This is a genomic window from Pseudomonas anatoliensis, assembly GCF_017976235.1.
Classification (GTDB): Bacteria; Pseudomonadota; Gammaproteobacteria; order Pseudomonadales; family Pseudomonadaceae; genus Aquipseudomonas; species Aquipseudomonas anatoliensis.
The window spans coordinates 805,455-863,125 of sequence record NZ_JACVHC010000001.1 but is presented as its reverse complement, the minus strand read 5'-3'; the positions used below and the strand labels follow the sequence as shown (position 1 = coordinate 863,125).

The following is a 57,671-nucleotide window of genomic DNA, read 5'->3' as shown; positions in this document are numbered from 1 at the left end:
CCTCTAGCACGGTGTTAGTTTGTAAGTGAATGTGTCTCAGCGTTGAGACACTCCTTTATTAACAGCACTGCCAAGGAATGCCCTTCTTAATGAATTTCCCTTTCAAGAAACTGGCCGCCACCACGCTGATGCTGGCCGGTCTATCCGCCTTCATTGCACCCGCGCAAGCCAACATCACTGCGCAGCAAAGCGCTGAAATCCTCAAGACGTTCAAGGCCGAGTCGGCTACGGATTTCCGTCAGTTCCTCGGCAGCCTGGCTAAAAGTGACTTGGCCAAGACAGCCAATATCAGCCCGGCGATTAGCGCTTTTCTCGACAACAAGACTCTGACCGCTGAACAGCAAAACGAGATCTATCGCCTGCTCGGCATCTACGCACGCGTGAAGTACAGCGCGGCGGCCACCGAGACTCTGCGCGAGTTGGTCGAGATCCCGACCTTCCGCAAGGACGGCGTTGCCCAGCATGACAATCCGGAGTTCATCAAGATCGGTGAGAAGATCAAAGACCTGGCCAAGTCTTTCAATCTGAATTTCCGCAACATCGACAACCGCGTTTACGAGATTTCCCTCGAAGGGTCCGGCGATGAAGTCGTCGGTATTCATGCGCATGCCGATGTGGTGCCTGTGACGCCGGAGAACTGGGTACTGAAGGACGGTACTCGTCTCGACCCGTTCAAGATCACTCTGATCGGCGATCGCATGTATGGCCGCGGCACCGAGGATGACAAGAACGGCATCGTGGTGACGATGTATGCCATGAAGGTGATCAAGGAAGAAAAGCTGCCGCTGGCACGTAATTTCAAGCTGTTGGTGGACACCACCGAAGAAACCACTGGCGACGCGATCCCCTACTATTTCGAGCGTAACCCGACACCCAACTACAACCTGGCGCTGGATGGCGGTTACCCGGTGGTGATTGCCGAGAAAGGTTACGGCACCGTCATGGCCAATTTTGCCAAGCGCAAGGCTGAGGGCAAAGGCGCAGAAATCATCTCGATGACCGGTGGCCTGGCGACCAACCAGATTCCGTCGGCATCCGTCGCGACGTTGGTTACGGACAAACCTGCCGAGCTCGTCGCCAGCCTGCAAAAGGCCGGCGCCGACTATGCCAAACGCAATGGCGGCAACTTCGAGGTCAGCGCCAAAGTCGATGGCAAAGACGTGAAGCTGACAGTCACCGGGGTGTCCGCGCACTCCTCCGAGCCCGAGTCCGGGGTCAATCCGGTGGCGCGTATGCTCGACTTCATCAATGGCCTTGATGGCAAAGTCGCGCTCAAGCACAACCACATCACGGACGCCGCACGCTACGCCGCCGACAACTGGGGGCTGGATTATCTGGGCAACAAACTGAACGTCGGTTTCTCCGATGCCTTCATGGGGCCGCTGACCACGTCGTTGACCTACGTCGGCATGGATGACAAGGCCTTTAAACTGGCGGTCAACCTGCGCGTGCCGAAAGGCAAGTCGCCGGAAAAGCTCAAGGCTGAAATCGCTGAGAAACTGGCGGCGTGGAGCAAGAAAACCCATGTTGCCGTTGCCTTCGACTATTCGATCGCCGAGCCGATGTACCGCAATCCAGAGGGCGAGTGGGTCAAAGCGCTGCTGGCGGTTGCCACTGAAAATCTGGGCATGAAGCACGAATTCGGCACTTCCGCCGGCGCAACCTCGGTGCATGAACTGCCCAATGGCGTGCAGTTCGGTCTGGCCCGGCCAGAGGTCAAATACACCGGTCACACCGACGGTGAATTCAAGACCGTGGAGCAATTCCAGCTTGATCTGCAGATCGTGACGGAGATGATTGGCCGGATCGGTCAGTTACCGAAGCTCTGATGCACGTGTGGCGAGGGATCGAACTCCCTCGCCACCGCTCGTAAATCCCCCCGCAAAACATCTCCAAAACCCTGCTTTCAACAGCCATGCCGGATAATGGCAAAGTGCCGGGTGACAAATTTGGTAATAAAGTTTAACTTAGCGCGCCCCGCCAGATGGAAGGTCGGGTTTCAGCACTCAGTTAAGGAAAACGATGGCAATGGTTTATTGTCGTGCTTGCGCCAAGGAGCTTCACGAAACGGCGCTCAACTGCCCCCAATGCGGGGCTGTCCAGCAGGCCTTTGTGCCGCAAACGCAGGCTGAAATACCCTGGCTGGCCATCGTTTCACTGATCTTCGGGATTATCTGCGCACTCACCCTGTTTGATGACTCCGAATGGGACAGTGAGACGATCCTCGGCGTGGGGGTCTTCAGCATCGCAGGTCTCGCTTGCGGCATTATCTGCATCAACCAAAAACACTCAGGAAGAAACCTCGCGATCGCCGGCATTGTTTTGTCAGGCCTTACTGCGTTCGTTTTGCTCTGTCTATCGATTGAATAATTTTAGGGAAAAAATATGAGCATGGTTTTCTGCCGCGGTTGCGCCAAGGAAATAAGCACTTTGGCCGTGGCTTGCCCACAGTGCGGGGCGCCTCAAGCCACCCAACAGTCTTACCCAAGTGGCCCCGCCATTACGACGGGTAACCCGTACGTCGAGGCGTGGAGAAACTACGTAGTGTTCCGCGGCCGCGCCACTCGCCGTGAATACTGGATGTTCATTCTGATCAACCTGGGAATCTCTCTTGGCATCATCGCTGTTGATGCCATGCTGAACACCAAAGGCATGCTGTACAACCTCTACAGCCTCGCGATCCTCCTGCCATCGATCGCAGTAGGCGTGCGTCGCATGCACGACACCGATCGCAGCGGCTGGTGGTTGTTGCTGCCTATCGTCAACCTTGTGTTCCTTGCGCAAGACAGCCAGCCGGGCCCGAATCGTTTCGGTGAGAACCGTAAAGGCAACAACTGATACACATCGGCATCGCTGATCGAGACGGCCTTCATGGCCGTCTCTTTGTATCTGAAATCCGTACCCGTACGAATAGCTGCATCTTTACTGGCCGCGCAAAACAGAATTGTCATCAATCCGATTGATAGCCCCCTAACGAAAGGTGCATGCTAGAGGGCTTGTTCGGGTCTTATATCATTCCGAATGATAGTTACCTTCGCCTCATTCGATTCGTTTGCTCACTAGCCGCCGAGCATCATCCGCCCATCTTCAATACTTGGCGGATGCATTCCATGGAACAGTCACTCAAACATTTGCGCTTCCCGTTGGCCTTGCTGGCCGTACTGGTGATGAGCGCTTGCGGCAAAAATCCGGAAACCGCCGCCGCCCCGCCTGCTGCCAAAGTCAGCGTGGCCAAGGTGCTGGAACAACCGGTCAACGAGTGGGACGAATTCACCGGGCGCCTCGAAGCGCCGGAAACCGTTGATATCCGTCCACGGGTCTCTGGCCAGATCGACCAGGTTGCTTTCACTGAAGGCGCACTGGTGAAGAAAGGCGACTTGCTGTTCCAGATCGATCCGCGTCCATTCCAGGCTGAGGTTCGCCGCCTCGAAGCTCTGGTTGCGCAATCGCGCGCCAACGCCACTCGCAGCGAAAACGAAGCCGGTCGTGGCGAACGTCTGCGTGCCAGCAACGCGATTTCCGCCGAACTCGCCGACTCGCGCACCAGCGCCGCCCAAGAAGCCCGCGCCGCCGTGGGTGCACTGCAAGCGCAACTGGATCTGGCCAAGCTGAACCTGAGCTTCACCCGCGTGACCGCGCCGATCAGCGGCCGCGTCAGCCGTGCTGAAATCACCGCCGGCAACCTGGTAACCGCCGACACCTCGCCACTCACCAGCGTGGTTTCTACCGATAAGGTCTACGCCTACTTCGACGCTGATGAGCGTGTATTCCTCAAATACACCCAACTCGCCCGTCAGGGTCAGCGCGGAGCAACCACCCCGGTGTACATGGGCCTGTCCAATGAAGACGGCAATCCGCATCTGGGCCAGATGAACTTCGTAGACAACCAGGTCAATCCGAAAACCGGCACCATCCGTGGTCGCGCGGTGTTCGACAACAGCGATGGCACTTATACCCCGGGCCTGTATGCACGCCTGAAACTGGTCGGCAGTGGCACCTACGATGCCATGTTGATCAACGACGAAGCCGTCGGTACCGATCTGGGCAAGAAGTTCGTGCTGGTGATGGATGCGGACAACAAAACCGTTTACCGCGCCGTTGAACTCGGCCCGAAAATCGAAGGTCTGCGGATCGTTCGTAGCGGCCTGAACAAGGACGACACCATCATCGTCAAGGGTCTGCAACGCGTACGCCCTGGCTCACCGGTGACGCCTGAAGTCGTCCCGATGGCCAGCGAGCAAACCATCGCGGCACTCGCTCAACAACGTCAAGCGCTGGAAGCCAGCAACCTGCCTAAAGTCACGCCAGCCAAAGGCGCGTCCGGTTCGGTTGTGAAGCTGGCCGCTACGACCCCACGCGGTTAAGGGACGACAACTCCGATGAATTTTTCCCAATTCTTCATTTCACGGCCGATCTTCGCAGCGGTGCTGTCGCTGCTGATCCTGATCGCCGGTGCGATTTCGCTGTTCCAGTTGCCGATCAGCGAATACCCGGAAGTCGTGCCACCGACCGTGGTGGTACGTGCAAACTTCCCGGGCGCCAACCCAAAAGTCATCGGTGAAACCGTGGCGGCTCCTCTGGAGCAAGCCATCACCGGCGTCGAAAACATGCTGTACATGTCCTCGCAATCGACCGCTGACGGCAAGATCACCCTGACCATCACCTTCGCTCTGGGCACTGACCTGGACAATGCGCAGGTGCAGGTGCAGAACCGGGTAACCCGGACCGAGCCGAAACTTCCCGAGGAAGTGACACGCATTGGTATCACCGTCGACAAAGCGTCGCCTGACCTGACCATGGTTGTGCACTTGACCTCTCCGGACAAGCGTTACGACATGCTCTACCTGTCCAACTACGCGATCCTCAACATCAAGGATGAGCTCGCTCGTCTGGGCGGTGTCGGTGATGTGCAACTGTTTGGCATGGGCGATTACTCGCTGCGGGTCTGGCTTGATCCGAACAAGACCGCTTCGCGAAATTTGACGGCGACCGATGTGGTGACCGCCATTCGTGAGCAGAACCGCCAAGTGGCCGCCGGCCAACTGGGTGCGCCCCCTGCCCCGACTGCACAGAGCTTCCAGCTGTCGGTCAACACTCAGGGCCGCCTGGTCACTGAAGAAGAGTTTGAAAACATCGTCATTCGTGCAGGTGACGACGGTGAAATCACTCGACTCAAAGACATCGCTCGCATTGAACTGGGTTCCAGCCAGTACGCGTTGCGTTCGCTGCTGAACAACCAGCCGGCGGTAGCGATCCCGATCTTCCAGCGTCCAGGCTCCAACGCCATCGACATCTCGAACGACGTTCGGGCGAAAATGGACGAGTTGAAGAAAGGCTTCCCGCAAGGCATGGATTACAGCATCGTCTATGACCCGACGATCTTCGTGCGCGGCTCGATCGAAGCAGTGGTTCACACCCTTTTCGAAGCGCTGATCCTCGTAGTGCTGGTGGTGATCCTGTTCCTGCAAACCTGGCGCGCCTCGATCATTCCCTTGGTGGCGGTGCCGGTATCGTTGATCGGTACGTTTGCGGTGATGCACCTGTTTGGCTTCTCACTCAATGCCCTGTCGCTGTTCGGCCTGGTGTTGGCCATCGGTATCGTGGTGGATGACGCCATCGTGGTGGTGGAGAACGTCGAGCGAAACATCGAACTCGGACTCACACCGGTCGAAGCCACCAAACGCGCCATGCGTGAAGTGACCGGGCCGATCGTTGCCACGGCACTGGTGCTGTGTGCGGTGTTTATTCCGGCGGCGTTCATCTCCGGCCTCACCGGTCAGTTCTATAAGCAGTTCGCACTGACCATCGCGATCTCGACCGTGATCTCGGCGTTCAACTCGCTGACCCTGTCGCCAGCACTCGCTGCTGTATTGCTGAAAAGTCATGACGCGCCGAAAGACCGCTTCTCGAGAGTGCTCGACAAAATCTTCGGTGGCTGGCTGTTCCGTCCGTTCAATCGCTTCTTCGAACGTGCCAGTCATGGCTACGTCGGCACGGTGGCTCGGGTTATCCGCAGCAGTGGCATCGCCCTGATCTTGTATGCAGGCCTGATGGTGCTGACCTTCTTCGGGTTCTCGCACACCCCGACCGGTTTCGTACCCGGTCAGGACAAGCAATACCTGGTGGCTTTCGCGCAATTGCCGGACGCCTCGAGCCTGGATCGCACTGAAGACGTGATCAAGCGCATGTCCGATATGGCGCTGAAACAGCCGGGCGTAGAAAGTGCTGTTGCGTTCCCGGGCCTGTCGATCAACGGCTTCACCAACAGCCCGAACGCCGGCATCGTGTTCGTGACCCTGAAACCGTTCGACGAACGCAAAGACCCGAGCATGTCTGCCGGCGCCATCGCCGGCGCCCTGAACGGCCAGTTCGCGGACATTCAAGAGGCGTACATGGCGATCTTCCCGCCGCCGCCGGTACAGGGTCTGGGCACCATTGGTGGTTTCCGCCTGCAAATCGAAGACCGGGGCAACCTGGGCTACGACGAGCTGTACAAAGAAACCATGAACATCATCAACAAGAGCCACAACGTGCCGGAACTGGCTGGCCTGTTCACCAGTTACACCGTGAACGTGCCGCAGGTCGATGCCGCTATCGATCGCGAGAAAGCCAAGACTCACGGCGTGGCGGTCAGCGACATCTTCGACACCCTGCAGATCTACCTGGGTTCGCTGTATGCCAACGACTTCAACCGTTTCGGACGCACCTATCAGGTCAACGTTCAGGCCGAGCAACAATTCCGCCTCGAATCCGATCAGATCGGTCAGCTGAAAGTGCGTAACAACAAAGGCGAAATGATCCCGCTGGCGACCTTCATCAAGGTCAGCGACACCTCGGGCCCGGATCGCGTGATGCACTACAACGGCTTCATCACCGCAGAAATCAACGGTGCGGCAGCCCCCGGCTACAGCTCTGGCCAGGCCGAAAAAGCCATCGAGAAATTGCTCAAGGAAGAACTTCCGAACGGCATGACCTACGAATGGACCGACCTGACCTACCAGCAGATTCTGTCCGGCAACACCGCGCTGTTCGTGTTCCCGCTCTGCGTACTGCTGGCGTTCCTGGTACTCGCGGCACAATACGAAAGCTGGAGCCTGCCACTGGCGGTGATCCTGATCGTACCGATGACCCTGCTGTCGGCCATCACCGGGGTGATCATCTCTGGCGGTGACAACAACATCTTCACCCAGATCGGACTGATCGTACTGGTGGGACTTGCATGCAAGAACGCGATTCTGATCGTCGAGTTCGCCAAGGATAAACAGGAAGAAGGCCTCGACCCGCTCGCCGCGGTACTGGAAGCCTGCCGTCTGCGTCTGCGGCCGATCCTGATGACCTCCTTCGCGTTCATCATGGGTGTGGTGCCACTGGTGTTCTCCAGCGGTGCCGGTGCCGAAATGCGTCACGCCATGGGTGTGGCGGTGTTCTCCGGGATGCTCGGGGTGACCTTCTTCGGTTTGTTGCTGACGCCAGTGTTCTACGTACTGATTCGTAACTTTGTCGAACGCGGCGAAGCCCGCAAAGCGGCCAAGGCGCACTCTCTTCAAAAGCCACTGGAGGCGCAACAATGAGTCTGAAAGTCTTCCTGCCGAGTCTGCTGGTGCTGGCCCTTAGCGCCTGCGCCGTCGGCCCCGACTACAAGACCCCGGCGACGGAGGCGGCCAACATTACGACCGCCACCGACGGCGCCAACGGTCAGAAGAATTTTGACCGTTCGAAGTTCGAAGGCATCTGGTGGCAGCAGTTCGACGATCCGACCCTCAACCAGTTGGTGACGCAATCGCTGCAAGGCAACCGTGAATTGCGCGTGGCGTTTGCCCGTTGGAAAGCCGCACGGGCGATCCGCGATGACGCCAGCAATGACATCATGCCGACCATCACCAGCCGCGCCAGCAGTGACCTGGCCAAGGGGCAAATCCCCGGCCAGACCACCAACCGGGTCAATAGCGAACGCTATGACCTGGGTCTGGACATGGCCTGGGAGCTGGACCTGTTCGGGCGCATCCAGCGCAATCTGGAAGCCAGCGATGCCGATCAGCAGGCCGCCGAAGCCGATCTCTACCAACTGCAAGTCACCATGATTGCCGAACTGGTGGACGCCTACGGTCAACTGCGTGGCGCACAACTGCGCGAAAAGATTGCGGTGGCCAACCTGAACAACCAGCAGGATTCACGCAAGATCACCATCAGCCTGCGTGATGCCGGCGTTGGCGATCAGCTCGATGTCGAACGTGCCGACGCGCGTCTGGCTTCGGTCGAAGCCAGCGTGCCGAAACTGCAAGCCGAGCAGGTTCGGCAGAAAAACCGCATCGCCACTCTGCTGGGTGAACGTCCGGACAAACTGACCGTCGACCTGAGTCCAAAAGACTTGCCGGCAATTGTCAAGGCCTTGCCAATCGGCAACCCGGGCGAACTGCTGCAACGTCGTCCGGACATCCTCAGTGCTGAACGCCAGCTCGCTTCAGCCACGGCGCGCATTGGCGTGGCGAAAGCGGATCTGTTCCCACGGGTCAGCCTCAGCGGCTTCCTCGGCTGGACGGCCGGGCGTGGTTCGCAGATCGGTTCCTCGGCGGCCAATGCCTGGGCACTCGGCCCGAGCATCACCTGGGCAGCGTTCGACCTCGGCAGCGTGCGCGCTCGTTTGCGCGGTGCTGATGCCGATGCCGAAGGCGCACTGGCGACCTACGAGCAACAAGTGCTGCTGGCACTGGAAGAGTCGGAAAACGCTTTCAGCGACTACGGCAAACGTCAGCAACGTCTGATTTCGCTGATCCGCCAGAGTGAATCGAGCCGCAACGCTGCCGATCTCGCAGAGATTCGCTATCGCGAAGGCACCACAGACTTCCTGGTGCTGCTCGACGCTCAGCGTGAACGTCTGAATGCCGAAGACAGCCAGGCCCAGGCCGAAGTAGATCTGTATCGCGGCATTGTTGCGATCTACAAAGCCCTCGGCGGTGGCTGGCAGCCGGAGACGGTCGCCAGCAAGTAACCATTGATTGTTAAAGAGCTCGTTTGGTTGGCCGCAACCAACCAATTTTTTGCCCCGCGTATCATTCGGTCGCGGGGCTTTTTTATGCCTGGAATTGCAGGAGTTGCCAAAGTTGCTCCTACATTTGAAATGCGTTCCCCCCTGCAGGAGCTGCGGAACGCTGCGATCTCTTGATCTTGAAACAGCAAAGTCAAAAGATCGCAGCCTTCGGCAGCTCCTACATTTGAAATGCGTTCTCCCCTGCAGGAGCTGCGGAACGCTGCGATCTCTTGATCTTGAAACAGCAAAGTCAAAAGATCGCAGCCTTCGGCAGCTCCTACATTTGAAATGCGTTCCCCCCTGCAGGAGCTGCGGAACGCTGCGATCTCTTGATCTTGAAACAGCAAAGTCAAAAGATCGCAGCCTTCGGCAGCTCCTACATTTGAAATGCGTTCCCCCCTGTAGGAGCTGCGGAACGCTGCGATCTCTTGATCTTGAAACAGCAAAGTCAAAAGATCGCAGCCTTCGGCAGCTCCTACATTTGAAATGCGTTCTCCCTGTAGGAGCTGCGGAACGCTGCGATCCCTTGATCTTGAAACAGCAAAGTCAAAAGATCGCAGCCTTCGGCAGCTCCTACATTTGAAATGCGTTCCCCCCTGCAGGAGCTGCGGAACGCTGCGATCTCTTGATCTTGAAACAGCAAAGTCAAAAGATCGCAGCCTTCGGCAGCTCCTACATTTGAAATGCGTTCTCCCCTGCAGGAGCTGCGGAACGCTGCGATCTCTTGATCTTGAAACAGCAAAGTCAAAAGATCGCAGCCTTCGGCAGCTCCTACATTTGAAATGCGTTCCCCCTGTAGGAGCTGCGGAACGCTGCGATCTCTTGATCTTGAAACAGCAAAGTCAAGAGATCGCAGCCTTCGGCAGCTCCTACATTTGAAATGCGTTCCCCCCTGTAGGAGCTGCGGAACGCTGCGATCTCTTGATCTTGAAACAGCAAAGTCAAAAGATCGCAGCCTTCGGCAGCTCCTACATTTGAAATGCGTTCTCCCTGTAGGAGCTGCGGAACGCTGCGATCCCTTGATCTTGAAACAGCAAAGTCAAAAGATCGCAGCCTTCGGCAGCTCCTACATTTGAAATGCGTTCCCCCCTGCAGGAGCTGCGGAACGCTGCGATCTCTTGATCTTGAAACAGCAAAGTCAAAAGATCGCAGCCTTCGGCAGCTCCTACAGGGGATTGCGTTACGATTCGCATGCTCGGGGTTTGACTCACGGCCCGAGCTGACCGAAGCTTGCCACTCTGCTCAAGTACGTCTGTTTTCGGAAACCCGCATGCCTCAGTCTCGCCGCTTTCTGCTTATCTGCCTTGGCCTTGTGCTTATTGTCGTCGTGGCGTGGCTGGCCTTGCGCAGCACGACGCCGGTGATTCCGGACGCGATCAAGCACGGCTACAGCGAAGCGCTGGGCGCTGCCCGAACCGGCGAACCGGGGGCGGCGCGTCAGCTGTATCAGCAATTGGGCCGGCCGGATCTGTCGGTCAAGCGCCGCGTCTGGCTGCACGGCGAACTGCCCAATTACCCGAGCCCTCAGGCGTTGAAGCTTGCCGACGCTGACCTGCAGCACGAAGAACCCGAGGTGCGGCTGGCAGCCATCAAAAGTGTGGTTGGACTCGTGCCGGGTGGGCAACGCAGTCTGTTGCTGGGGCCGATGCTTGATGATGAAGCGCCGACTGTCCGGTTTGCCGCGATCAACGCCCTGCTCGGCCTGACCCCGGATGAACTCGGGCTGTATTTTGCGCCGTTGCAGCAGGCCATCGACGGCTGGGAGCAAGCACTCAAGGATCAACCGCCGAGCGCCACTTCTTATGCGCAACTGGCGCGCCTGCATCTACATAACGCCGAGCTGAAAGAGGCACAGCAAGCATTGGAGAATGCGCTGCGCCTGGACCCCGGCAACCTGCCGGCGCTGGTGATGCAGATCGACGTGCTCGACCGCCAGGGGCAGGCCGACGCCGCCCGACAGTTGCTCGCTCAAAAGCTTAAAGCCCAGCCTGACTCCGCCTATCTGCAACATGCCCTGGGGCTGTGGTTGCTGCACCATGGTCAACGTGAATACGCCCTGCTCGGCTTGTCCAAAGCGGTGGAGCTGGAGCCGGACAACAAGGATTACCGCTACGACCTCGCCACCACTCTTCACAGTGCTGAAGAACTGGAAGCGGCGCAGAAGCAACTGCAGGAAATCGTCCAGCGCCACCCGGCCGATCGCAAGGCGCGGGTGCTGCTGATCAACTACTGGAAAGAAAGCGGACAGCTGCAGAACGTGCAGATTCTGCTCGCCCAGCTTGAACAGTTGAACCCCGACGATCCGGCAATACAGCAAGGCCTCTGAAGTTGTGCTGTGTGAGGGGATAAATCCACTCATCACAGAGAATTTCCAGCCTTCATGAAAGAAAAAGCGGAACTGCCATCACGGCTACGGGTCAAGTAAACAGGCAGCTCACACTAGACGGCTGCCTCGCTTCCCCTAGTCATGAGAGGGCATTTTTTGTCTACATCTAACGAGTTGATCAGTGCAAAAGCCGCCACCGGCATCGTAGGCCTGGATGACATCCTCGCCGGAGGCTTGTCTCGTGGTCACGTATTTTTGCTGGAGGGTGAGCCCGGTACCGGCAAAACTACCGCCGCGTTGCATTTTCTAATAGCTGGCGCGAAAGCCGGCGAACGCTCGTTGTACATCACGCTCTCGGAAACCGAGCGTGAACTGCGCCAAGGGGCGCTGTCCCACGGCTGGGAGCTGGACGAAAACATCAAGATCTTCGAACTGACGCCCCCGGAAAGCCTGCTTAATGCAGAGCACCAGCAGAGCTTGCTGTACTCCTCCGACCTGGAATTGGGCGAAGCCACCAAACAGATTTTCGAAGCGGTCGAACGCTTCAAGCCGACCCGCGTCGTCCTCGACAGCCTCTCCGAGATCCGTCTGCTCGCGCAAAGCTCCTTGCGCTACCGCCGACAGATTCTGGCAATCAAGCACTACTTCGTGCGTTACAACGCGACGGTGCTGCTGCTCGACGACCTGACCACCGAGTCTCTCGACAAAACCGTGCACAGCGTGGCCCACGGTGTGATTCGCCTGGAAGAAATCACCCCCAACTATGGCGCCGAGCGTCGCCGAGTGCGGGTCGTGAAGTACCGTGGCCAAAAGTACCGCGGCGGTTATCACGACTTCACCATCATGGGCGATGGCGTGCATGTGTTCCCGCGACTGGTCGCAGCCGAGCATCGCGGCGACTACCCACGCCTGCAATTGAGCAGCGGTATCAAAGAGCTGGATGCGTTGCTCGGTGGCGGCATCGAGACGGGATCAAGCACATTGATTCTCGGCCCGGCAGGTACGGGCAAATCGCTGATTTCGATGATCTTCGCGGCTTCTGCTGTAGCACGCGGGGAAAAAGCTGCGCTGTTCATCTTTGACGAAGAGCTGGAACTGCTTTTCGAACGGATGAAACACATCGGCATCGATCTCAAGGCCCTGCGTGCCTCCGGCAATTTGCTCATCGAACAAGTGGATGCCGCCGAGCTGTCACCGGGCGAGTTCTCCCATCGGGTACGTCGTTGCGTTGATGAAGGCCAGATCAAAACGGTAGTCATCGACAGCATTAACGGCTATCAGGCCGCGATGCCGGAAGAAAATGCGCTTGTGCTGCACATGCACGAACTGCTGCTGTACCTCAACCGCAAAGGCGCTGCGACCTTCATGACGGTCGCTCAGCACGGTCTGGTCGGCGACATGCAGGCACCCGTCGACATTACCTATCTGGCCGACACGGTGATTCTGTTGCGCTACTTCGAAGCCATCGGTAAGGTGCGCCGCGCCATCTCCATCATCAAGAAGCGCACCGGCAGCCATGAATCGACGATTCGCGAATACCTTATTTCGACGCAAGGCATGATCATCGGCGAACCGCTGGAAGCCTTTCAGGGCGTACTTCGTGGCGTCCCGACCTACCTCGGTGAGAGAAAACCGCTGCTGCAGGAAGGCTTATGACCGGCTCGGTGCCGCTCGCCGAGCGGGCGCTGATTCTGGCGCCCATGGGGCGCGACAGCCAAATTGCGTTGATGATTCTCAACGAGGCCGGGTACAGCGGCCTGATTACACCGGATCTCACCACACTGTGTGCGCAATTGGAGACTGGCGCCGGCATGCTGTTGATCGCCGCCGAGGCGCTACGCGGCCCGGAACTGGAGGCGTTGTTCCTGTATCTGGACCAGCAGCCAGCGTGGTCGGATCTGCCGATTGTGTTGCTCACTCATCACGGCGGACAGGAACAGGGTCCCTCCTCTCACCTCAGCGATCAATTAGGCAACGTAACGTTCCTTGAGCGGCCATTTCATCCGGCAACGCTGATCAGTCTGGTGTCCGCTGCCCTTCGCGGCCGTCGACGACAGTACGAAGCCCGCGACCGTCTGATCGATCTGAGTGAAAGCGAACGACGCCTGCAATCGACACTGGAAACCCTCGAACAGCAAGTCGAAGAACGCACCGCGCAACTGCGGCACAACGAAGAAGCGTTGCGTCAGTCGCAAAAAATGGAAGCGGTCGGTCAGCTCACCGGCGGTATCGCTCACGACTTCAACAACATGCTCACCGGCATTATCGGCAGCCTTGAGTTGATTCGCCGGCGACTGGCCCGAGGGCGCACCGAAGACCTCGACAGCTTGATCGACCTGGGCGTGACCTCGGCCAATCGTGCCGCCAGCCTGACTCATCGCCTGCTGGCCTTTTCCCGTCGGCAATCGCTCGACTCCAAAGCCGTGCAGATGAATAGCCTGGTGCTGTCGATGGGCGAGCTCCTACAGCGCAGTATCAACGAAAGCATTCAACTGGAAATGCGTCTGGATGAAAAACTCTGGGTAGCCGAGGCGGACCCCAATCAACTGGAAAGCGCCCTGCTCAACCTCGTTATCAATGCCCGCGACGCCATGCCCGAGGGCGGCAAACTGGTGGTCGAAACCAGCAATCAGGTGCTGCATCGTGAATTCACCGTGGCCTACCCCAATCTGGAACCCGGCGATTATGTGATGTTAAGCGTCACCGACAACGGCAGCGGCATGCCGCAAAGTGTGATCAGTCGCGCTTTCGATCCATTTTTCACCACCAAGCCGATCGGTCAGGGAACAGGCTTGGGCCTGTCGATGATTTACGGGTTCAGCAAGCAGTCACGCGGGCATGTTTCGATCGACAGTGAAGTTGATCAGGGCACAACCGTCAGGCTTTACTTGCCGCGTTACCGTGGCCAGGAACTTGAGCAGCCCACTTGCGATATCCAGCAATCGCCGCACGCAATAGATGGCGAAACCGTGCTGATCGTCGAAGACGACCCGGCCGTTCGCGTGCTGGTCAGCGCAGTGCTCAGCGAGTTGGGTTATGCGTTTGTGGAGGCTGCAGATGCCGACGGCGCGGTGCCGATTCTCAACTCGACGCAGCGCATCGACTTGTTGATCAGCGACGTTGGTTTGCCGGGCATGAACGGTCGGCAGTTGGCTGAGATTGGCCGGCAATACCGGCCTGAGCTCAAGATTCTGTTCATCACCGGATACGCCGAGCATGCGGCGGTGCGCGGTGGTTTCCTGGATTCGGGAATGCAGATGATCACCAAACCGTTCACCTTTGATCTGTTGACCGCCAAGGTGCGCGAAATGATCAAAAGCTGAGACCCTGAAAACCCTGTAGGAGCTGCCGCAGGCTGCGATCTTTTGATCTTAAAACAAAGTCAAAAGATCGCAGCCTGCGGCAGCTCCTACATGAGGTCGATTTCGATCAGGCCAGCAGTTCCTGAATCTTTTCCTGCAACACGTCCAGATCAAACGGCTTTTCCAGAATCGGCGCCTTAAGCGTGATCGGGCTACCGGTCTCGCGGATTTCCTGCGGATAACCGCTGATGAAAATCACCTTGAGGTCAGGTCGCAGCTTGACGGCGGGTTCGGCGATTTGCACGCCGGAGATGCCGCCAGGCAAACGGAAGTCAGTGATCAGTACGTCCAGATGCGGCTTGCTCGCCAGAATCTCGAAAGCCTGCTCGCCGCTTTCCGCCTGGAGCACGCGATAGCCTTGCCCCGACAGATAATCCGTCAGAACCATCAAGATAACCGGTGCGTCCTCGACGACGAGTACTACATCTTGTGCATCTACGCTCATGGGAAGCCTATGTTCGGTCAATAGCTGCTGATACGACCGTGCGGTCACTCAGAGGTTGCGTCGGATTTGCCGTTTTCCTCGATCGGCAGACAAACGCGAAACAGGGCGCCCTCGTTGATTTGACTCTCGACGACGATGGAACCGCCATGGGCGGCGACGATCTGCTCGGAAATGAACAGACCCAACCCGAGACCGGCCACTACCGTCTTGGCGGAAACCCGTTCGAACTGTTGGAAAATACGTTTCTGATTCTCGGCACTGATGCCGATCCCGTGGTCCTGAACCTCAACCCGGGCTTCGTTGCCCTGGCGATAGACGCGGACCTGAATCGGGCTCCTGCCGCCGTAACGCAGGGCGTTGGTCAACAGATTGGAAATCACCTGCTCGATGCGGAACTCATCCCAGCACCCTTTTACCGGCATATCCGCTTCAAAGGTGACTGTAGTTTCGGCGGCTTCGATTTGCGCCGCAAAGTTTTGCAGCAGATTGCTCACCAACTGCACAAGGTCGAACGAATTCGGCCGGATCGACAGCTTGCCGGTACGAATCCGCGACACGTCGAGCATGTCCTCGATCAAGCGGATCAGGCTTTTGATCTGCCGCTCATCGCGATCGACCATGGCGTGCATCTTGTCGAGGGTGAACGCCGCGGCGTTGTCCCGCGCCAGGTGCATCTTGCGCAATTGAGTTTCGAGTATCAGGCCATTGAGTGGCGTGCGCACTTCGTGGGCGACGATTGACATGAAGTCATCGCGCATCCGCACCGCTTGTTCAAGCTCCGACTGGGTGCTCTGCAATTGTTGCAGCAGCGCTTCCTGCTCCCGTCGAGCCTGCTCCAGCGCTTCGACCTGTTGCTTCATGGCCTTGCTCTGGCGATACAGATCGACGAACACGTTGACCTTGCTCTTCACCGCGTGGATATCCAGCGGTTTGTGCAGAAAGTCCACCGCGCCGCTTTCGTAACCTTTGAACGCGTAGTTCAGTTCACGGCCAGCGGCGCTGACGAAAATGATCGGGATGTTCTTGGTTTTCTCGGTGCCGCGCATCAACTCCGCCAGTTCGAAGCCGTTCATGCCGGGCATCTGCACGTCGAGAATGGCCATGGCGAACTCGTGTTGCAGCAGCAGCGACAATGCTTCGTCGGCCGACAACGCCTTATACACGGTGCGGTCTTCGCGTTTGATCAGCGCTTCGAGAGCCAGCAGGTTCTCGGGCAGATCGTCGACGATCAGCAGTTTTGCCTGGATATTACTCAGCATGCGATTCGTTCCAGCTCGACTAACAGACGGCCGATGCCGTGAATGGGTAAGACATGATCCGGCTGCTGAATTTTCAGCGCAGCCAGGGGCATAGTGGCGATCTGGGCGTCATCAGGATCCTGCACGATGGTCAGCCCGCCGGAGCGTTTGACCTGCGCCAGCCCGCGCGCGCCATCGTGATTGGCACCGGTCAGCAGCACCGCCGCCAACCTCGGCCCGTAGACATCGGCAGCAGACTCGAAAAGATAGTCAATCGATGGCCGCGAATGATGCAGCCGGTCCTCAAGGCTCAAGGACAAACTGCGGTCCTGTTCCACCGACAGGTGATAACCGGGCGTGGCGAAATACACCGTGCCGGCCTGGATGTCCTGCTTGTCGGTGGCCTCTTCGACCGGCAGTTGCAAACGTCGGGCGAACACTTCGGCCAACTGGCTGCGACGCTCCTCCGGCAAATGCAACACGACGATGATCGGCAGCACAAAACCTTGGCGCAATGGCCCCAACAGGTTCATCAATGCCTCGACGCCACCGGCGGAAGCACCCATCACAATAGCCTCGATTCGAGGCAAATCCGCAGTCTCGTTCATTTTTTGCGGTAGATCCGTTCTTGCTTTACCAGCGGCTCGAACTGGTTCGCATAGCTGGAAAAATCCAGCGTCTCTTTGCTGCCGAGCACCAGAAAACCGCGATGACAAAGCGATTCATGGAACAGCCCGAACGCCCGATCCTGAAGCTTCTTGTTGAAGTAGATCAGCACATTGCGGCAGGAAATCAATTGAGTTTCGGAGAACACGCTATCAGTGGCCAGGCTGTGGTCGGCGAATGTCACGTTCTCGCACAGGCTCTTGTCGAAAATCGCGTAACCATAAGCGGCAGTGTAATAGTCGGCAAATGAACACTGACCACCGGCCTGCTGATAGTTGGCGGTGTAGGCGCGGACATTTTCCATCGAAAAAATACCCTGCTTGGCCTTGTCCAGCGAGCGCGGGTTGATGTCGGTGGCATAGATGATCGTGCGCTCGAGCAGGCCCTCTTCGCGCAGCAGAATCGCCATCGAATAGACCTCCTCCCCCGTGCTGCACCCGGCGATCCAGATCTTGATCGACGGGTAGGTGCGCAGCAACGGCACCACTTCCTTGCGAATGGCGAGGAAGTGCGACGGATCACGAAACATCTCGCTGACCGGGATCGTCAGCAGTTGCAGCAACTGCATGAACGCCGTCGGGTCATGCAGGACTTTCTCCTGCAACGCCGAAATGGTCGCGCATTCGAACTGGCCCAATGCGTGCTGCACCCGACGCTTGATCGAAGCGCCGGAGTAATCACGAAAATCGTAGCTGTACTTGAGGTAAATAGCCTCAATCAACAACCGCAGTTCGATCTCACTGTTGCGCTCTGATGAGTTACTGCCTTCCACTAAATGCGTTCCATCTTCGGTAACCACACACGAATCAGCGAGAACAGGCGATCCAGGTCGATAGGCTTGGCCAGATAATCGTTGGCGCCCGCCTGCAGGCAGCGCTCCTGATCATCCTTCATGGCCTTAGCCGTCACCGCAATAATGGGCAGTTTGCGCCAGCGCGGATCCTTGCGGATCTCGATGGTGGCTTCGAAACCATCCATTTCCGGCATCATCACGTCCATCAGCACCAGATCGATGTCGTCGACTTCATTGAGTTTTTCAATCGCCTCACGACCGTTCCGGCCGATCACCACGACTGCACCTTTTGTTTCCAGCGCGCTGGTCAGGGCGAAAATGTTGCGCACATCGTCGTCCACCAGCAGCACTTTGCGACCTTCAAAGACCTTGTCGCGGCTGCGCGCGGTCTTGAGCATCTTCTGCCGTTCATGGGACAACTGCGATTCGACTTTGTGCAGAAAGAGTGTGACCTCATCAAGCAAACGTTCCGGTGAGCGCGCACCCTTGATGATGATCGAGCGCGAATACTTGCGCAGCTCGGCCTCTTCGTCGCGGGTCAGGTTGCGCCCGGTGTAGACAATCACCGGTGGGAACGAACAGATGTCCTCGGTTGACATGCGCTTGAGCAGCTCGTTGCCGAGCATGTCCGGCAGCTTCAGGTCGATCACCATGCAGTCAAAGATTGTCGTGCGCAGCAGATCCAGAGCATCTTGAGCAAGACCCACGGCGGTGATTTCGATGTCGTCATCGCCAATCAGCCGCGCAATGCTTTCGCGCTGCAGATCATCGTCCTCGACCAGCAGCACGCGTTTTACCTTTTGCGTCAGTTTGGCTTCGAGACGGGCAAACACGTCCTTGAGCTCTTCGCGGGTGGTCGGCTTGACCGCGTAACCGATGGCGCCCATGTGCATGGCTGCTTCGACACGATCCTCGACCGAGATGATATGGACCGGGATGTGACGGGTTTCGGCGCGTTCTTTCAAGCGCTGCAACACGGTCAGGCCAGAGTGGTCCGGCAGGCGCATATCGAGGAGGATCGCGTCCGGTACAAATTCCCGCGCCAGGTCATAACCTTCGTCGGCCCCGTGGGCGACCAGGCACTGATAACCCAGTTCATGCGCCAGGTCATAAAGAATGTGGGCGAAATTCGGCTCGTCCTCGACCACCAGAATGCAGCGGGTGGCAAATGGTGCCTTGTCGCGGTCATCGGCAAAGCGCGGGATGTTGACCGGTGCCAGCGATGTAACCGGCGCCGCTGGCGCGGCAACGTGCGTGACTGGCGCGGGTGGAGTGAAGCTCAGCGGCGCGAACGGCGTGTCGCCCGGCTCGCTGTACTGCAACGGCAAAACCAGGGTAAACACACTGCCCTGCCCCGGTTTGCTGCTGACGCTGATCGAACCGCCGAGCAACATTGCCAGATCCCGGGAAATCGACAACCCCAGCCCGGTGCCGCCGTACTTGCGATTGGTGGTGCCATCGGCCTGACGGAAGGCTTCGAAGATGCTTTCCTGCTGATCCGTGGCAATGCCGATCCCCGAATCCTGAACGATGAACGCAATGCGCTCATCGGGCTGACTGGCAATCGTCAGGCTGACCGATCCTCGCTCGGTAAACTTCACCGCGTTGGACAGCAGGTTCTTGATCACTTGTTCAAGGCGCTGGCGGTCAGTGAACATCGTCGTCGGGGCGCCGGGTTGCACTTCGACATGGAACGCCAGCTTCTTGTCCGCCGCGATCGGTTCGAAGACACCCCGCAAACCGTCCGCCAGCCGCGCGACGTGAGTGTTTTCCGGTAGCACTTCGAGCTTGCCCGCCTCGACCTTGGAGATGTCGAGAATATCGTTGATCAAGTTGAGTAGATCGTTGCCGGCGGAATAGATCGACTCGGCAAACTTGACCTGCTCGGGACTGAGGTTGTCCTGCGGGTTTTCCGCGAGCAACTTGGCGAGGATCAGCGAACTGTTCAGCGGCGTGCGCAGTTCGTGGGACATGTTGGCGAGGAACTCGGACTTGTACTTGCTCGAACGCTGCAACTCTTCGGCGCGCTCTTCGAGTTGCACCTGTGCTTGATTCAACTCGGTGTTTTTCAAGTCCATGGCGTCGCGTTGTTCTGCGAGCGTCTGGGCCTGTTCGGCCAGTTGCTCGTTGGTCTGCTCAAGCTCCACTTGCTGGGTTTCCAGATGCGCCTGGGATTCCTTGAGGATCCGCGACTGCTCTTCCAGCTCTTCGTTGGCGGTTTTCAGCTCTTCTTGCTGCACTTGCAACTCTTCGTTGAGTTGCTGGGTTTCGGCCAACACTTCCTGCAGCCGCTGGCGATAACGGGCCGCCTCGATAGAGGTGCCGATATTGCTGGCGATCAGCTCCAGCAGCTCGATGTCGCGGTCATTGAGCGGACGCAGGAAACCCAGTTCGATCACGCCGTTGACGCGGTCGTCTTCACTGGTCGGCACCACCAGCACACTGTGCGGCAGACCTTCGCCAAGACCGGAACTGACCTTGAAGTAATCGAATGGCACGGAATCCAGCCGAACCAGACGCGCCTGCTGCACCACTTGACCGACGATGCCTTCGGCACTGTGAATCGCCTGATCCTTTTCTTCCTGTTCACGCGAGAAGCCATAGGTGGCGACCCGCTTGAGGCCACCGTGTTCTTCGCGAACATAGAGCGCAGCCACCGCGACGCCGAGATATTGGGCGCAGAACTGCAGAATGTTGCGCCCCAGCAGATTCAGTGTCAGTTGCCCCAGCACCTGCTCGGCCAGTTCGGTCTGGCCGTTACGCAGCCAGGCCTGGCGCTCCAGGCGCTCGGCGCTGGCCTGCTGCGCTGCCAGCGTGGCACCGTAGCTTTCAGACAAATTGACCAGATCGCGACGACCAATGTAGGCCAGCAATCCGCTGATACCCGCAACGAACAGCAGATAAAGGGTGATGCTCCAGATCGTCGTGCGGCGCACTTCTTCATTGCGCGAGGCGCGCAACTGCTGCTCCATGTCGATCACGTCTTCGAACTGCTTGCGAATCTCGTCAGTCAGGCGCTTGCCCCGCCCGGCCCTCACCGCACCACGGTAATCACCGCTGCTGCGCTGTAAATCGATCATCGACTGCGCGTAGGTCGCCCATTCGGTCTGCAAGGCTTGCAGGCGGCGTAAACGATCGGTTTGCACTGGGTTGTCGCCGGTCAACTCAAGCAACGTATTGAGCGCCACGGCGATTCGCGGTTTGGCCGTTTCATACGGATCGAGGAAGTGCTCATCGCCGCTTAACAGGAAACCGCGCATACCGGTTTCCAGATCCACGGTCAGTTTCACCGCTTCGTTGGCGTTATTGATCACCCGGTCAGTGTGTTCAACCCACTGGATGACCGATAGCAGGTAAGTGATCAGCGACACGAAGAACACCGCGCTGAGCACGCCGACGCCCAGTGGCAGACTGACGTTGCGACTCAGGAGTTTGCGAAAGCGTTGCTCATCAACCGAAGACGGAGAGGACATGGGGCAGCCTTGTCGAACTGTTGAAAACCCGAGAGTTTGCCCCAAAACACCGGCCTGGATCCATTTTTCTGACGAATTTGGCAGCAAATTCCTACATTTGCCTGCGCGTGGATGCGTGCCAACAGTTATCCTTGCGCGCCCCGCAGCTGCTAATCTTTTTTGTATCAAACCGGGAACTTGTGGCTATGCGCCACTTACTCATGCAAAAGCACGGTATTTTTGATCGACCGGCGCACCCGATTCCTACCCTTGAGAGCTTAATTATGTCCGCCACCCTTTCCACCATCCTGGTCGTCGAAGACGACGCCATCGTGCGCATGCTGATCGTCGATGTGCTGGAGGAACTGGAATTCACAGTGCTGGAAGCGGACGGCAGCGAGCAGGCGCTGGAAATTCTCGTGGATACGGCCAAGCATATTGATCTGATGATGACGGATGTCGGTTTACCCGGTATGGATGGCCGTGAGCTGGCACTGGAAGCGCGTAAAATTCGCCCCGAACTGCCAATCCTGTTTGCCAGTGGTTACGCCGAAAGTATCGATGTGCCAGATGGCATGCACGTTATCGGCAAACCTTTTTCGATTGACCAGCTGCGCGACAAAGTGAAGGGAATACTTAAACCATAACGTGTTCGCCCTTCACCTTTTAAGCAAAATAACCTCGAACACGGGGTTCAATCGATCATTTACGCAACAGACTATTACCGGTCTGTTGCGCTGCACAACTTGCAACTCTTTTAAACTTTAAAAGTCGCGAAAACAGATTTACTGTGCGCCCACCTAACGGCGCAAACACTTACCTGTGTGTTTCACCTAATTGAACTCACCAAGGCCGGAGAGGAACTACAAGCAACTGACAAGGATGAAATCAGTGAAGCCATCACCAAAACAAAGTCTCGTCGAGCAGCGTGACGGAAAACTTGCCCCCTCAAATTTCAATGCTCCGGAACAACGGGACATTGAAGAAAAAAACAATATTCTTGCTGCCATCAAAGCAAAAATCGGCGAGCGCACCGACGAAGAAACCCTGGACCTCAATAAGTTATTCGCCTCACGAGTCACCGACAGCACTTTCGATCATGCCTGTGAATTTGCGCGAATAGAATTGCAGAAGCTCACGAAAAGGGATGCCTTTCTCCTACTGGATGACAGATACATTTTCTGCGAAGAAACAGTGTTTGAAGTTGATGAAAACGCCAGACTGCGCGGACTCGATGATGACTTCTGGCTGGATCTGGATAACTCATCCGGTCTGATAGAACCTCCTGATCGTGACTGGTTTGATATGAGCACGGATTCGCTTGTCACCACCTATCTTAGCGAGGATCTTACCCTGCTCGCCGAATGTGCAGCCAACCTTGGTGGCCGAGTACTTATCGGGAAATACATCAGCGTCGGACAGTGGCTTCGCTTTCAAAAACACGACCTGCCCCACACGGTGCTGGAAGCCAGGCAATTGATCGCGCATCTCACGTTCAAATTACCGCCCCCCCCGCCACTGGGCAACTATCACGAGTTGATCTTCGCCGCGCAAGACAGCCCCTTTCGACTCACCGATGCTGACCGCCAGACCATCAAAGCGTTGATCGAGGAAACCACCGGCGGGGCGACATCGCTGTTTCAGCACATCGTTCCTTACAACAATTTCAATGAAATAGGCGTTGCTGATCGCAGACAGCATGCCGCTACTTTTATTGAACAGTTCCTGAAAAAACCCAAGGCGCAGGCCTTAGGCGCAACGATGCATACCCGGCTGAACTGGAATCTTGAACAAGACGATAGCGAGGTCGCCCGCATGCAAATCATGCATCTGGTCGTATCCGCATTGATCATTGACATCATTCCTACACTGCAACACCACAGCGCAGTCATTGCCGGGTTCGACATGTACCACCCGAACAACGCGTCATTGACCCCTGCGGACGTCGTCGAGAACCTTGAACAGCACTTGCTGCAAACCACGGCAATTGAAGCGACCAATGTGCAAATCGCAGCACACCTGCTGTTGTCCGGGACAGCGCCCGAATTTTTGATCGCCGATACACCGGCGGAGTTGACATTGGGTAAGGCAGGTTGGGTCGTGCTGTCGCAAACAGTCGCGACGATTGAACTGGCCACGCCCGGAGCCGCGCGCTTGTTGAGTTACGCGGACATCATAGCGTTTTCCGAACTGAGCCCAATTAGCAGCGATCAGCGCACACTGCAGGAATTAACGTCCGCCTTGCCGGTCATCAACTGGGCAGTGATGAATAATCTTGTCCCTTATGCACAGGGAAAGGATTACAGCCACGAAACGTTTTTAAAAGCGGCTACATACTTCGACCGTTACAGCGATGCATTGCACCAATCCGAAAAAGGTCTGTCAGGCGTCGCGCCCGACCGAACAAAGTTGTCGCTAAAAGCGCTACAGCAAGTTCTTGCACCTGGTGATTACCTGCAACGTAAAGCGTTTTCGATCAAATACGATAAATCCTTCACTGACCGCAACTGGCTCGACCTTCTGGGCTCACTCAACTTGAAGGGGCTGGCCGAGGAAATATTCGACTATTCACTGGATGGACGAGGTATGAGCCATTTCGCCTTAAGCGAACTGCGTAAGTTACGCCTCAGCGTGGTTGACCTCTACATGTCCGGTGATTTGAGCGAAAACGGCAAGCTGACCTCGAAATACAAAACCGCAGCTAACTTCGCGGCACCCGTGGGCGCTTTTCAACGTCTGAATGAGCTGGAGCCCGCAGCCACGATCTTTGATCGCGCATTCACACAATATTATGAAGAATTGCAGGCGGGTCGGGACGCGTTGATCAAGCTTGCCATTTGCAATCTGCCCAACCGCGACAGACAAGCACTGATGAACGGCCATGTCTCGATCTATACCGTTCGCGAAACAGCCAATCCTATCAACGCCTTCGAGGAAACCCAGAATCATCGCGACGCGAAAAAAGGTCGCTTTGGCGTCATTCTGTGCACCCAGTCCGCGGGGGTGACCCGAAGCTACGAGCTATTCACATTGAGGGGATTGTGCCGGGAGTGCCCCGAACTGGCGTTGATGTTACGGAAGACCGGTGTGATCAATCAGAATCCCCAGCTCTCGTACACAGGAAAAAAAACCGATTTCCAGAAGAAAAATCAAGACCACGTCTGGCCACTGGACTTCAGTGCCTATGCCAGTGGCAGCGAACCCCGCAGTGGCATGACATCCAGCGTCGTGGTGGAAAAACTATGTCAGATGCACCTGAAGGCAGACAATGTCGGGCAAGTAGCACTGTTCTTCGCTCCGGCGCTGAAAGAACTGACTGATTGGGTGCTGACCTATCACCCTGTTCTGACTCGCGAAGAAATGTATGCATCGCTGAATACGCAGACCGAGCTGCAGGTATTGCGTCAGCACAACAGGGTGGTGGATAAATTCCTCGTGGATCTGGTCGTGCCTTTCAAAAAATGCATTGAGGATATCCAGTCCGGTGATGCACCGCGTGTTTCCGAAGGCATCGGAGGCTGCATTCTGGACGGTCTGGCCTTGGTCGGTTTGCTGGTCGGTCTGGGTGTTACGGTGGCGAACATCGTGACCAAATCTGTATCTACCACCGCAAAGGTCTTGAGTATCGCCAAAGCCTCGCTCAGATTTGCTGTCGCTGTGGTCAATCCACTGGACGGTTTACCCGATCTGGCGCAAAAGGGTGCGCGGTTGGCCAAGCGTGGGGCGCTGTTGTTGTCCAAGCGCAGTTCGTAAGCTCTGGAAGTTGCCAGCAGTCAAATCCGCAGATTGAGCGGCAGCTCGCAATCCTATGATTTGATCAAGGCCGCCAAGCGCACTGATCTCATGCAAGGCCAGTGGAAAGCGGTCGATGATCTGGCTGAACCGCTCGAACTCGTGGCCCTGCAACGCAACAACGAGTGGCATGCGCTGCACTTCAAGACAGGCGGCGCCTGGGGACCGAAGCTGCCGAATTTCAAGATTCTGGATTTTTCGCCTTTGCGGCGTTTTTTTGCGCGCTTCAAGCCGCACGGTTACACCCGGCGTTACTTGAAAAGGTCGCTGCCCCTCGCCAAAAGCAAGCTGGATAACGCCATTAGCGTATGTACCGACCCTAACTGGGAGGCCCAGGTTCGACTGGTTTTTGAACACGTATTCGGGACATATTCCGACGATGCCCTGAAACATGTGCTGCAGAGACTGCGTGCCATGCGCCACGATCTCAACGGTGTCTCACTGGCCAACATGTCGTTCAAGAAAGACCCCGTCAACGCCTTGGCAGCCTTGCGAACTACGGACTATAAACAGTGGAAAGCAGCCAGGAAAAATGTTGACGATCCTGCGGGTTCGTTCAAACGCTTTTTGAAGATATTTCCCGACCAGATGGATGAGTTCTACCGCACCAGCCGTTACGACGACAGCCGGATCGCCGACGTGCTAATCCATGAGTTATCGCACGGTGCACCAGGAACGCTCGATTTGTATTACGGGCATGTGACCCCGTTTTCCCAATTAGACGTCACCTCGCTGGTTGATTTGGCAAGGAGTTCGACCCGGGCTCACCCGCGGTTCCCGGACAATCCCCACGCGGTATTGGCGCGACCAGGCGACTGGAAGATTCTTGACTCCAGCGCCGCCAGTCAACCGCTGTTGGTGCGTCAAAATCCGGCACTACTCAATGCCGACTCCTATGAACTGGCCGTGGGTCTGCTCGACCAGATCAAAACCGAGCGCCCTATGTTCGAGTTGAACATCGACGCAATCCGTTTCCCGGTATACCACGCCCACCCCGAGCGCTTCCTGGACCAACCGGTCCTGGTCAACCTCGGCACGCCGATTACCTGATATAGACAAACCGGACACCGTCCGGTTTGTGTTTTAATCCGCGCTGTTTTTTTCCCACCGTACGTTTAGGAATCCGCGTTATGAGCCAGCCTGCAACCAAAGTTCTCGTCATTGGTTACGTCTGGCCCGAACCCCGCTCCTCCGCCGCCAGCGGGCACGTGATGCAGATTCTCGAGACGTTCCTGGAGCAAGGCTGGGAGATTACCTTCAGCAGCCCGGCAGGTCCCGGTGAGCACAAGGCCGATTTGTGTGCACTGGGGATCCGCGAGGTGCCGATCGAACTCAATAACAGCAGCTTCGATACCTTCATCAGTGACCTGGCGCCCGACATTGTGTTGTTCGACCAGTTCATGATGGAAGAGCAGTTCGGTTGGCGGGTTGAAAAGCACTGTCCAGGCGCCCTGCGTGTTCTGGAAACATCTGATCTGCAAAGCTTGCGACATGCCCGCCATCAACGGCTCAAGGATCGTCTGAAAGCCAATAACGATCAGGATGACTTCAGCGATTTGTTTATTCCTGCGTTGCGCGAAGAATTCGAATTGATGGCTACCACCGACCTGGCCAAACGGGAAATTGCGGCGTTGTATCGTTGTGACTTGAACCTGATGATTTCCGAAGTGGAAATCGAGTTACTGGTCGAACAGTTCGGTTTACCGCGCCAGTTGCTGCATTGGTGTCCACTGATGGTTGACCTGCCAGAGGCACCAGCGCGAACCTTCGAAGATCGGGAACATTTTCTGAGTATCGGCAATTTCCGTCATGCCCCCAACTGGGATGCCGTGCTCTGGATGAAATCGACCATCTGGCCGCTTATTCGCCAACAATTGCCTGAAGCACAACTGCACATTTACGGCGCCTACACGCCCCCCAAAGCCACGGCTCTGCACAACGCGGCGCAGGGCTTTCATGTAATGAACTGGGCTGAAGATGCATTGCAGGTCATGTCTGCGGCGCGGGTCTGTCTGGCGCCTCTGCGCTTTGGCGCCGGGATCAAGGGCAAGCTCGTTGACGCGATGCTTTGCCGCACTCCGAGTGTCACAACGCCGATCGGTGCCGAGGGCATGCACGGTGAATGCCGATGGCCTGGAGATGTCACCCGTACCGCGACTGAATTCGCCGACTGCGCGATCAAGTTATATAAGGACGAAACTTACTGGCAAGCTGCCAGCCTGGCTGGCGACAGGTTATTGAGCGAGCGTTACCAACAGAAAACCCATGGACCAGCGCTCATCGCGAAACTGCAAGAATGCAAAATAAACTTACAATCACTGCGAGCCAATAATTTTATCGGCAGCATGTTGCGCCATCATGCCCACAAAAGCACACAATATATGGCTCAGTGGATTGAAGCCAAAAACAACAACACCCTGTCGACCCAGGCATAAAGACACCAGCACTACAAAACTTGTATTACATCGGCTATTGGCGAACCAACAACCCAGACTTATAAACATCCTGCCTGTGCGAACGTTATTCGCACTTTTTGAATTACGCAGGATACAACATGAACAACTACACCTTTAAAAACCTGCTCCCTTATCAATGGATGGGGAGCACTCCAGAAATTGACAATCTGTCATTGTTCGAAATGACATTGCCCGGCACGCATAACGCTGGCTGTGACTGGGAGGCCTCTTATGCACCATTCGTCGCAAACTGGGTAGTTTGTCAGGATGTCTCTTTTTATTCGCAACTCAATCGCGGTGCGCGGGCGCTTGACCTGCGCCTGATATACGACTCAAAGTCCAGCGGACTCGCAAAATTCCGCTTCCTGCATAACAGCGAATTGTCCTCGCGCACGCTGGAAGATCTCGTTCGCGACATCAAAGGTTTTCTGGAACGCAGCTACAATGAATTCATCATCCTCGACTTCCACGAATTAAAGGGAGGCAAGGAGCCCTTCGATTACAAGTACTTCAGCGAAATGATGATCAAGCATTTGGGCGAGTACATAATACCGTCAGAAAACATACACCTCACTCTTGGACAATTGAAAAAAGTCAGCCGAACGCAGCGATTGTTGGTGGCAACTCCATCGCATTACGATCTGGACTGGAAGTTGTTCTGCGGGCAGGTCGTTCACAAGTGGGCTGGAAATTCTTACGTCCAGGAAACCCTACACCCTACTTCCTCATTGTTTGCTTACGTGATCGAAGTCATGAAAAGCCCCCCTTCGAGAGACTATCTTTGGTCGCTCTCGGCAGCCATCTGGACTTTGGAGGGGCCGCAAAGAATCCTTGAAGTCCTTGATGACTGGTTTGATCCTGAGAGAAGAAATTGGGTGGAGCACTGCAACATCATCAGTTTCGATTTTATTAAAAACTCCAAAATCGTATTTTTTTGCCAGACAGCGAATCTGGGAAAAGCTGCTAAAAAATCCACAACAGGCGCCGTGACTTGATCCAATGCCGGGCCGCTTCAGCCGCGGCCCTTCAGCAAGCTGGCGCACAACCGGCGGAACGAGGCATGATCGCCTGGCGATAACAAAAAAAGCGCCCAGCCATGACCCGAACCGCACGCGTGACCGACCCCTCTTACGAGTTGATGGATGACCATAACGGGTTGTCCATCATTTACCGTCAGCATGGCTTTCCCTGCCCGCTGGTGCGCTGGCATTTCCACAAGGAATACGAACTGCACCTGATCGTCGCCAGTTCAGGCAAAGTGTTCATCGGCGACTACATCGGCAACTTCTACCCACAAACCCTGTTCCTCACCGGGCCCAATCTGCCCCACAACTGGATCAGCCAGGTGGCGGAAGATGAAATCGTCGAAAAACGCGACATGCTGGTCAACTTCACCGACGAGCTGTTCGAGAGTGGCCATCAGGTGTTTGCTGAACTGAAGACGCTGGCGCCATTACTGGAGCGTGCTCAATACGGCATCGAGTTCCGCTGCAAACGCACGATTGGCCAGGCCATGACGCTGATGCAGCGAATTGCCGACAGCCGCGGCATCACTCGACTCGGGCACTTTTTCATCCTCATGGAATTGCTGGCGGCCAGCGATGACTTCCAGTTGTTGTCCGGCGCAACCACGTCGCAATTGGCGGATGAGCACAATATCGACCGCACCAACCGCGCCGTTGATTACATCTTCAGCCATTACGCCCGGGACATTTCACTGGAAGAAGTCGCCGAGCATCTGGGCATGACACCGACCTACTTCAGCCGCGTATTCAAACAGGCGACCGGGCGCACCTTCATCGAGTTCGTCAATCGCTTGCGCATCAGCAAGTCCTGCGAATTGTTGGCCGATGGCGATAAACCGGTGACCGATGTGTGCTTCGAGTCGGGCTTCAACAATATTTCCAACTTCAATCGACGCTTTCAGCAGCTCAAGGGCATGACGCCTTCGCATTATCGACGCCTGGCAGTGCAGCGCCTGACCGAGCAAAACCACAGCTGAAAGCAGGATCAAAAGATCGCAGCCTTCGGCAGCTCCTACACCGGTCATCTGTAGGAGCTGCCGAAGGCTGCGATCTTTTGATCTTCGCTATTAATCTCTGAAAACCTGTACGTATCCGCTGCCCTCCCAGCGCTGCAATCCCCTTCCCTGCGTTTAGCTCATCAAAGTGCAGTGCAAAAAAGTATCAATCAAAGTGCGACGGATGATTTGTCAGCCCTGCGATTGAAGGCTGTAATCAGCGCACATTCTTCCTGCACTGGAAGACACAAAAACAATAACCGTCCTTCTGCCTCCCCCGGGGTGCAGAAAAAGGAGTGCACGATGCAACCCACTGCAAAAGCTCTGCTTGCCCTCACCTGCATGACCCTCAGTAGCGTCAGCCTTGGCGCCCAGACCCTGACCATCGCCACCGTCAACAACAGCGACATGATCCGCATGCAGAAGCTCTCGAAAACGTTCGAGACCGAGCACCCGGACATCAAGCTCAATTGGGTAGTGCTGGAAGAAAACGTGCTGCGCCAACGCCTGACCACCGACATCGCCACTCAGGGCGGGCAGTTCGACGTGTTGACCATCGGCATGTACGAAGCTGCACTGTGGGGCGCCAAGGGTTGGCTTGAGCCGATGAAAGATCTGCCGGCCAGTTACGCCCTCGACGATGTGTTCCCGTCGGTGCGCGAAGGTCTGTCGGTCAAGGGTTCGCTGTACGCCCTGCCGTTCTACGCCGAAAGCTCGATTACCTATTACCGCACCGACCTGTTCAAGGAGGCCGGCCTGACCATGCCAGAGCGGCCGACCTGGGAACAGATCGCCGGTTTTGCGGAAAAACTCACCCACAAAGATAAAGAGCAATACGGCATCTGTCTGCGCGGCAAGGCCGGTTGGGGCGAGAACATGGCGCTGATCACCACCGTAGCCAATGCCTATGGCGCGCGCTGGTTCGATGAACAGTGGAAGCCGGAATTCACGGGGCCCGAGTGGAAAAACGCGCTGAATTTCTACGTCGACACCATGAAGAAATCCGGCCCGCCGGGCGCCTCCAGCAACGGTTTCAACGAAAACCTTGCGCTGTTCAACAGCGGCAAATGCGCGATCTGGGTCGATGCCAGCGTCGCCGGTTCGTTCGTCACCGACAAGACCCAGAGCAAAGTTAGCGACCACGTCGGCTTCACCTTCGCACCGCATCAAGTCACCGACAAAGGTTCGGCCTGGTTGTATTCGTGGGCGCTGGCGATTCCGACCAGCTCCAAGGCCAAGGATGCTGCGAAAACCTTCAGCGCCTGGGCCACGTCGAAAGAATACGGCGCACTGGTTGCCGAGAAGGACGGGATCGCCAACGTACCGCCGGGCACCCGTGCCTCCACGTACAGCGACGCTTACATCAAAGCCGCGCCGTTTGCCAAGGTCGCGCTGGAATCGCTGAAGGCGGCCGACCCAGGCAAACCGACCCTGAAGCCCGTGCCGTACATCGGCATTCAACTGGTGACCATCCCTGAGTTCCAGGCGGTGGGTACGCAGGTCGGCAAACTGTTCTCGGCGGCGTTGATCGGCCAGACCACGGTGGATCAGGCGCTGGCGTCAGCGCAGCAGACCACTGAACGCGAGATGAAGCGCGCGGGTTATCCGAAGTAACCGCCACTAAACCTGTGGGAGCGGGCTTGCCCGCGATGAGGCCGACACATTCAACATTAATGTCGACTGTTAAATCGCCATCGCGGGCAAGCCCGCTCCCACAGGGTTCGCGTCGATGTCAGGAATGCGTCTTTCCTGAACATGTATCTGCACCCAACCGGTTGTGATCACCATGAATACTTCAACTGCCAAAGCCCAAATCGACCTGTCCCGGCCGCAGCGCAAAAGCCGCGTGGCCAATCCCGGCTGGTTTCTGGTCAGCCCCTCGGTGGCCTTGTTGCTGCTGTGGATGATCGTGCCGCTGGGCATGACCATTTACTTCTCGATGATCCGCTACAACCTGCTCTACCCCGGTGAAAACCAGTTCGTGGGGCTGGAGAATTTCACTTATTTCCTGACCGACTCAGGGTTCATGCCCGGCGCAACCAACACCTTGTTACTGGTCGGCAGCGTGTTGCTGATCAGTGTGGTATTCGGCGTGTTGATCAGTGCCTTGCTGGAGGCCAGCGAGTTTCTCGGGCGTGGCATCGTGCGGGTCATGCTGATTTCGCCGTTCTTCATCATGCCCACGGTTGGCGCGCTGATCTGGAAGAACCTGATTTTCCATCCGGTGTCGGGAATCCTCGCCTACATCTGGAAACTGTTCGGCGCACAACCGGTGGACTGGCTGGCGCACTACCCGCTTCTGTCGATCATCATCATTGTGTCGTGGCAATGGCTGCCCTTCGCGATCCTGATCCTGATGACGGCCATGCAGTCCCTCGACCAGGAGCAGAAAGAAGCTGCGCGCCTCGACGGCGCGGGCCCCATCGCCATCTTCTGGCACCTGACGCTGCCGCACCTGGCTCGGCCGATTGCGGTGGTGGTGATGATCGAAACAATCTTCCTGCTGTCGGTGTTCGCCGAGATTTTCACCACCACCAACGGTGGCCCCGGCTACGCCTCGACCAACCTCGCCTACCTGATCTACAACCAGGCGCTGGTGCAGTTCGACGTCGGCATGGCCTCGGCGGGCGGTTTGATTGCCGTGGTCATCGCCAACATCGCCGCGATCATTCTGGTGCGGATGATCGGCAAAAACCTGACTGACAAAGCCTGAGGCCTGCCATGACTCTTCAACAATCCCGCCGGCTGCAAAGCCTGCTGCTCGGCACCCTGGCCTGGGCCATCGCGATCGTGATTTTCTTCCCGATCTTCTGGATGGTGATGACCAGTTTCAAGACCGAAATCGACGCCTTCGCCACGCCGCCGCAGTTCATCTTCACGCCGACGCTGGAAAATTACCTGCACATCAACGAGCGCAGCGACTACTTCAGTTTTGCCTGGAATTCGGTGGTGATTTCCTTCAGCGCCACCGCGCTGAGCCTGCTGATTGCAGTGCCGGCCGCCTACTCGATGGCGTTCTACGAAACCCAGCGCACCAAAGGCACGCTGCTGTGGATGCTCTCCACCAAAATGCTGCCGCCAGTGGGCGTGCTGATGCCAATCTACCTGCTGGCCAAGAGTTTCGGCCTGCTCGATACGCGCATCGCGCTGATCGTGATCTACACGCTGATCAACCTGCCGATTGTGGTCTGGATGATTTACACCTACTTCAAGGACATCCCCAAAGACATCCTCGAAGCCGCCCGCCTCGACGGCGCCACGCTGTGGCAGGAAATGGTCCGCGTGCTGCTGCCCATCGCCAAGGGCGGCCTGGCCTCGACCGTGCTGCTGTCGCTGATCCTGTGCTGGAACGAGGCCTTCTGGTCGCTGAACCTGACCTCGTCGAAAGCCGCACCACTGACCGCGTTGATCGCCTCGTACTCAAGCCCTGAAGGGTTGTTCTGGGCCAAGTTGTCGGCGGTGTCGACCCTGGCCTGTGCGCCGATTCTGATCTTCGGCTGGATCAGCCAGAAACAACTGGTCCGCGGCCTGTCGTTTGGCGCTGTGAAATAGATATTTCAGAAGCAAAAGATCGCAGCCTTCGGCAGCTCCTACACAGAGCACACCGTCCCCCTGTAGGAGCTGCCGCAGGCTGCGATCTTTTGATCTTAAAAAAACAACAATGCGGAGGCCCATCACCATGGCCAACCTGAAAATCAAGAATCTGCAAAAAGGCTTCGAAGGTTTTTCCATCATCAAGGGCATCGACCTGGAGGTGAACGACAAGGAATTCGTGGTCTTCGTCGGCCCGTCCGGTTGCGGTAAATCGACTCTGCTGCGCCTGATCGCAGGGCTTGAAGAAGTCAGCGGCGGCACCATCGAGCTCGATGGCCGCGACATCACCGAAGTCAGCCCGGCCAAGCGTGACCTGGCGATGGTGTTCCAGACCTACGCGCTGTACCCGCACATGACCGTGAAAAAGAACATGTCCTTCGCCCTCGATCTGGCCGGCGTACCAAAAGCCGAAGTCGAGCAGAAAGTCGGTGAAGCGGCGCGCATTCTTGAGCTCGGGCCGATGCTCGAACGCAAACCTAAACAGCTGTCCGGCGGTCAGCGTCAACGTGTCGCGATCGGCCGCGCCATCGTGCGCAATCCGAAAATCTTCCTGTTCGACGAACCGCTGTCCAACCTCGACGCCGCGCTGCGCGTGCAGATGCGCCTGGAACTGCTGCGTCTGCACAAAGACCTGCAAGCGACCATGATCTACGTGACCCACGATCAGGTTGAGGCAATGACCATGGCCGACAAAGTCGTGGTGCTCAATGGCGGCAAGATTGAGCAAGTCGGCTCGCCGCTGGACCTCTATCACAGCCCGGCCAACCTGTTCGTCGCCGGTTTCCTCGGCACGCCGAAAATGGGTTTCCTCAAGGGCAAGATTACCCGCGTCGACGGCGCAAGCTGCGAAGTCGCGCTGGACGCCGGCACGCGCATCACCCTGCCCTTCAACGCCGCCCACCTGAGCGTCGGCAGCGCTGTGACCTTGGGTATTCGCCCGGAACATCTGGAGCTGGCGCAACCGGGTGACTGCACCCTGCAAGTCACCGCCGATGTCAGCGAACGTCTGGGCAGCGACACCTTTTGCCACGTCAAAACCAACGCCGGCGAAGCCCTGACCATGCGTGTGCGCGGTGATCTGGCGAGCCGTTATGGCGAGCAACTGAACCTCTATCTGGACGCCGCCCACTGCCATTTATTCGATGCCGAAGGCGTGGCGCTGGCCCGTCCGCTGCGTGCGGCTGCCTGATTTTTTCGAGAGTTTTCCCATGAAACTGAACAAACAGAATCTCAACCGCCTCGCCACCGAAGTGCAACTGCCGGCCTACAGCCTCAGCGACACTCGCCAGGGCATCGCGCACATTGGCGTTGGTGGCTTTCACCGGGCGCATCAGGCGTATTACACCGACGCGCTGATGAACACTGGCGAAGCGCTGGACTGGGCGATTTGCGGTGTCGGCCTGCGCGCTGAAGACCGCCGTGCCCGCGACGATCTCAAAGAGCAGGACTACTTGTTCACTCTCTTCGAACTCGGCGATAGCGATGACACCGAAGTGCGCGTCATCGGCGCGATTCGCGACATGCTGCTGGCCGAAGACGGCGCGCAGGCGTTGATCGACAAACTCGCCGATCCGCAGATCCGCATCGTCTCGCTGACCATCACCGAGGGCGGCTATTGCATCGATGACAGCAACGGTGAATTCATGGCGCATCTGCCGCAGATCCAGCACGACCTGGCACACCCGGGCGCACCGATAACCGTGTTCGGCTTCCTCTGTGCGGCCCTGGAGAAACGCCGTGGCGCAGGCACGCCGGCGTTCACGATCATGTCCTGCGATAACCTGCCGCACAACGGCGCGGTGACCCGCAAGGCACTGCTGGCCTTCGCCACCCTGCGCAACACGGGGCTGCGCGACTGGATCGAGCAGAACGTCAGTTTCCCCAACGCGATGGTCGACCGCATCACACCAATGACCAGCACCGCGCACCGTCTGCAACTGGCCGACAAACACGCGGTGGACGACGCCTGGCCGGTGGTCTGCGAACCGTTTGTGCAGTGGGTGCTGGAAGACAAATTCGTCAACGGTCGCCCGGCGTGGGAGAAGGTTGGCGTGCAGTTCACCGACGACGTGTCGCCGTACGAAGAGATGAAGATCAAATTGCTCAACGGCAGCCATCTAGCGCTGACCTATCTGGGTTTTTTGAAGGGCTATCGCTTCGTCCACGAAACCATGAACGACCCGCTGTTCGTGCGTTACATGCGCGCCTATATGGACCTGGATGTCACGCCGCAACTGGCGCCAGTGCCGGGTATCAACCTGGACGATTACAAAGACACGCTGGTGGCGCGGTTCTCTAACCAAGCGATTGCCGATCAGCTTGAGCGTGTGTGTTCGGATGGTTCGTCGAAGTTTCCCAAATTCACCATTCCGACGATCAACCGGTTGATTGCCGATGGGCGCGAGACCCGCCGCGCGGCGTTGGTGGTGGCGGCTTGGGCGTTGTATTTGAAGGGCGTGGATGAGAATGGCGACACCTATTCCATTCCTGATCCTCGGGCTGTTTTCTGTCAGGCATTGGTGGCGGATGATGCGTTGATGACGGAGCGTTTGTTGGCGGTCGAGGAGATTTTCGGCACGGCGATACCGCGGTCGGCGGAGTTTGTCGCAGCGTTTGAATGGTGTTGCGATAGTTTGCGTGAGGTGGGTGTTACGCGGACTTTGGAGCGTGTGCTGGCCTGAGTTATGCGGTGAAGCTACCGACGTCATCGCTGGCAAGCCAGCTCCCACATTTTCTCGATGGCACTCAATACTTGTGAACGACTGAGAACCCTGTGGGAGCTGGCTTGCCAGCGATTGGCCACACCCGGATTGACCTGACTCCTTGAGGATATTCTTGTGACAACCCGACAACTCTTCCTCGGCATAGACTGCGGCACCCAAGGCACCAAAGCGATCATCCTCGATGCCGCCAGCGGTCAGGTGCTCGGCCAGGGCGCCGCGGCGCACACGATGATCAGCGGCGCCAATGGCCGTCGCGAGCAAGACACTCAGCAATGGCTTGAAGCTTTCACCCTCGCTACCCGCCAGGCGCTGCTGGCGGCGGATGTCGATGGCCAATCAATCCTCGGCATCGGCGTTTCCGGGCAGCAGCACGGTCTGGTGCTACTCGATGATGAAGGCGAAGTACTGCGCCCGGCCAAACTCTGGTGCGATACCGAAACCAGTGCTGAAAACGACCGATTGCTCACCCACCTCGGCGGCGAAAACGGCTCTCTGGAACGCCTCGGCGTGGTCATCGCGCCGGGTTACACCGTGTCAAAACTGCTTTGGACCAAAGAACAACATCCAGACGTATTCGCGCGCATCGCCCGCATTCTGCTGCCCCACGATTACCTCAACTATTGGCTCACCGGCCGAGCCTGCAGCGAGTACGGCGATGCTTCCGGCACCGGTTATTTCAACGTACGCAGCCGCCAGTGGGATTTGCAGCTGTTGCGCGACATCGACCCCAGCGGACGCCTGCAAGCGGCGTTGCCGGAGCTGATCGATGCGCACGAAGCCGTAGGCACGATCCTGCCCGCGATTGCCGAACACCTCGGCATCAACCGCAACGCATTGGTGTCCAGCGGTGGCGGTGACAACATGATGGGCGCTATCGGCACCGGCAATATCCAGCCCGGCGCGATCACCATGAGCCTCGGGTCGTCCGGCACTGTGTACGCCTATGCCGATGCGCCGACGGTCAGTGCGGATGCTTCGGTCGCGACTTTTTGCTCCTCCAGCGGCGGATGGCTGCCGCTGATCTGCACCATGAACCTGACCAACGCCACCGGCGCGATTCGCGAACTGTTCGAACTCGATCTCGATCAGTTCAACACCCTCGTCGCCCAAGCCCCTATCGGGGCTGAAGGCGTGTGTATGCTGCCATTCCTCAACGGCGAGCGCGTCCCCGCCCTGCCCCACGCCACCGGCAGCCTGCACGGCTTGACGCTGGACAACCTGACACAGGCCAATCTGTGCCGCGCCGCCATCGAAGGCACGACCTTCGGCTTGCGTTATGGACTGGATTTACTCCGGCACAATGGTTTACAAAGCCGCAGCATTTGCCTGATCGGCGGCGGTTCGAAGAGCGCCGTGTGGCGCCAAATCGTCGCCGACATCATGGACACCCCCGTCATCTGCACCGAACAGAGCGAAGCGGCCGCCCTTGGCGCGGCGATTCAGGCGGCGTGGTGCAAGTCATGGTCCAATGGCCACGAAGATACCCTGGCCGAACTGTGCCAGCGCTGCGTGAAGCTTGACCTGAGCAGTGAAACCCTGCCGAACGCCGCCAATGTCGCGGCATTCCAGCAGGCTTATGAACGCTATCAACAGCATGTCGCAACCCTATAAAGAGCAAACAATTATGTATTTGGTGTGTGGCGAAGCGCTGTTTGATTTCTTCAGCGAAGACGATGCCAGTGGTCTGGCCTCGAAAGTGAATTTCAAGGCGATTGCTGGCGGCTCGCCGTTCAACGTCGCGGTGGGTTTGCGCCGACTGGGGGTGGACTCGGCCTTGTTCGGTGGGCTGTCCACCGACTACCTCGGCCGCCGCTTGCAACAGGTGCTGCAGGACGAAGGTGTGCGCCCGGATTATCTGGTGGACTTCGCTGCACCGACCACGCTGGCGATGGTCGCCGTCGGTGCCAATGGCTCGCCGCATTACAGCTTTCGCGGTGAAGGCTGCGCTGATCGGCAACTGAAACTGGCGCATCTGCCCACACTAGGCCCTGAGGTGCGCGGCTTGCACATCGGCTCGTTTTCGCTGGTGGTGCAGCCGATTGCCGACACACTGCTGGCGCTGGTGCAGCGTGAAAGCGGCAAACGCCTGATCAGCCTCGACCCCAACGTGCGCCTCAATCCCGAGCCGAATATCGACCTGTGGCGCGAACGAATCGCCACGCTGGTGCAACTGGCCGATCTGATCAAAGTCAGCGATGAAGACTTGAGCCTGCTGTATCCCGAGCAGGATCCGCAGCGGGTCATCGAAGGCTGGCTGGAGCATCGCTGCCACATGGTATTCCTCACCCGCGGCGGCGAAGGCGCAAGCGTGTTCAGTCGCGCCCACGGCTCCTGGTCAGTGCCAGCCTGTTCCGTGAAGATCGCCGATACCGTTGGCGCCGGTGACACCTTCCAGGCTGCATTGATTACCTGGCTGACCGAGCAGGGTCTGGACTCGGTCGAAGGCGTGCAGCATTTGGCCCGCGAGCAGATCGACGCCATGCTTAATTTCGCCGTGCAAGCGGCAGCGCTGACCTGCAGCAAGACCGGTCCGGATCTGCCCTATCGTCATCAATTGACCTGAACGCGTAAACTGTCGCCCTTTTACGCGCATCACAGGATGACGGCTTTTGAATTCTCGGCAGACGATTGGACTATTGATACTCGCGGCGCTGTTGACGGGCTGCGGCACCTCGCCGCCCCGCTCGCCTGAAAACATCTGCGAGATCTTCCGGGAAAAAAGCGATTGGTACGACGCCGCGCAAGTCACGCAAAAGCGCTGGGGCGTACCGATCCAGGTGCCGTTCGCAATCATGTATCAGGAGTCCGGCTACCGCTACGACGCCAAGACTCCACGCAAATACCTGCTCTGGGTCATTCCGTGGGGCCGCGTCTCGACCGCATCGGGTTATGCGCAGGCCAAGGATGAAGTCTGGTCCGACTACCAGAAAAGCACCGGCAGAAACTGGGCCGACCGCGAAGACTTCGACGACGCCATCGACTTCGTCGGCTGGTACATGGACAAGACCACCTCGATCAACGGCGTCTACAAATACGACGCCTATGGCCAGTACCTCAACTATCACGAGGGCTGGGGCGGTTATCGCAACAAGACTTACGCCAGCAAGGCGTGGCTGATGCCGACAGCGCGCAAGGTGCAGAATCGTTCCGACATGTATGCGCAGCAATATGCTGGCTGCAAGGAAGACCTCAACCGAGGTTTCTGGAGCCGGTTCTGGCATTGGCTATAAATCCATACCCCTGTAGGAGCTGCCGCAGGCTGCGATCTTTTGATCTTGTTTTTGAAAATCAAAAGATCGCAGCCTTCGGCAGCTCCTACAGGGGATTTGGGTGCGGCGCAGGTCCAGTGTGGGAGCTAGCTTGCTAGCGATGGCAACCGTTCAAGCGCTATAAATCCAAGGTTTACAACACCGAAAAGTTGTAACTCACAATCAACCGGGTTTCATCCACATCCCGGGCAAACTGCTGGTAATTCGTCCGGTAAGTCGCATTACGCAAGCGCAAACTCACATCCTTGAACGTCCCCGTCTGAATCACGTACTTCAACTCGCTGTCACGCTCCCACTCTTTGCCTTCCTGATCACTGCCCACGACCTTGATGTGATCACCGTTCACATAACGCGTCAGGAAACTCAGACCGTTGATGCCGATCGCCTTGAAGTCATAGTCATAACGCAGTTGCCAGGAGCGCTCCTGCGCGGCGGCGAAGTCGTTGACCTGCACATAGTTGACCAGATACGGGTTGCTGCCATCGAGGTACGGCATCGAGTTGTCGCCGTTCATGCGCTGCCAGCCACCACTGAAAGTGTGGCCGCTGATGGCATAAGACAGCATGCCGCTCAGTGCATGGTTGTCGATTGAGCCGGCCTTCGCATCGCCGCTGTCGGCACTTTTCAGCAAGCGCAAATCAGCCTTCAATACACCGTTGCCCAGCGGCTGATTGCCCAACAACCCCACGAAGTGCTGACGATAGATGTCTTCAAGTTCCGCGTAGTGATACTGCGCAGTCAGACGATCGTTGATCTTGTAGTCGAAGCCGTACATGTCGAAATGGTCGGCGGTGGTGTTACACGCGTAGCGCTTGTTCTTGCAGTGCACGCGGATGTCTTGCGAATCGGTGGAATCACGCGCGGTGTACTTGTCCAGACGCGCCGCCATGAAGGTCAGATCCTTCACTTCTTTTGAAGTCAGCATTGCGCCATTGAACATCGTCGGCAGCAGACGACCATCGTTGTACTTGAGCAGCGGCAGATCCGGCAGCAGCGCGCCGTATTTCAGCACCGTGTCCGAAACCTTCACTTTCGCGGTCAGGCCGATTTTCGCGTATTGATCTTTCGAACCGCGCGGGTCCTGCCCGCTGGACGGCAGTAAACCGCTGTTACTGCTGTCGGCGCTGGAATCCAGTTTGAAGCCGAGCATGCCAAGCGCATCGATACCCAAGCCAACCGTGCCCTCGGTGTAACCCGACTGCAGATTGAGAATGAAACCCTGCGCCGACTCTTCACGCTTGGAAGCGCCCTGATCATTGGACGTGTGCCCATCACGGAAATCGCGGTTGAAGTACACCGTGCGCGACTCGATTTTCGCCGTTGTGTCTTCAAGAAATCCGCTGGCCTGTACTTGCGCGGTGAAACCGGCGCACAGCACAAAGGCTCCGAAGCCAAACGACTGCTGGCGCGGGGTGATGAGGGGAAATGGGGGACGCATGAAAAACTCCAACAATGAAGCGTTTGCGCAAAGGCGCAATAAGCCAGAAAAATAGCTCCCGTCCCGGATCAATGAAGCGCCGAGAGGAAGTGGACACGCAGGGGTGAGTCGCAATGATGGCAGATGGCTTTGACGTGCTACAGGCGACTTTAGTCTGAAACTGACTGGCTATTCTTCGGCGCTTTGCCGTTCGAACCCTCCACATTGGCGAGCCATGCTTTTGGGGAAATACCCAGTTTCATTGCGCCGAACGTTCGTCCTAAGGGTTTTCCCTATATCCCGCACAGGCTGGGCGTACGGCATTTGCGCCTTGAACCAGACGGTCTAATCCTGCAACATCCACCTCCTGCTTATTCAACGGACGGAATTCAAGGCATGCTGGACGCCAACGCAACCCACATCACCCTCACCCTCGAAGGCGTTTCCGCTGACCTGCAAGTCCTGAGCTTCACCGGTCGCGAAGCCCTCAACGAACCGTTCCGTTTTGACCTCGAACTGGTCAGCGCTCGCCCCGACCTCAAACTCGAAGAGCTGCTGCACAAGCGCGGCGTCCTGACCTTCGGCGCCACCGGCGAAGGCACGATCCACGGTTTGGTGTACCGCATCGAGCAAGGCGATTCCGGCAAAACCCTGACGCGTTACAGCATCAGCCTGGTGCCGCAACTCGCCTATCTGCGGCACAACCACGATCAGCAAATTTTCCAGCAACTGACCGTGCCGAAGATCATCGCTCAGGTGCTGGAAGATCGCGGCATTCTTGCCGACGCCTACAGTTTCCAGCTCAGTGCCGAGTACCCGGAACGCGACTACTGCGTGCAGTACGACGAGTCCGACCTGCATTTCATCCAGCGTTTGTGCGAAGAGGAAGGCATTCACTTCCACTTCCAGCACAGCAGCAGCGGCCACAAACTGGTGTTCGGCGACGACCAGACCGTGTTCCGCAAACTCAAAGCCGTGAGCTACCAGCAAGACTCCGGCATGAGCGCCGACAAACCGGTGATCAAGCGCTTCAACCTGCGCCTGGAAACCCGCACCACCCGCGTCAGCCGCCGCGACTACGACTTTGAAAAACCGAAGATCCTGCCCGAAGGCGCGGTCAAGTCCGAGTTCGCTCCGGACCTTGAGGACTACGACTACCCCGGCCGCTTCACCACTCGCGAGCGCGGCAAATTCCTCTCGACCCGAGCACTGGAACGCCATCGCAGCGACTACAAACTCGCCGAAGGCAAAGGTGACGAACCAACCCTCACCAGCGGCCATTTCCTCACGCTCGCCGAACACCCGCGCGCCGAATGGAACGACCTGTGGCTGCTGCTGGAAGTCCTCCACGAAGGCAAACAACCGCAAGTGCTCGGCGAAAACGTCACCAGCGACGTCACCGACAACAAAAGCGATTTCCACCAGGGCTACCGCAACAGCTTCATCGCCACCCCGTGGGACGCGCACTACCGCCCTGCCCTCGAACACCCGAAACCGAAAGTCCTCGGCAGCCAGACTGCCGTCGTCACCGGCCCGGCCGGCGAAGAAATCCACTGCGACCAATACGGCCGCATCAAAGTCCAGTTCCACTGGGACCGCGACGGCCAGTCCAACGACAAAACCACCTGCTGGATGCGCGTCGCCAGCGGCTGGGCCGGCGCAGCCTACGGCGGCATCGCCATCCCGCGCATCGGCATGGAAGTCCTCGTCACCTTCCTCGAAGGCGACCCCGACCAGCCACTCGTCACCGGCTGCCTGTACCACAAGGAAAACGTCGTCCCCTACGACCTGCCGGCAAACAAAACCCGCAGCACCTTCAAAACCCTCAGTTCACCGGGTGGCAAGGGCTACAACGAGTTTCGGATCGAAGACAAGAAAGGCGTCGAGCAGATCTACATCCACGCCCAGCGCGATTGGGATGAAAACATCGAACACGACCAGAAAATTCGTGTGGGCAACGAACGGCACGACACCGTTGAAGCCAATACGCTGAGCGAGTTCAAGGTTGAAGAACACCGGATTACGCATCTGGATCGTAAAAGCGAAATGCGCGCGGATGATCATTTGACTGTCGGTGTGACTCAGCATGTGAAGGTGGGGACGGCTCAATTCGTCGAAGCCGGCACCGAAATCCACTACCACGCCGGCGACAAGGTTGTGGTTGAGGGGGGCATGGAACTCACGGCCAAGGCTGGCGGGAGTTTTGTGAAGGTTGATGCGGGTGGTGTGACGATTAGTGGCGCTGAGGTGAAGGTTAATACCGGGGGTGCGCCTGGTGTGGGGACCGGGATCGGGATTTTGATTCCGTTGATTCCGGGGTTGGCCGCTGCGGACATTGCCGGGAAGTTGATGGAAACGGCCAAAGCCAATCCGACCTGGCTGGAGTTGAACCTGCATTACGACAACCTTGAGCCCGTACCCGGCGCTTCGTACCGCGTCGACTTTGCTGACGGCTCGACGCGTGAAGGCGTGCTGGACGATGACGGCTTCGCCCGTTTGGAAGACGTGCCGAAAGGTCCGGCCAAAGTCTATTACGGCGAGGATCCGCGGCCTTTTGATCGCGAACCAGTGAAAATCGTCCAAAGTAGCGATGCAAAGGTCAATGAGGACATCCGAAAACTTGGACTCGATCCAGACAACGTTGATTTACAAGCACTAGTGGAGAAAGCCGCAGGGAGGCTGACATGAGTGAAGAAGCGCAAACTGAAGACCGTACAGCAGCTTATAAAGAGGCAGCAGTCGAACTTGCGAAGGGTATTGCCTTAGGAGCCGTACCCTTTCTAGGTCAAGCGATCGACGCGTACGACACAGTAGAGTCCTCTATCGTCCTCTACAATGCGGAAACTGCAGACGGTAAAGATGAAGCAAAATTTGATTTACTCCTTGCAGTTATCGGCTGGATTCCTGGACCAGGTGATGGTCTGAAAAAAAGCATGCGCATAGTCAATAAAGATCCTCAGCGTTATGCCCCGGTTCTATTTGATTTGTTGCGTTTTGTATTGCAAGAGTGTGGTATCAAGACAAGTCCGGAGGAGTTGCTAAAAGAAGTATTCAACGCGTCGAAGCTCCGAGGTGAACTTGACGACATCATTAGCGCGGTAAAAGGTTCTTCAGCTTTCCAAAGCCTGCCCAACTGGGCTCAATCCGCAGTTGTCACCGTACTCGCGACCGCTCGCGACAACATGCCAGAAATGATCGGCATTGTGGAAAGGCGCTTAACAAAATGGAAAGGGATGCAACGTAATAGTTCCGCATTATCTTCAGGATCTACCCACCCCAAGAGGGTAGAAAAACCTGCTGGCAAGGACGCGACCGTAGCAAAAAATGGCAAAGACGGTCCAAGTTCCGCTCACTCCAACCAGCCTGCTAACACGAAGCTAGCCGTTGCCACCGCAGACATCCTCAACGAGGGCTTAGGTGTGTGCGGAGAGCATATCGCAGACTATATATGCGCAGAGAAATTTGGCTGGGGAAAAAAGTGGGACGGTCATGATAAAGGTTCAGAAGGCAAATGGCTGGACGGGAAACCGAACGGCGATACGCTTGGAAAGTTGTCAAAAGGTGGCAACCCCAAGGCTAGACATGTTCTATACAAACTTACAGATGGGGCAAATGGAACCGGAATCGACTCCATCTGGCGAGCGAACCCAAGTACAAACAATAATAAAAAATTCGCTATAGTTGAAGCGAAAGCTAGCAAGCGGGAAGACGCGCCTAAGTTTCTGCAAAAAATTGAAGGTTCAAAACCAAAGATTGCTTCCAAGCTAGGACTTTCCGGGGTTCTGGATCCTTCTGAACTTCTCGAACCGATTACGGATGACGCAGATCAGAATAAACCCGCCAAACAAAAGGCAGGTGGAAAAGCTGGCGGAAAATACGGTGGTAAATCAGGCGGAAAAACCTCAAGTGACAATGCAAAAGCTACTAACGACAAGAACATTCCGAGTGGCAAAAACAATAAAAAAACAGATGAAAAGTCAAAGAAACACATAGTTCAGATGAGTCGCGTTTGGATAACATCAAAGCTACCATTGGCGATAAAAAATATTGAACTACGAGAAAGCATCATGAAGTCCTATACTCGCCACTTATTTTTCACTCCTCTTTATCATAAGAGCCTCAGCCCCAAAGCGCATGCTGACGCTCAGCTGGCAAGTTCACATGAAGAAACTCACCGCGATCACGACGGGTTTCATTATGGCGAGGAGGAAGTAAGAGAGGCCGTTAATAAACGATTAGCCTCATTACGAAAAAAATATGGGAATTTGGACGTATTAAAAGAAGAGGCTAGAATACCAGCATGAACAGACGCCAAAAATTCATTTTCGACTCTTACTATCAAAAATCCATAAAACTTTATGACGAAACAGAATCCCGCTGGGAAAATGAAACCATGCAGGCAGATAACCCTGCACAGGAAAAGGCTCTTCGCACAGGCTACTTTAAAGATTCTGCATTCAATGCACTACTGATAAGCTATACCGCAGGGGAACCAATAGAAACGCTACTCCCAAGGCTAGAAAAGCTTATAACTTGCTATGAAATCTATCAGAATGCTCTAGCTTTGGAAGACGGCGAACCTGACATTTCACCATTAGCAATAGATGATTGGCCTGAGCAATATGAAGAGTGTGTCCAAGTTATCAGCCTATGCATATTACTGCATCAAAAAGATTTACTTATCCGCTTTGTCAACTTGATTGATCGCGCAGGATATGCACACGAAGATACTTTATACGAAGATCTTCTGCGCAAAATTCTTCCTGGACGGTCAGATCTTGATGAATGGTATCACGAACTTTATTCGCCGCTAGTGAAAGCAATTTACTCTGATGACGAAAAAGAAGCGAGCGACCTGCTACTTGAATACTGCAAAGAATGGTACCCCGCGTTCGGAAAACTACAAACCAACTGGCATGATAGCCACTTAGACATAGAAGATGATGATGGAAACTATGTTGGGTATTGGGCTTTCGAAGCCGCTGCTGTCGCTTTTCTGTACGGAATAGATGATCGTAAGATCAGTCATATGGTCTACCCTAAAGATTTAGTCGAATATGCTAGAAACTATCAATCATCAAGCTCCTCGCAAACATCTCGAGTGGACGCGGGAAAACCGTGCATAAAGTCAGGCTTTTGGTTCACTCCCGCTCAAAACGATTCTCGCCGTTACTTCAACCAAGGAGAAATCATGCCAAAGTTTGATAATTCTGCTTGGGGCGACACGATCTGGTATTGGTCTGGCGAAGAATAAGCTGCTCTACCGTTCGCTCGGCGCTAATTTTCCGGCGCTGAGCGAAGAATGCAAGAGAGCGAAAAACACACTTGGATATAGTGTCAGAACCATTCTGCACATTACTAAAATAAAAACCAAGTCAAAGCAAGTTGAAAGCATTTCACTGAAAAATATCGGCAATACTAATTTTTACCCTTGAGTGAAAACTCTACTATGAACGGAAGACAAGAATTTTTAACCGAGGCCAGATATTTCGATTTTCGCGATTACAGCGACGAAACCAAAGAGTTCTGGGCGAACAACACATTCGAGTCAGACACTCCAGAGCAAGAAGCCTCATTAAGAGCTACGCACTTCAAAAACGTAGCCTTAAAGAAACTGTTCATCTCGTACACCGCCGGATTAGAAATAACCTCGTTAACACCGCTTCTCGAAGAACTCATTACACACTATGAGAACCGCCAGAAAAAACTATCTCTATCTGAAAATATAGTAGATATATCGCCTCTTGCCATTGACGACTGGCTAGATGAGTACGAAGAGTGTGTTCAAGTAATTAGTTTATGCATTCTGCTGCGCCGCACAGATCTACTAAAGCGATTCGTCGAACTCTTTGATAAAGCAGGCTACAACGGTCAAGATGCTTTGTATGAGGATCTTCTCTGTAAAGTACTCCCCGACAGAGAAGACATTGACGACTGGTACCACGAAGTTTATACGCCTCTTCTTCAGGCCATCTACGCAGATGAAAAAGACGAAGCATCTGATCTGTTGACAGAATATTGCAAAGAATGGTACCCGGCATTTAAACAAGCTCCTTGGCACGACTCTCATCTGCAGGGTGACGAAGGAAGCTATGTTGGATACTGGGCGTTCGAGGCAGGTGCTGTAGCGTTTCTATACGGCATAGATGATCGCAAGATAAACCATATGGTTTATCCAAAGGATCTTGTTGAATACGCACGAGGCCATACTACTTCAGATAAAAATAACACCATCAACCGCATTGAAGCGGGCCAACCTTGTAGCAAAACAGGTTTTTGGTTTACGCCAGCCCAGGAAAACTCTCGCAGACACTTTCAACAGGGTGAAATCTTTCCTGACTTCACCGACTCCCGCCGGGGCGATACACTCTGGTATTGGTCAGGAGAAGAATAAATCGTTCGCTCAGCGCTTATTTTTCGGTGCTGAGCAAAACATACAGAAAACACATTTATATTAGAGATATGGGCTGTTGCTCTACAGTGACTTGCCGTTGCAGCCAAGTTTAGACATTAATATATGCAGAAAAGACAAAAACTCTTCAGTGATGCCCACTACGAGAATTTCTTGAGAGAGCACGGCGAAGCTAATGAAATCTTAAAAACAACCAAATTCAAGTCCGACACATCCGAAGGTGAAGCAACACTTCGCTCAAGGTTTTCTCAACGTTTAGCACTTCGAAAGCTAATGGCGATGTATACAGCAGGCGAAGAAATATCCTCGTTGATTCCTCAGCTTGAATATCTAGTTGAAAAATATGAAATCCGGCAGGCGGCACTAGCCTTATCTGAGCAATCTCCTGAAGTTTCACCACTTGCAATAGACGATTGGCCACACGAGTACGAGGAGTGCGTTCAAATTATAGGCCTTTGCATTCTATTACATCGCACAGACCTGCTTAAGCGCTTTGTTAAGTTGATAGATAATGCTGGACATGCAGGAGACGATACACTGTACGAAGATTTACTCTGTAAAATATTACCTGACAGAGCTGATGTAGACCAATGGTTCCACGATGTTTATTCTCCGCTAGTGCAAGCTATATATGAAAAAACAAAAGAAGAAGCCACAAACTTTCTAAAAAATATTGCAGCCAATGGTATCCGGCCTTTAAACAAGCTCCTTGGCATGATACTCACCTGCAGGGAGAAGAAGGAAATTATGTCGGACACTGGGCGTTCGAGGCAGGAGCTATCGCATTTTTATATGGGATAGATGACAGAAAAATCGATCACATGGTTTATCCAAAGGACTTGGTCGAATATGCCAGAAGTGTGGCCATTCGATTGGAACAGAATATTCATGAACATACGACAGACACTCTTCAGCGCCGCACGCTATGAAAATTTCATCAGAGAATATGATGAGCTTCTAAATTTGTTCTCAACGAACAAATTCAAATCAGACTCTGCATTAGAGGAAGCATCTCAGCGCGCCAGATATTTCCAGACGCTCGCTTTGGAAAAGCTATTCGCCACCTATACAGCGGGTGAGCGTATAGAAAAACTTATTCCTATGCTTGAAGAACTGATAGAGAAGTATGAAATTCGCCAAAAGACTTTGGCCGAGTATCTAGGCGTGCCGAACATTTCTCCTCTGGCGATCGACGACTGGCCCCATCAGTACGAAGAAGCCGTTCAAGTCATCAGTCTTTGCATACTTTTACACCGGACTGATCTGCTCCTACGCTTTGTGAAACTCATTGACGACGCAGGGTACGGAGGTGAAGACACCCTTTATGAGGCCTTACTAAATAAAGTTGTGCCACATCGGCACGACATAGATGAGTGGTATCACGACGTCTACACACTACTCATCCAAGCGATCTACAGCGACAACAAAGGCGAGCCACCTAAACTTATTAAAAAATACTGCCAGCAATGGTATCGAGCCTTCAAGCAAGCCCCTTGGCACGATTCCCATCTTCAAGGAGAGGAAGGAACCTACGTAGGGTATTGGGCATTTGAAGCAGGCGCTGTTGCCTTTCTGTATGGCATTGACGACAGCAAAATCGATCACATGGTCTACCCCAAGGATCTGGTCGAATACGCTCGCAACCTGCAACCCCAATGAGCTTTTCGAATGCCGCGCCACCCACCACTCAGCCTGCCCTCTTTCGACGGCAGGCTTTTTTGCGGGTGGACTCAAGCAGGCGCCTTCCAGTTCAACATCTGCTGCTGCGCCACCTGAAGCAAATCATTGCCGTCCTGAATCAGCAGGTACAACGCATGCGTAATGTGCGGAATGTCTTGAACATCGGCGTGTTTGAAGCAGAGGCAATGCAGGGTTTCGAGCAGGTCGGCCGAGGCGCGGACGCGCTGGACGGCGGCTTCGAGGATGTCTTTGGGGTTGGCTTCGGTGTCGATGAGCAGCGTTGGGCTTTCGGTAACGTTGCTGTTTAGGGCGAGATAGCGGTTTTGGAGCGGTTTGATAATTGGCATTTTAAATACTCGATGTTTTCGAATTTAACCGCCAATACCGTGACCAAACAGTGGAGGCGGCCGCGTGCAGGCTTGGTCAACCGAGACAACACCAAACTCAGCTCGCCCGAAGGCGTCCTGCACGCAGCCACCATAACAACGCTCTGCAAAGATATAGATGTCCGCAGGGCAAATGATGGCACATCTGCATTGGTGTGGTGTTCAGGTGACCAAACCCGAATCGCTGATTTTGCAGCGACACCGAACCATAACCGCCCCACTCCAGCCGCCGAAAGCAGACAAGGCATCTGGCCTTGTAGGAATCCGCACTCCCTCCCGCGGAAATCGCCCCACTCCCTGACAGCCGGCGTTCAGCTGGGTTAACCATCACTTAACGCCGTGGTCAAAAACTCTACTGAACCGCACGCCCTCAGCCTCTCGCTGACGCCCAGTGCGGCAGGTTCGGCTGCATTGCGCCGAACTCTCATCCGTCGTACGGGAGTCGCACCATGAACATTCGCACGCTACTGCTCACCACCGCCCTCGCCTCCACCGCATTCGCCGGGCTGGCCCAGGCCAATGACGCGTCCACTTCGTCCAGCGCCGTTCCTTATCAGTACGGCATGCCGCTGCATGTGGCGAAAGTGGTGTCGTTGACCGAGCCGCCAACGCAGGATTGCAAGGTGATTACTGCCGACATGAAGTACATCGACAATAACGGTAAGCCTGAGGAAATCAGTTATCGGAAATTGTCTGACGCATGCAGTTACCAGAACTGACAGAAAAGTCTGATTTATGGCGTTGCGGTAGGTTTGGCGGGCTCGCGGGGTTATGCTCGGGGCCCGCCTCACTGCCGCAAGGATTAGCCATGCAGTTGTCGTTTCGCACGTTGTCGAGCTTCACGTCTTTGTTGTGTTTTCTGCTGGCCATCGTCTGGGGATTTTTGCCGGATGTGTTGTTGGCGATCTGGAGCATCGAGTATTCGGAGGTCGCGGGGTTTGTTGCGCGGCGCAGTGCGGTGTTGTTTGCGGCGTTGGGGGTGATGTTTTATCTGGTGCGCACGGCACCGCCGTCGCTTGGGCGTAATGCGCTGAGCAACGGGTTTATCGTTGGGTGTTTTGGTTTGGCAGTGCTGGGTTTTGCTGAATGGCTGAACGGCCACGCCGGCCCCGGGATTCTGCTCGCGGTGCTGGTCGAGTTCGCGCTGGGCCTTGGATTTTTGCAGGCCCGGCGCGTGACGGTCGAACTGGGTGAAACGGTGCGTTAAACGGCTCTGGATCGTGGACTGTAATGATGCGGCGACGTTTTTCGCGCAAGATCCGAACGCAGCCCGGCGATCAGTTCATTGATCTCACGACAGCCGTTGAGGTGGCTGGCATCGATGTCACTAACCAGCAGTTCGACCTGGTCGGTCTTGTGATCGCCGAAAACCTTGACGGTCATCGACAGGTCCGGCGACAACGTGCATTGACAACGTTTAGGCAGAAAGCTGCTTTCAATGATGTTGCGTAGTTCCAAGGCAGAAAGAAACATGATGAACCTCTCCTTATTGATGAGACTGCCAATCAACTCTTCACGTTGACCGTTTTTGCTGCCCCTGCACGGGTGTGTCCCCGCTTATTCCTTGGGTGTAGCAAACGGTGGTACGGCGAAATGCCTCTTGGAGTGTAGGCGCCCGAATCCGGTGCGCTGCACCAGACAGACGCATAAAGCATGCCTCTCATCGGATCGTTTTGACCCTCGTGAAATCAAGCACTTGCCGACAGGGCCAGCATTAAGCCAGTTGCAAATTGCATGAATCGCCCATGGAGGCACTGCAAATTGCATGTCGGCGACGGTTTGCATTCAGCGTCGGTGACGGTAAGAATGGCGCTCAACCACACTACACCTGCAAGGAGGCTTTTATGGGTTCTTTCCCAGCTTACGCGACCGTCGGCCTGATGATCGCCAGCCTGTCCACCCTCGCCCACGCGGCCAAACTGGAAGACGTCGCGCCGTATCCCAAGGCGGAGACAGGTTTCACCCGTCAGGTCATTCATTTGCCCAAGCAGGACAAGGAAGAGAATTTCCAGGTCGAGATTCTCGCGGGCAAAACCCTTGAAGTGGACTGCAATCTTCAACGCCTCGGCGGGATGCTGGACGAGAAAAACCTCGAAGGCTGGGGTTACCCGTTCTACCGACTGGAAACAGTCATCGGCCCGATGAGCACGATGATGGCCTGCCCACCCGGCTCGCAGAAGAAACGCGCGTTCGTGCCTGTCGTCGGCGACGGCTTCATGCTGCGCTACAACAGCAAGCTGCCAGTGGTGGTCTACGCGCCGTCGGACGTCGAAGTGCGCTATCGCATCTGGTCCGCCTCGGACAAAGTCGGCACTGCCCTTCAGGAATGACCTGAGCAAGGAGCGTCATCGGTGATTACCTGCCACGTCAGATACGTGATCGACCCTTACCAATTGACCGAGTTCGAGGCCTACGCCAAGGCCTGGCTCGGCATTGTCGAGCGACTGGGCGGCACCCATCACGGCTATTTCTTGCCGTCCGAGGGTGCGAGCAATATCGCCTACTGCCTGTTCAGTTTTCCGTCGCTGGCGGATTACGAAAGCTACCGCCATATCGCGATGACCGACCCGCAGAGCACCGCGCTGGTGGAATCACTGGTCGAGAAGAAATTCATCATCAGCTACGAGCGCAGCTTCCTGCGCCCATTGCTGCCCTGATCGCCATCACGCCGGGGCGCCGCATGCAGCGGCGCGCTCGGCGACGTGGCGCAGGCTGTCGAAGTTGATGTTGGCGCCTGAGTCGATTGCCACGAAGGTCTGCTCGCGCACACCACTTCTCGCCACGTATTGCTTGATCCCCGCCACCGCCAACGCGCCGGAAGGTTCGGTGATCGAGCGGGTATCGTCGTAGATATTCTTGATCGCCGCGCAGAGTTCGTCGTTGCTGACGGTGATGACTTCATCTACGCAAAAGCGACACACTTCAAACCCGTACTCGCCGATCTGCGCCACGGCCACGCCGTCGGCGAAGGTGCCGACGCGGGGTAAAACCACCCGTTGCCCGGCGTTCAGCGCAGCTTGCAGGCACGCCGAGTGCTCTGACTCGACACCAATGATGCGCACTTCCGGGCGAAGGTATTTGACGTAAGCCGCGATGCCGGCGATCAAACCGCCACCGCCTACCGGGATGAAGATTGCGTCCAGTGCACCTTGATGCTGACGAAGGATTTCCATCGCAACGGTGCCTTGTCCGGCGATAACGTCCGGGTCATCGAAGGGTGAAACGAAGGTGCGCCCTGACTGCTCGGACATTTGCAGTGCGTGGGCCAGGGCGAACGGGAAGCTCTCGCCGTGCAGCAGCGCTTCGGCACCGCGACTTCGTACGCCCAGCACTTTGAGTTCGGGCGTAGTCGATGGCATGACGATGGTCGCCGCGATGCCCAGTTCACGCGCTGCCAGTGCCACGCCTTGCGCGTGATTGCCGGCCGACGCGGTGATCACGCCACGCGCCTTCTGCTCGTCGCTCAGTTGCATCAATTTGTTGTAGGCACCGCGGATCTTGAAGGAGAACGTGGGTTGCAGGTCTTCGCGCTTGAGCAGGATGCGGTTGCCGAGCGCTTCGGACAATGCCGGCGCAGCCTGCAATGGCGTGCGTACGGCAATGTCATACACCGGCGCTGCAAGGATCTTTTTTACGTAGTGCTCAAGCAGGGCTCGCTGGTCGTTCATCATCGTCTCCTGACTCACGGTCCTTGTAGGAGCTGCGGCACGCTGCGATCTCTTGATCTTGCAGTTGATTGCAAAAACCAAAGTCAAAAGATCGCAGCCTTCGGCAGCTCCTACAGGGGTCGGTGTTTTTCGTTAAAACCCGGGAGACAGAAAGTGAAAACCCGCCTCTAGGGCGGGTTGGGTGCTGCAGTCGTGAGCTAGCCCGCCAAATGAGGAATGGCGGTAATAATGCTTGGCTGGCAACGCAATACATTGGAAGTCATGGCGTGAAAATTAGCCCGAGCACTGCTGGCAAGTCAATGGCCAATTTCCGGCACAAAAGATAGGCTGGCGGTTCTGCTCATCACTTCAAGGAATGAACCCATGATGTCTATCGCCCTGCCCCTCACGGCTTTGCTCGCCTTTACCGGCTATACAGTTTCGGTGATGCTCCAGGCCGAGCAGTCGTTGATCGATTTCGGCATCAGCCTCATGTCGCGGCCGGATACCGCGCAAGTGGTGATTGATCTATATCTGCTGGCGACGCTGGCCGGGGTCTGGATGGTCAAGGATGCCCGCTCACGTGGGCAGACGGTTTGGTCGGTGGTGCCTTATTTATTGCTGACGGCGGTTTTTGTGTCGATCGGGCCGTTGTTGTATCTGGTGGTTCGTGGGGTAAGGGATCGGAAGAAAATGATCGATACGCGTCAACTGAGTTGATCCGGATTATTTGTTGGTGCTCGATCAGCCTTCGCGAGCAGGCTCGCTCCCACCGTGGATTTTGCCAGACGCCATATTCCTGGAATTTACTTCCGCCCAGAACAGTCACTGTCTATGTAATGAATAAAATTTCGCTCTGTGCTTTTCAAACACAGACATGTCCCTTCGTGGAGCCTTGCCCATGACTATCCGATCCGTTATGTTCGCCGCCCCGTGGCTACTGGCCGCCGCCCTGTCCAGCCCAATGGTCATGGCCAGTGGCGAAGAAAAGAACCCCGTGCAGAAACCCGAGTGTCCAAAAGGCCAGGTCTGGGACAGCAAGACCCAGAAATGCGCGCTGCTCACCAGCGGTGCCCACGCACTGACATCGATTCATCAAGCACCTGAAAACCCATAAACGGAGTCCATCATCAGCGATCAGGCATTCAGAGCAGAACTTGCGCAGCACCTCGCACGACTGTGGCGCTACGGTTTGCTGCTGTCGCGCAATCGGCATGTGGCCGAGGACCTCGTGCAGACAACGTGTGTGCGTGCGCTGGAGCGTTCTGCGCAATACGTCGCGGGTACGCGCATGGATCTCTGGCTGCTGAGCATTCTGCATTCGATCTGGCTCAATGAAGTACGCGCCCGCCGCGTACGTCAGGATGGTGGGCAGGCGGATGGGCAACTGACGCTCGACGGCGAATACGCGGCGCAAACACACGTCATGGCGGCGCAGGTGATCCGCCGCGTCGATGCATTGCCTGAAACCCAGCGCGAGACGGTGTATCTGACCTATGTCGAGAGCCTTTCGTATCGCGAAGTCGCCGAGATCCTGCAAGTACCGATCGCTACCGTAATGAGTCGTCTGGCCACCGCCCGCCTGAAGCTCGCCGAATACCCGCCACTGCAAGCGGTCCCGAAAACCACCGAAGGCGATCGCTGATGAACACACCTTCGGATGAGCAACTGGTGGCGTATCTGGACGGCGAAATCGCCGAGGATTATCGCCGCCAACTCGACGCCGCCATTGCCAACGATCCGCTGCTGAACCTGCGCGTGCAGTGGCTGAACCGCAGCAGCCTGCCATACCGGAACGCTTACGATGAATTGGCGCAACAGGCACCGCTCGATCGCCTGCAAGCACGGCTGGATGCCATACCTTCGCCAGAAACCCCGGGACTGAGTCGGCGCTGGTTTATCGGCGCTGCCGCCGCAACATTGGTGGCCGGCGGCGTACTCGCCGACCGCTTGTTTCTCGGCTGGCAGGCGCAGCAAACGCATGAGTGGCGAGGCTTGGTCGGCGACTATATGGCGCTGTACGGGCCGCAGACGCTCGACCACCTTCCTGCCGACGAAGCCACACAACGCGCGCAGTTGCGCACGGTCGATGCGCGAATGGGCCTGAGTCTTTCGCCCACCGTATTGAAACTGCCGGGCGCCGAATTCAAACGCGCACAGATGCTTGAATATGACGGTGTGCCGATTGCGCAGATCGTTTATCTGGATGCCAGGCACGGGCCATTGGCGCTGTGCGTCACCCGCTCGAACAGCGGCAGCCGGCCGCTGGAACATGAACGTCGGCACGCAATGAATGTGGTGTATTGGACCGAGCGCGAGCATGCCTGGATGCTGATCGGCCACGACGCCCCGACGGCACTGGAAGACAAGGCAAAATTGTTGAAAAGCCGCATAAGTGCATGACCCAGACTGCTCTATGCTGAGCGAGTGATTTTCCGAGGATGATTCACCGATGCCCATTTCTTCTCGTACTGCTTTACTGGTGATCGATGTTCAGAACGACTTCATTCCCGGCGGCCAATTGCCGGTGCCTGAAGGCGATAAAATTGTGCCGCTGATCAACCGCCTAGCCCGCCAGTTCAAACAGGTCGTTATTGCCCAGGACTGGCACCCAACCGGTCATGCTTCGTTCGCTTCCAGTCACCCCGGCCACCAACCCTACGATGTCATCCAGTTGCCTTACGGCGAGCAAACCCTGTGGCCCGAGCATTGTGTGCAAGCCACACCCGGCGCCGAGTTTCACCCGGAACTCGACCTGCCCCACGCCCAATTGATCATTCGCAAGGGCTGCAATCCTGACATCGACAGTTATTCGGCGTTTCTGGAGGCAGACCGTCGCACGACCACAGGGCTGTCCGGTTATCTGAAAGAGCGCGGTATAGACACGGTTTACATGGTCGGCCTGGCGCTGGATTTCTGCGTTATGTACTCGGCGCTGGACGCTCGGGCCGCGGGGTTCAATGCGTTTGTCGTGCTGGATGCTTGCCGGGCGATCGACATGAATGGATCGCTGGCGGCCGCGATCGACCGGATGCAGGGCGCTGGCGTTGGACTCATTCAATCGACCAAGCTGACCTGAACAACGCTACCCCCCTGCAGGAGCTGCGGCACGCTGCGATCTTTTGATCTTGATCCTTAAAAAACAAGATCAAAAGATCGCAGCCTCGTTTTACTCGACAGCTCCTACAGGGATTTGAGTTTCAGGCGGCGGTCGGCAGCCACAAACGGAATCGCGCCCCACCCAAAGGCGAAGACTCGACTGTCAAAGTCCCGCCTTGAGCTTCCAGAGCCCTGCGACTGATTGCCAATCCCAACCCAAACCCGCCCGTGGCCCGATCCCGACTGCGATCCAGTCGATAAAACGGCTCGAAAATCCGTTCGCGCTCATCGTCGGGAATACCGATGCCGTCGTCATCCACCCAGATCTCGCAACCCTCAGCATCAACCTGCACGCCGATCTGTATGCGTTTCTCGCAGTAGCGCATGGCATTGCGCACCAGGTTCTGAATCGCTCGGGCGGTCAACCGCGGGTCGAGCGAAAAACGTTCGAGCTGACCGTGCAGCAGCACGTCGATGACGATTTCTGGCGACTCCAACTCTTCATCGACGCTGCCCAGGATGCTATCGATGAACTCATCGAGCGAGACTTCGACCTGTTCCGGTGAATGCGCCGGATTTTGCAAACGACTGTAAGACAGCAATTCCAGCACCAACTCATCCAGCTCACGAATGTGCGCAACCAATCCCTGCAAACGTTCGCGGCTTGCGGGCGGCAAGTCGTCGGACAGCGCCAGCGCGAGGCCGAAGTCCAGGCGCGTCAACGGCGTACGCAATTCGTGGGACACCGCATTGAGCAGATCGCGTTGCTGATTGAGCAGGTTCTCGATGTCACCGGCCATGGTGTCGAACACCACCGCCAGGCTGCCGATGTTGGAGCTTGAAGCGATTTTCGTACGTTCGCTCAAATGGCCTTTACCGAAGCGTTCGGCGGTGCCTTTGAGGCGTTCCAGATCACGCCAGTGCGGGCGCAACCACATCAACAGGCAGGCGAGCAGTGTCGCGCCGATCAATACGTTGATGCTCCAGTACAACAGATCGACGTCCATCGGATCCGGCGGCACGATCATTTGCACTGCCATGCTGTCGTCCAGCGGCGCTACCGCGAGGGTACGCCAGCCCCAGTCACCAATGCGCACCACGTTCTCGCCGCGCCGCAGCCGTTCACGCTCAATGTCGGTAAATTCAGCGTCATCGATACGCGCCAGCACGATGTGCAACGGCTGGAAGTCCTTGTCCATCGACGCCGCCAGCGCTGGCCATTGATCTTGCGGCACCGCTCGGAACTGCTTGGCGATCAGCGATTGCAGACCACGGGAATAATCCAGGTTGTAGGTGACGAAGCGATCCCGGAAGGCCATGACCACCAGGTCTGGCACCAGATAGATGGCGGCGCTGTACGACACAATCGTGACCAGATACAGACGAAACAGGATGCGAAACATCAGCTCAGCATTCCCATTCGGAACGGCTGAACAGATAACCCTTGCCCCACACGGTCTTGATCTTGCGCGCCTCACCGGCGTGGTCATCGAACTTGCGCCGCAACTTGGAAATCGCCACATCCACCGAGCGGTCGGTGCCGTTGAACTCTATGCCGCGCAGGCGTTGCAGAATCTGATCGCGGCTGAGCACTTCGCCAGCGTGTCGAGCCAGTACCACCAGCAAGTTGTATTCACCGCTGGACAGTTCGACCGGCTGATCGCGCCAGGTGACGGTGCGTTCGGACAAGTCGATACACAGATTGCCCATGATGATGCGGTCGTTGGCCGTCAACGGCTCTCCGAGACTGCTGCGCCGTAACAGGGTCCGCACCCGCGCCAGCAATACACGCGGCTCGCAGGGTTTGGTGACGTAGTCGTCGGCGCCCATTTCCAGGCCCAGCACTTGATCGTGGCTGTCATCACG

At 56.4% G+C, this 57,671-nt stretch carries 50 protein-coding genes and 2 pseudogenes (1 of these 52 only partly in view); 39 read left to right on the top strand and 13 right to left on the bottom strand.

The genetic code is table 11. From position 1 onward, the window contains the following. The first annotated feature begins 89 nt into the window (after positions 1-89). The 6 genes from ICA16_RS03825 to ICA16_RS03800 all read left to right on the top strand — a co-directional run bounded on the left by ICA16_RS03825 (position 90) and on the right by ICA16_RS03800 (position 8,989). Positions 90-1,829, top strand: coding sequence for a dipeptidase (locus ICA16_RS03825; RefSeq protein ID WP_210699959.1), 1,740 nt, complete (start codon positions 90-92; stop codon positions 1,827-1,829). 193 nt (positions 1,830-2,022) lie between these two features. Continuing rightward, a complete protein-coding gene (locus ICA16_RS03820; RefSeq protein ID WP_150615545.1) occupies positions 2,023-2,370 on the top strand; it encodes a DUF4190 domain-containing protein in 348 nt (115 codons plus the stop codon). Positions 2,371-2,385: 15 nt separating this feature from the next. Beyond that, entirely contained in the window at positions 2,386-2,838 is a 453-nt protein-coding gene (locus ICA16_RS03815; RefSeq protein ID WP_210552788.1) for a DUF805 domain-containing protein, read from the top strand. Positions 2,839-3,110: 272 nt separating this feature from the next. Beyond that, a complete protein-coding gene (gene mexE, locus ICA16_RS03810) occupies positions 3,111-4,364 on the top strand; it encodes a multidrug efflux RND transporter periplasmic adaptor subunit MexE (protein ID WP_150603857.1) in 1,254 nt (417 codons plus the stop codon). 15 nt (positions 4,365-4,379) lie between these two features. Continuing rightward, positions 4,380-7,571: an efflux RND transporter permease subunit gene (locus ICA16_RS03805; RefSeq protein WP_150603856.1), complete on the top strand. Its 3,192-nt coding sequence runs from the start codon at positions 4,380-4,382 to the stop codon at positions 7,569-7,571. Continuing rightward, positions 7,568-8,989, top strand: coding sequence for an efflux transporter outer membrane subunit (locus tag ICA16_RS03800; RefSeq protein ID WP_210699958.1), 1,422 nt, complete (start codon positions 7,568-7,570; stop codon positions 8,987-8,989). The genes ICA16_RS03805 and ICA16_RS03800 overlap by 4 nt, the downstream gene beginning before the upstream one ends. On the opposite strand, the gene ICA16_RS03795 is transcribed toward ICA16_RS03800, so the two are convergent. Together ICA16_RS03795 and ICA16_RS03790 are read right to left on the bottom strand one after the other, a co-directional pair. Next, positions 8,938-9,480: a hypothetical protein gene (locus ICA16_RS03795; protein ID WP_210699957.1), complete on the bottom strand. Its 543-nt coding sequence runs from the start codon at positions 9,478-9,480 to the stop codon at positions 8,938-8,940. The two genes, ICA16_RS03800 and ICA16_RS03795, sit on opposite strands and share 52 nt — an antisense overlap. Before the next feature lie 23 nt (positions 9,481-9,503). After that, positions 9,504-9,776 carry a hypothetical protein gene (locus ICA16_RS03790; protein ID WP_210699956.1) on the bottom strand — a complete coding sequence of 91 codons (273 nt, stop codon included), beginning with the start codon at positions 9,774-9,776 and terminating at the stop codon, positions 9,504-9,506. Positions 9,777-10,298: 522 nt separating this feature from the next. On the opposite strand from ICA16_RS03790, the gene ICA16_RS03785 reads away from it, so the two are divergent. The 3 genes from ICA16_RS03785 to ICA16_RS03775 all read left to right on the top strand — a co-directional run bounded on the left by ICA16_RS03785 (position 10,299) and on the right by ICA16_RS03775 (position 14,677). Continuing rightward, positions 10,299-11,354, top strand: a complete 1,056-nt coding sequence (locus ICA16_RS03785) for a tetratricopeptide repeat protein (RefSeq protein WP_150615542.1) — start codon at positions 10,299-10,301, stop codon at positions 11,352-11,354. Positions 11,355-11,510: 156 nt separating this feature from the next. Next, complete coding sequence (locus ICA16_RS03780) at positions 11,511-13,010, top strand: ATPase domain-containing protein (protein WP_210552790.1); 1,500 nt, start codon at positions 11,511-11,513, stop codon at positions 13,008-13,010. After that, on the top strand, positions 13,007-14,677 hold the full coding sequence (locus ICA16_RS03775; protein ID WP_210552791.1) for an ATP-binding protein: 1,671 nt from the start codon (positions 13,007-13,009) through the stop codon (positions 14,675-14,677). The genes ICA16_RS03780 and ICA16_RS03775 overlap by 4 nt, the downstream gene beginning before the upstream one ends. 106 nt (positions 14,678-14,783) lie before the next feature. Here ICA16_RS03775 and ICA16_RS03770 read toward each other — a convergent pair whose 3' ends face one another. The 5 genes from ICA16_RS03770 to ICA16_RS03750 are packed head-to-tail and all read right to left on the bottom strand — an operon-like array spanning position 14,784 to position 21,331. Then, positions 14,784-15,161: a response regulator gene (locus ICA16_RS03770; protein WP_210699955.1), complete on the bottom strand. Its 378-nt coding sequence runs from the start codon at positions 15,159-15,161 to the stop codon at positions 14,784-14,786. A 44-nt stretch (positions 15,162-15,205) separates the two neighbouring features. Beyond that, positions 15,206-16,420 (bottom strand): hybrid sensor histidine kinase/response regulator, encoded by a 1,215-nt coding sequence (locus ICA16_RS03765; protein WP_150615539.1) that lies wholly within the window; start codon positions 16,418-16,420, stop codon positions 15,206-15,208. Beyond that, positions 16,414-17,007, bottom strand: a complete 594-nt coding sequence (locus tag ICA16_RS03760; RefSeq protein WP_150615538.1) for a chemotaxis protein CheB — start codon at positions 17,005-17,007, stop codon at positions 16,414-16,416. The genes ICA16_RS03765 and ICA16_RS03760 overlap by 7 nt, the downstream gene beginning before the upstream one ends. After that, positions 17,004-17,837, bottom strand: coding sequence for a CheR family methyltransferase (locus tag ICA16_RS03755; RefSeq protein ID WP_150615537.1), 834 nt, complete (start codon positions 17,835-17,837; stop codon positions 17,004-17,006). Before ICA16_RS03755 ends, ICA16_RS03760 begins: the two co-directional genes overlap by 4 nt. Continuing rightward, complete coding sequence (locus ICA16_RS03750; RefSeq protein WP_210699954.1) at positions 17,837-21,331, bottom strand: response regulator; 3,495 nt, start codon at positions 21,329-21,331, stop codon at positions 17,837-17,839. Before ICA16_RS03750 ends, ICA16_RS03755 begins: the two co-directional genes overlap by 1 nt. A 263-nt stretch (positions 21,332-21,594) precedes the next feature. Here ICA16_RS03750 and ICA16_RS03745 point away from each other — a divergent pair, with 263 nt between their 5' ends. The 14 genes from ICA16_RS03745 (at position 21,595) to ICA16_RS03680 (ending at position 39,125) form a co-directional block, all read left to right on the top strand. Further along, complete coding sequence (locus ICA16_RS03745; RefSeq protein ID WP_210700170.1) at positions 21,595-21,957, top strand: response regulator; 363 nt, start codon at positions 21,595-21,597, stop codon at positions 21,955-21,957. A 244-nt stretch (positions 21,958-22,201) separates the two neighbouring features. Next, positions 22,202-25,063 carry a hypothetical protein gene (locus ICA16_RS03740; RefSeq protein WP_210699953.1) on the top strand — a complete coding sequence of 954 codons (2,862 nt, stop codon included), beginning with the start codon at positions 22,202-22,204 and terminating at the stop codon, positions 25,061-25,063. 33 nt (positions 25,064-25,096) lie between these two features. Beyond that, positions 25,097-26,152, top strand: coding sequence for a hypothetical protein (locus ICA16_RS03735; protein WP_210699952.1), 1,056 nt, complete (start codon positions 25,097-25,099; stop codon positions 26,150-26,152). A gap of 80 nt (positions 26,153-26,232) precedes the next feature. Next, positions 26,233-27,537, top strand: a complete 1,305-nt coding sequence (locus ICA16_RS03730; RefSeq protein ID WP_210700169.1) for a glycosyltransferase — start codon at positions 26,233-26,235, stop codon at positions 27,535-27,537. A 119-nt stretch (positions 27,538-27,656) separates the two neighbouring features. Continuing rightward, positions 27,657-28,553 (top strand): phosphatidylinositol-specific phospholipase C domain-containing protein, encoded by an 897-nt coding sequence (locus ICA16_RS03725; RefSeq protein ID WP_210699951.1) that lies wholly within the window; start codon positions 27,657-27,659, stop codon positions 28,551-28,553. 101 nt (positions 28,554-28,654) lie between these two features. Then, positions 28,655-29,560 (top strand): AraC family transcriptional regulator, encoded by a 906-nt coding sequence (locus ICA16_RS03720; protein WP_150603843.1) that lies wholly within the window; start codon positions 28,655-28,657, stop codon positions 29,558-29,560. Positions 29,561-29,881: 321 nt separating this feature from the next. Next, positions 29,882-31,192 (top strand): ABC transporter substrate-binding protein, encoded by a 1,311-nt coding sequence (locus tag ICA16_RS03715; protein WP_150598277.1) that lies wholly within the window; start codon positions 29,882-29,884, stop codon positions 31,190-31,192. 172 nt (positions 31,193-31,364) lie between these two features. Beyond that, positions 31,365-32,291 carry a carbohydrate ABC transporter permease gene (locus ICA16_RS03710; RefSeq protein WP_047301353.1) on the top strand — a complete coding sequence of 309 codons (927 nt, stop codon included), beginning with the start codon at positions 31,365-31,367 and terminating at the stop codon, positions 32,289-32,291. Positions 32,292-32,299: 8 nt separating this feature from the next. Continuing rightward, the gene (locus tag ICA16_RS03705) at positions 32,300-33,130 is read left to right on the top strand and encodes a carbohydrate ABC transporter permease (RefSeq protein ID WP_150603841.1); all 831 of its coding nucleotides are present in this window, start codon (positions 32,300-32,302) and stop codon (positions 33,128-33,130) included. Between the two features lie 127 nt (positions 33,131-33,257). Beyond that, positions 33,258-34,361, top strand: a complete 1,104-nt coding sequence (locus ICA16_RS03700; RefSeq protein WP_210699950.1) for an ABC transporter ATP-binding protein — start codon at positions 33,258-33,260, stop codon at positions 34,359-34,361. A gap of 19 nt (positions 34,362-34,380) precedes the next feature. Next, a complete protein-coding gene (locus ICA16_RS03695; RefSeq protein WP_210699949.1) occupies positions 34,381-35,853 on the top strand; it encodes a mannitol dehydrogenase family protein in 1,473 nt (490 codons plus the stop codon). A 156-nt stretch (positions 35,854-36,009) separates the two neighbouring features. Continuing rightward, positions 36,010-37,506, top strand: coding sequence for a xylulokinase (gene xylB, locus ICA16_RS03690; protein ID WP_210699948.1), 1,497 nt, complete (start codon positions 36,010-36,012; stop codon positions 37,504-37,506). Between the two features lie 13 nt (positions 37,507-37,519). Then, a complete protein-coding gene (locus ICA16_RS03685; protein WP_210699947.1) occupies positions 37,520-38,458 on the top strand; it encodes a carbohydrate kinase family protein in 939 nt (312 codons plus the stop codon). Between the two features lie 46 nt (positions 38,459-38,504). Further along, entirely contained in the window at positions 38,505-39,125 is a 621-nt protein-coding gene (locus ICA16_RS03680) for a transglycosylase SLT domain-containing protein (protein WP_150597843.1), read from the top strand. 172 nt (positions 39,126-39,297) lie between these two features. Here the strand turns inward: ICA16_RS03680 and ICA16_RS03675 are convergent, their stop codons facing one another. Beyond that, entirely contained in the window at positions 39,298-40,602 is a 1,305-nt protein-coding gene (locus ICA16_RS03675; RefSeq protein ID WP_210699946.1) for an OprD family porin, read from the bottom strand. A 375-nt stretch (positions 40,603-40,977) separates the two neighbouring features. On the opposite strand from ICA16_RS03675, the gene ICA16_RS03670 reads away from it, so the two are divergent. The 7 genes and pseudogenes from ICA16_RS03670 (at position 40,978) to ICA16_RS03645 (ending at position 48,652) form a co-directional block, all read left to right on the top strand. Further along, positions 40,978-43,269, top strand: a complete 2,292-nt coding sequence (locus ICA16_RS03670; RefSeq protein WP_210699945.1) for a type VI secretion system Vgr family protein — start codon at positions 40,978-40,980, stop codon at positions 43,267-43,269. Then, positions 43,266-44,885, top strand: coding sequence for a hypothetical protein (locus ICA16_RS03665; RefSeq protein ID WP_047301369.1), 1,620 nt, complete (start codon positions 43,266-43,268; stop codon positions 44,883-44,885). The genes ICA16_RS03670 and ICA16_RS03665 overlap by 4 nt, the downstream gene beginning before the upstream one ends. Continuing rightward, entirely contained in the window at positions 44,882-45,835 is a 954-nt protein-coding gene (locus tag ICA16_RS03660; RefSeq protein WP_210699944.1) for a PoNe immunity protein domain-containing protein, read from the top strand. The genes ICA16_RS03665 and ICA16_RS03660 overlap by 4 nt, the downstream gene beginning before the upstream one ends. A gap of 195 nt (positions 45,836-46,030) precedes the next feature. After that, positions 46,031-46,975: a PoNe immunity protein domain-containing protein gene (locus tag ICA16_RS03655; protein ID WP_210699943.1), complete on the top strand. Its 945-nt coding sequence runs from the start codon at positions 46,031-46,033 to the stop codon at positions 46,973-46,975. Positions 46,976-47,098: 123 nt separating this feature from the next. Then, positions 47,099-47,794, top strand: coding sequence for a PoNe immunity protein domain-containing protein (locus ICA16_RS03650; protein WP_338049895.1), 696 nt, complete (start codon positions 47,099-47,101; stop codon positions 47,792-47,794). Further along, positions 47,695-47,922 (top strand): annotated as a pseudogene (locus ICA16_RS28320) (PoNe immunity protein domain-containing protein); the annotation flags it as partial. The gene ICA16_RS03650 and the pseudogene ICA16_RS28320, both read left to right, overlap by 100 nt. Next, the gene (locus ICA16_RS03645) at positions 47,882-48,652 is read left to right on the top strand and encodes a PoNe immunity protein domain-containing protein (RefSeq protein WP_210699942.1); all 771 of its coding nucleotides are present in this window, start codon (positions 47,882-47,884) and stop codon (positions 48,650-48,652) included. The pseudogene ICA16_RS28320 and the gene ICA16_RS03645, both read left to right, overlap by 41 nt. A gap of 71 nt (positions 48,653-48,723) precedes the next feature. Here ICA16_RS03645 and ICA16_RS03640 read toward each other — a convergent pair whose 3' ends face one another. Next, positions 48,724-49,020, bottom strand: a complete 297-nt coding sequence (locus ICA16_RS03640; RefSeq protein ID WP_150687241.1) for a hypothetical protein — start codon at positions 49,018-49,020, stop codon at positions 48,724-48,726. Positions 49,021-49,508: 488 nt separating this feature from the next. Here ICA16_RS03640 and ICA16_RS03635 point away from each other — a divergent pair, with 488 nt between their 5' ends. After that, positions 49,509-49,778 carry a DUF2790 domain-containing protein gene (locus ICA16_RS03635; RefSeq protein WP_210552809.1) on the top strand — a complete coding sequence of 90 codons (270 nt, stop codon included), beginning with the start codon at positions 49,509-49,511 and terminating at the stop codon, positions 49,776-49,778. 89 nt (positions 49,779-49,867) lie between these two features. Continuing rightward, positions 49,868-50,266 carry a hypothetical protein gene (locus ICA16_RS03630; RefSeq protein WP_150615522.1) on the top strand — a complete coding sequence of 133 codons (399 nt, stop codon included), beginning with the start codon at positions 49,868-49,870 and terminating at the stop codon, positions 50,264-50,266. Here ICA16_RS03630 and ICA16_RS03625 read toward each other — a convergent pair. Further along, on the bottom strand, positions 50,263-50,532 hold the full coding sequence (locus ICA16_RS03625; protein ID WP_150603826.1) for a DUF1652 domain-containing protein: 270 nt from the start codon (positions 50,530-50,532) through the stop codon (positions 50,263-50,265). The two genes, ICA16_RS03630 and ICA16_RS03625, sit on opposite strands and share 4 nt — an antisense overlap. A 371-nt stretch (positions 50,533-50,903) precedes the next feature. Here ICA16_RS03625 and eco point away from each other — a divergent pair, with 371 nt between their 5' ends. Next, positions 50,904-51,389: a serine protease inhibitor ecotin gene (eco, locus tag ICA16_RS03620; protein WP_150603825.1), complete on the top strand. Its 486-nt coding sequence runs from the start codon at positions 50,904-50,906 to the stop codon at positions 51,387-51,389. A gap of 21 nt (positions 51,390-51,410) precedes the next feature. After that, entirely contained in the window at positions 51,411-51,716 is a 306-nt protein-coding gene (locus ICA16_RS03615) for an NIPSNAP family protein (RefSeq protein ID WP_150603824.1), read from the top strand. 30 nt (positions 51,717-51,746) lie between these two features. Here the strand turns inward: ICA16_RS03615 and ilvA are convergent. Further along, a pseudogene (gene ilvA / locus ICA16_RS03610) lies at positions 51,747-52,730 on the bottom strand (threonine ammonia-lyase, biosynthetic); the annotation flags it as partial. Positions 52,731-53,090: 360 nt separating this feature from the next. Here ilvA and ICA16_RS03605 point away from each other — a divergent pair. From ICA16_RS03605 to pncA, 5 genes are all read left to right on the top strand, one after another. Beyond that, the gene (locus tag ICA16_RS03605; protein ID WP_210699940.1) at positions 53,091-53,426 is read left to right on the top strand and encodes a DUF2834 domain-containing protein; all 336 of its coding nucleotides are present in this window, start codon (positions 53,091-53,093) and stop codon (positions 53,424-53,426) included. A 181-nt stretch (positions 53,427-53,607) separates the two neighbouring features. Next, positions 53,608-53,823, top strand: a complete 216-nt coding sequence (locus tag ICA16_RS03600; protein WP_228734122.1) for a hypothetical protein — start codon at positions 53,608-53,610, stop codon at positions 53,821-53,823. 12 nt (positions 53,824-53,835) lie between these two features. After that, a complete protein-coding gene (locus ICA16_RS03595; RefSeq protein ID WP_210553189.1) occupies positions 53,836-54,351 on the top strand; it encodes an RNA polymerase sigma factor in 516 nt (171 codons plus the stop codon). Continuing rightward, positions 54,351-55,109, top strand: a complete 759-nt coding sequence (locus ICA16_RS03590; RefSeq protein ID WP_210552815.1) for an anti-sigma factor family protein — start codon at positions 54,351-54,353, stop codon at positions 55,107-55,109. Before ICA16_RS03595 ends, ICA16_RS03590 begins: the two co-directional genes overlap by 1 nt. Positions 55,110-55,158: 49 nt before the next feature. Then, on the top strand, positions 55,159-55,785 hold the full coding sequence (pncA, locus tag ICA16_RS03585) for a bifunctional nicotinamidase/pyrazinamidase (RefSeq protein ID WP_210552816.1): 627 nt from the start codon (positions 55,159-55,161) through the stop codon (positions 55,783-55,785). A 121-nt stretch (positions 55,786-55,906) separates the two neighbouring features. Here the strand turns inward: pncA and ICA16_RS03580 are convergent, their stop codons facing one another. Both ICA16_RS03580 and ICA16_RS03575 read right to left on the bottom strand, forming a co-directional pair. Then, on the bottom strand, positions 55,907-57,208 hold the full coding sequence (locus tag ICA16_RS03580; RefSeq protein ID WP_150615513.1) for an ATP-binding protein: 1,302 nt from the start codon (positions 57,206-57,208) through the stop codon (positions 55,907-55,909). A gap of 4 nt (positions 57,209-57,212) precedes the next feature. Continuing rightward, positions 57,213-57,671, bottom strand: the 3' portion of a protein-coding gene (locus tag ICA16_RS03575) for a response regulator (protein WP_042559319.1). 243 nt of this gene lie beyond the right edge of the window; the window shows 459 of its 702 coding nt (coding positions 244-702); the start codon falls outside the window, past its right edge; its stop codon occupies positions 57,213-57,215.

Coding starts and splice junctions, on each gene's coding strand:
- ICA16_RS03600 (WP_228734122.1), top strand. CDS start 53,608: ATGACTATCCGATCCGTTATGTTCGCCGCCCCGTGGCTACTGGCCGCC.
- eco (WP_150603825.1), top strand. CDS start 50,904: ATGGGTTCTTTCCCAGCTTACGCGACCGTCGGCCTGATGATCGCCAGC.
- ICA16_RS03630 (WP_150615522.1), top strand. CDS start 49,868: ATGCAGTTGTCGTTTCGCACGTTGTCGAGCTTCACGTCTTTGTTGTGT.
- ICA16_RS03660 (WP_210699944.1), top strand. CDS start 44,882: ATGAACAGACGCCAAAAATTCATTTTCGACTCTTACTATCAAAAATCC.
- ICA16_RS03785 (WP_150615542.1), top strand. CDS start 10,299: ATGCCTCAGTCTCGCCGCTTTCTGCTTATCTGCCTTGGCCTTGTGCTT.
- ICA16_RS03700 (WP_210699950.1), top strand. CDS start 33,258: ATGGCCAACCTGAAAATCAAGAATCTGCAAAAAGGCTTCGAAGGTTTT.
- ICA16_RS03750 (WP_210699954.1), bottom strand. CDS start 21,331: ATGTCCTCTCCGTCTTCGGTTGATGAGCAACGCTTTCGCAAACTCCTG.
- ICA16_RS03710 (WP_047301353.1), top strand. CDS start 31,365: ATGAATACTTCAACTGCCAAAGCCCAAATCGACCTGTCCCGGCCGCAG.
- ICA16_RS03725 (WP_210699951.1), top strand. CDS start 27,657: ATGAACAACTACACCTTTAAAAACCTGCTCCCTTATCAATGGATGGGG.
- ICA16_RS03670 (WP_210699945.1), top strand. CDS start 40,978: ATGCTGGACGCCAACGCAACCCACATCACCCTCACCCTCGAAGGCGTT.
- ICA16_RS03640 (WP_150687241.1), bottom strand. CDS start 49,020: ATGCCAATTATCAAACCGCTCCAAAACCGCTATCTCGCCCTAAACAGC.
- ICA16_RS03665 (WP_047301369.1), top strand. CDS start 43,266: ATGAGTGAAGAAGCGCAAACTGAAGACCGTACAGCAGCTTATAAAGAG.
- ICA16_RS03815 (WP_210552788.1), top strand. CDS start 2,386: ATGAGCATGGTTTTCTGCCGCGGTTGCGCCAAGGAAATAAGCACTTTG.
- ICA16_RS03745 (WP_210700170.1), top strand. CDS start 21,595: ATGTCCGCCACCCTTTCCACCATCCTGGTCGTCGAAGACGACGCCATC.
- ICA16_RS03775 (WP_210552791.1), top strand. CDS start 13,007: ATGACCGGCTCGGTGCCGCTCGCCGAGCGGGCGCTGATTCTGGCGCCC.
- ICA16_RS03730 (WP_210700169.1), top strand. CDS start 26,233: ATGAGCCAGCCTGCAACCAAAGTTCTCGTCATTGGTTACGTCTGGCCC.
- ICA16_RS03760 (WP_150615538.1), bottom strand. CDS start 17,007: ATGAACGAGACTGCGGATTTGCCTCGAATCGAGGCTATTGTGATGGGT.
- ICA16_RS03800 (WP_210699958.1), top strand. CDS start 7,568: ATGAGTCTGAAAGTCTTCCTGCCGAGTCTGCTGGTGCTGGCCCTTAGC.
- ICA16_RS03675 (WP_210699946.1), bottom strand. CDS start 40,602: ATGCGTCCCCCATTTCCCCTCATCACCCCGCGCCAGCAGTCGTTTGGC.
- mexE (WP_150603857.1), top strand. CDS start 3,111: ATGGAACAGTCACTCAAACATTTGCGCTTCCCGTTGGCCTTGCTGGCC.
- ICA16_RS03650 (WP_338049895.1), top strand. CDS start 47,099: ATGCAGAAAAGACAAAAACTCTTCAGTGATGCCCACTACGAGAATTTC.
- ICA16_RS03770 (WP_210699955.1), bottom strand. CDS start 15,161: ATGAGCGTAGATGCACAAGATGTAGTACTCGTCGTCGAGGACGCACCG.
- ICA16_RS03590 (WP_210552815.1), top strand. CDS start 54,351: ATGAACACACCTTCGGATGAGCAACTGGTGGCGTATCTGGACGGCGAA.
- ICA16_RS03605 (WP_210699940.1), top strand. CDS start 53,091: ATGATGTCTATCGCCCTGCCCCTCACGGCTTTGCTCGCCTTTACCGGC.
- ICA16_RS03580 (WP_150615513.1), bottom strand. CDS start 57,208: ATGTTTCGCATCCTGTTTCGTCTGTATCTGGTCACGATTGTGTCGTAC.
- ICA16_RS03820 (WP_150615545.1), top strand. CDS start 2,023: ATGGCAATGGTTTATTGTCGTGCTTGCGCCAAGGAGCTTCACGAAACG.
- pncA (WP_210552816.1), top strand. CDS start 55,159: ATGCCCATTTCTTCTCGTACTGCTTTACTGGTGATCGATGTTCAGAAC.
- ICA16_RS03645 (WP_210699942.1), top strand. CDS start 47,882: ATGAACATACGACAGACACTCTTCAGCGCCGCACGCTATGAAAATTTC.
- ICA16_RS03635 (WP_210552809.1), top strand. CDS start 49,509: ATGAACATTCGCACGCTACTGCTCACCACCGCCCTCGCCTCCACCGCA.
- ICA16_RS03720 (WP_150603843.1), top strand. CDS start 28,655: ATGACCCGAACCGCACGCGTGACCGACCCCTCTTACGAGTTGATGGAT.
- ICA16_RS03705 (WP_150603841.1), top strand. CDS start 32,300: ATGACTCTTCAACAATCCCGCCGGCTGCAAAGCCTGCTGCTCGGCACC.
- ICA16_RS03825 (WP_210699959.1), top strand. CDS start 90: ATGAATTTCCCTTTCAAGAAACTGGCCGCCACCACGCTGATGCTGGCC.
- ICA16_RS03765 (WP_150615539.1), bottom strand. CDS start 16,420: ATGCTGAGTAATATCCAGGCAAAACTGCTGATCGTCGACGATCTGCCC.
- ICA16_RS03695 (WP_210699949.1), top strand. CDS start 34,381: ATGAAACTGAACAAACAGAATCTCAACCGCCTCGCCACCGAAGTGCAA.
- ICA16_RS03685 (WP_210699947.1), top strand. CDS start 37,520: ATGTATTTGGTGTGTGGCGAAGCGCTGTTTGATTTCTTCAGCGAAGAC.
- ICA16_RS03805 (WP_150603856.1), top strand. CDS start 4,380: ATGAATTTTTCCCAATTCTTCATTTCACGGCCGATCTTCGCAGCGGTG.
- ICA16_RS03625 (WP_150603826.1), bottom strand. CDS start 50,532: ATGTTTCTTTCTGCCTTGGAACTACGCAACATCATTGAAAGCAGCTTT.
- ICA16_RS03655 (WP_210699943.1), top strand. CDS start 46,031: ATGAACGGAAGACAAGAATTTTTAACCGAGGCCAGATATTTCGATTTT.
- ICA16_RS03715 (WP_150598277.1), top strand. CDS start 29,882: ATGCAACCCACTGCAAAAGCTCTGCTTGCCCTCACCTGCATGACCCTC.